The sequence below is a fragment of the Roseateles sp. GW821-FHT03B02 genome, from assembly GCF_059421025.1.
Genome location: NZ_JBWKUV010000002.1, coordinates 371,168 through 426,776, shown reverse-complemented (window position 1 = coordinate 426,776; position 55,609 = coordinate 371,168). Strand labels below are relative to the sequence as shown.

Annotated in this window: 58 protein-coding genes (1 of these 58 only partly in view); 43 read left to right on the top strand and 15 right to left on the bottom strand. The window is 64.7% G+C overall.

Annotated elements, in window-relative coordinates:
• Positions 1-151: 151 nt before the first annotated feature.
• Genes AC07VX_RS08290 through AC07VX_RS08280 form a run of 3 tightly spaced genes read right to left on the bottom strand, consistent with a single transcriptional unit; the run spans position 152 to position 1,007 of the window.
• A complete protein-coding gene (locus tag AC07VX_RS08290; protein WP_268149454.1) occupies positions 152-349 on the bottom strand; it encodes a GDCCVxC domain-containing (seleno)protein in 198 nt (65 codons plus the stop codon).
• Between the two features lie 26 nt (positions 350-375).
• Positions 376-654, bottom strand: a complete 279-nt coding sequence (merP, locus tag AC07VX_RS08285; protein ID WP_493164243.1) for a mercury resistance system periplasmic binding protein MerP — start codon at positions 652-654, stop codon at positions 376-378.
• Between the two features lie 11 nt (positions 655-665).
• Positions 666-1,007: a mercuric transporter MerT family protein gene (locus AC07VX_RS08280; protein ID WP_492688362.1), complete on the bottom strand. Its 342-nt coding sequence runs from the start codon at positions 1,005-1,007 to the stop codon at positions 666-668.
• A 77-nt stretch (positions 1,008-1,084) separates the two neighbouring features.
• Between AC07VX_RS08280 and merR the strand changes: the two genes are divergently transcribed.
• A complete protein-coding gene (gene merR / locus AC07VX_RS08275; protein WP_492688360.1) occupies positions 1,085-1,483 on the top strand; it encodes a mercury resistance transcriptional regulator MerR in 399 nt (132 codons plus the stop codon).
• Positions 1,484-1,585: 102 nt separating this feature from the next.
• Here merR and AC07VX_RS08270 read toward each other — a convergent pair whose 3' ends face one another.
• The 4 genes from AC07VX_RS08270 to AC07VX_RS08255 all read right to left on the bottom strand — a co-directional run bounded on the left by AC07VX_RS08270 (position 1,586) and on the right by AC07VX_RS08255 (position 4,576).
• Positions 1,586-1,942, bottom strand: a complete 357-nt coding sequence (locus tag AC07VX_RS08270; RefSeq protein ID WP_492688359.1) for a DUF305 domain-containing protein — start codon at positions 1,940-1,942, stop codon at positions 1,586-1,588.
• 74 nt (positions 1,943-2,016) lie between these two features.
• Entirely contained in the window at positions 2,017-2,310 is a 294-nt protein-coding gene (locus AC07VX_RS08265; protein WP_492688357.1) for a CopK family periplasmic copper-binding protein, read from the bottom strand.
• A gap of 92 nt (positions 2,311-2,402) precedes the next feature.
• On the bottom strand, positions 2,403-3,833 hold the full coding sequence (locus AC07VX_RS08260) for a heavy metal sensor histidine kinase (protein ID WP_492688356.1): 1,431 nt from the start codon (positions 3,831-3,833) through the stop codon (positions 2,403-2,405).
• 65 nt (positions 3,834-3,898) lie between these two features.
• Positions 3,899-4,576, bottom strand: a complete 678-nt coding sequence (locus AC07VX_RS08255; RefSeq protein ID WP_492688355.1) for a heavy metal response regulator transcription factor — start codon at positions 4,574-4,576, stop codon at positions 3,899-3,901.
• A gap of 151 nt (positions 4,577-4,727) precedes the next feature.
• Here AC07VX_RS08255 and AC07VX_RS08250 point away from each other — a divergent pair, with 151 nt between their 5' ends.
• The 9 genes from AC07VX_RS08250 (at position 4,728) to AC07VX_RS08210 (ending at position 12,831) form a co-directional block, all read left to right on the top strand.
• Positions 4,728-5,072, top strand: a complete 345-nt coding sequence (locus AC07VX_RS08250) for a copper-binding protein (RefSeq protein ID WP_268149155.1) — start codon at positions 4,728-4,730, stop codon at positions 5,070-5,072.
• 118 nt (positions 5,073-5,190) lie between these two features.
• Positions 5,191-5,664 carry a hypothetical protein gene (locus tag AC07VX_RS08245; protein ID WP_493183878.1) on the top strand — a complete coding sequence of 158 codons (474 nt, stop codon included), beginning with the start codon at positions 5,191-5,193 and terminating at the stop codon, positions 5,662-5,664.
• Positions 5,665-6,442: 778 nt separating this feature from the next.
• Entirely contained in the window at positions 6,443-7,918 is a 1,476-nt protein-coding gene (locus AC07VX_RS08240; protein WP_493164242.1) for a TolC family protein, read from the top strand.
• A 26-nt stretch (positions 7,919-7,944) separates the two neighbouring features.
• Positions 7,945-9,369: a multicopper oxidase family protein gene (locus AC07VX_RS08235; protein ID WP_492688351.1), complete on the top strand. Its 1,425-nt coding sequence runs from the start codon at positions 7,945-7,947 to the stop codon at positions 9,367-9,369.
• Positions 9,370-9,440: 71 nt separating this feature from the next.
• Positions 9,441-10,031, top strand: a complete 591-nt coding sequence (locus tag AC07VX_RS08230; RefSeq protein ID WP_492688350.1) for a cupredoxin domain-containing protein — start codon at positions 9,441-9,443, stop codon at positions 10,029-10,031.
• Positions 10,032-10,098: 67 nt separating this feature from the next.
• Positions 10,099-10,539 carry a DUF411 domain-containing protein gene (locus AC07VX_RS08225; RefSeq protein WP_492688348.1) on the top strand — a complete coding sequence of 147 codons (441 nt, stop codon included), beginning with the start codon at positions 10,099-10,101 and terminating at the stop codon, positions 10,537-10,539.
• Positions 10,540-10,862: 323 nt separating this feature from the next.
• Entirely contained in the window at positions 10,863-11,255 is a 393-nt protein-coding gene (locus tag AC07VX_RS08220; RefSeq protein WP_492688346.1) for a hypothetical protein, read from the top strand.
• A gap of 266 nt (positions 11,256-11,521) precedes the next feature.
• Positions 11,522-12,139 carry a hypothetical protein gene (locus AC07VX_RS08215; RefSeq protein ID WP_492688344.1) on the top strand — a complete coding sequence of 206 codons (618 nt, stop codon included), beginning with the start codon at positions 11,522-11,524 and terminating at the stop codon, positions 12,137-12,139.
• On the top strand, positions 12,136-12,831 hold the full coding sequence (locus AC07VX_RS08210) for an undecaprenyl diphosphate synthase family protein (RefSeq protein WP_268149175.1): 696 nt from the start codon (positions 12,136-12,138) through the stop codon (positions 12,829-12,831). The genes AC07VX_RS08215 and AC07VX_RS08210 overlap by 4 nt, the downstream gene beginning before the upstream one ends.
• Before the next feature lie 35 nt (positions 12,832-12,866).
• Here the strand turns inward: AC07VX_RS08210 and AC07VX_RS08205 are convergent, their stop codons facing one another.
• The 3 genes from AC07VX_RS08205 to AC07VX_RS08195 all read right to left on the bottom strand — a co-directional run bounded on the left by AC07VX_RS08205 (position 12,867) and on the right by AC07VX_RS08195 (position 16,404).
• Positions 12,867-13,295, bottom strand: a complete 429-nt coding sequence (locus tag AC07VX_RS08205) for a hypothetical protein (RefSeq protein ID WP_268149177.1) — start codon at positions 13,293-13,295, stop codon at positions 12,867-12,869.
• Positions 13,296-13,391: 96 nt separating this feature from the next.
• On the bottom strand, positions 13,392-14,378 hold the full coding sequence (locus AC07VX_RS08200) for an NAD(P)/FAD-dependent oxidoreductase (protein ID WP_493164241.1): 987 nt from the start codon (positions 14,376-14,378) through the stop codon (positions 13,392-13,394).
• The gene (locus AC07VX_RS08195) at positions 14,365-16,404 is read right to left on the bottom strand and encodes a multicopper oxidase domain-containing protein (protein ID WP_268149181.1); all 2,040 of its coding nucleotides are present in this window, start codon (positions 16,402-16,404) and stop codon (positions 14,365-14,367) included. The genes AC07VX_RS08200 and AC07VX_RS08195 overlap by 14 nt, the downstream gene beginning before the upstream one ends.
• A gap of 164 nt (positions 16,405-16,568) precedes the next feature.
• Here AC07VX_RS08195 and AC07VX_RS08190 point away from each other — a divergent pair, with 164 nt between their 5' ends.
• The 18 genes from AC07VX_RS08190 (at position 16,569) to AC07VX_RS08105 (ending at position 36,534) form a co-directional block, all read left to right on the top strand.
• Positions 16,569-17,834: a type II restriction enzyme NmeDI-related protein gene (locus tag AC07VX_RS08190; protein WP_268149183.1), complete on the top strand. Its 1,266-nt coding sequence runs from the start codon at positions 16,569-16,571 to the stop codon at positions 17,832-17,834.
• 511 nt (positions 17,835-18,345) lie between these two features.
• The gene (locus tag AC07VX_RS08185) at positions 18,346-18,720 is read left to right on the top strand and encodes a four-helix bundle copper-binding protein (protein WP_268149185.1); all 375 of its coding nucleotides are present in this window, start codon (positions 18,346-18,348) and stop codon (positions 18,718-18,720) included.
• Between the two features lie 48 nt (positions 18,721-18,768).
• Positions 18,769-19,572: a DUF305 domain-containing protein gene (locus AC07VX_RS08180; RefSeq protein WP_378990647.1), complete on the top strand. Its 804-nt coding sequence runs from the start codon at positions 18,769-18,771 to the stop codon at positions 19,570-19,572.
• Positions 19,573-19,674: 102 nt separating this feature from the next.
• Complete coding sequence (locus tag AC07VX_RS08175) at positions 19,675-19,932, top strand: heavy-metal-associated domain-containing protein (protein ID WP_268149189.1); 258 nt, start codon at positions 19,675-19,677, stop codon at positions 19,930-19,932.
• A 57-nt stretch (positions 19,933-19,989) separates the two neighbouring features.
• Positions 19,990-20,226, top strand: coding sequence for a DUF2933 domain-containing protein (locus AC07VX_RS08170; protein ID WP_268149191.1), 237 nt, complete (start codon positions 19,990-19,992; stop codon positions 20,224-20,226).
• A 50-nt stretch (positions 20,227-20,276) separates the two neighbouring features.
• Positions 20,277-22,709, top strand: coding sequence for a copper-transporting P-type ATPase (locus tag AC07VX_RS08165; RefSeq protein WP_276597079.1), 2,433 nt, complete (start codon positions 20,277-20,279; stop codon positions 22,707-22,709).
• Between the two features lie 30 nt (positions 22,710-22,739).
• Positions 22,740-23,609 carry a TIR domain-containing protein gene (locus AC07VX_RS08160; protein ID WP_268149193.1) on the top strand — a complete coding sequence of 290 codons (870 nt, stop codon included), beginning with the start codon at positions 22,740-22,742 and terminating at the stop codon, positions 23,607-23,609.
• A gap of 120 nt (positions 23,610-23,729) precedes the next feature.
• On the top strand, positions 23,730-26,180 hold the full coding sequence (locus AC07VX_RS08155; RefSeq protein WP_493164238.1) for a heavy metal translocating P-type ATPase: 2,451 nt from the start codon (positions 23,730-23,732) through the stop codon (positions 26,178-26,180).
• 5 nt (positions 26,181-26,185) lie between these two features.
• Positions 26,186-26,590: a Cu(I)-responsive transcriptional regulator gene (cueR, locus tag AC07VX_RS08150; protein ID WP_268149197.1), complete on the top strand. Its 405-nt coding sequence runs from the start codon at positions 26,186-26,188 to the stop codon at positions 26,588-26,590.
• Positions 26,591-26,696: 106 nt separating this feature from the next.
• Positions 26,697-27,590: a DUF6662 family protein gene (locus AC07VX_RS08145; RefSeq protein ID WP_268149199.1), complete on the top strand. Its 894-nt coding sequence runs from the start codon at positions 26,697-26,699 to the stop codon at positions 27,588-27,590.
• Complete coding sequence (locus AC07VX_RS08140) at positions 27,590-28,126, top strand: FMN-binding protein (RefSeq protein ID WP_088481155.1); 537 nt, start codon at positions 27,590-27,592, stop codon at positions 28,124-28,126. Before AC07VX_RS08145 ends, AC07VX_RS08140 begins: the two co-directional genes overlap by 1 nt.
• Positions 28,127-28,130: 4 nt before the next feature.
• Positions 28,131-28,961 carry an FAD:protein FMN transferase gene (locus AC07VX_RS08135; protein ID WP_088481156.1) on the top strand — a complete coding sequence of 277 codons (831 nt, stop codon included), beginning with the start codon at positions 28,131-28,133 and terminating at the stop codon, positions 28,959-28,961.
• On the top strand, positions 28,958-29,461 hold the full coding sequence (locus AC07VX_RS08130; protein WP_144397091.1) for a DUF2231 domain-containing protein: 504 nt from the start codon (positions 28,958-28,960) through the stop codon (positions 29,459-29,461). The genes AC07VX_RS08135 and AC07VX_RS08130 overlap by 4 nt, the downstream gene beginning before the upstream one ends.
• A 132-nt stretch (positions 29,462-29,593) precedes the next feature.
• On the top strand, positions 29,594-29,881 hold the full coding sequence (gene fliE, locus AC07VX_RS08125) for a flagellar hook-basal body complex protein FliE (protein ID WP_088482370.1): 288 nt from the start codon (positions 29,594-29,596) through the stop codon (positions 29,879-29,881).
• A gap of 166 nt (positions 29,882-30,047) precedes the next feature.
• The gene (locus tag AC07VX_RS08120) at positions 30,048-30,455 is read left to right on the top strand and encodes a hypothetical protein (RefSeq protein ID WP_088481158.1); all 408 of its coding nucleotides are present in this window, start codon (positions 30,048-30,050) and stop codon (positions 30,453-30,455) included.
• 91 nt (positions 30,456-30,546) lie between these two features.
• Positions 30,547-31,833: a TolC family protein gene (locus AC07VX_RS08115; protein ID WP_088481159.1), complete on the top strand. Its 1,287-nt coding sequence runs from the start codon at positions 30,547-30,549 to the stop codon at positions 31,831-31,833.
• A 4-nt stretch (positions 31,834-31,837) separates the two neighbouring features.
• A complete protein-coding gene (locus AC07VX_RS08110) occupies positions 31,838-33,373 on the top strand; it encodes an efflux RND transporter periplasmic adaptor subunit (protein WP_088481160.1) in 1,536 nt (511 codons plus the stop codon).
• On the top strand, positions 33,370-36,534 hold the full coding sequence (locus AC07VX_RS08105) for an efflux RND transporter permease subunit (protein ID WP_268149209.1): 3,165 nt from the start codon (positions 33,370-33,372) through the stop codon (positions 36,532-36,534). Before AC07VX_RS08110 ends, AC07VX_RS08105 begins: the two co-directional genes overlap by 4 nt.
• 284 nt (positions 36,535-36,818) lie before the next feature.
• Here the strand turns inward: AC07VX_RS08105 and cadR are convergent, their stop codons facing one another.
• Positions 36,819-37,271 (bottom strand): Cd(II)/Pb(II)-responsive transcriptional regulator, encoded by a 453-nt coding sequence (gene cadR / locus AC07VX_RS08100; protein ID WP_088481162.1) that lies wholly within the window; start codon positions 37,269-37,271, stop codon positions 36,819-36,821.
• A 96-nt stretch (positions 37,272-37,367) separates the two neighbouring features.
• On the opposite strand from cadR, the gene AC07VX_RS08095 reads away from it, so the two are divergent.
• The 4 genes from AC07VX_RS08095 (at position 37,368) to AC07VX_RS08080 (ending at position 42,577) form a co-directional block, all read left to right on the top strand.
• The gene (locus AC07VX_RS08095) at positions 37,368-39,671 is read left to right on the top strand and encodes a heavy metal translocating P-type ATPase (RefSeq protein ID WP_378990653.1); all 2,304 of its coding nucleotides are present in this window, start codon (positions 37,368-37,370) and stop codon (positions 39,669-39,671) included.
• A 57-nt stretch (positions 39,672-39,728) separates the two neighbouring features.
• Entirely contained in the window at positions 39,729-41,669 is a 1,941-nt protein-coding gene (locus tag AC07VX_RS08090; protein ID WP_088481164.1) for a cytochrome c/FTR1 family iron permease, read from the top strand.
• Positions 41,632-42,093: a MipA/OmpV family protein gene (locus AC07VX_RS08085; RefSeq protein WP_088481165.1), complete on the top strand. Its 462-nt coding sequence runs from the start codon at positions 41,632-41,634 to the stop codon at positions 42,091-42,093. The genes AC07VX_RS08090 and AC07VX_RS08085 overlap by 38 nt, the downstream gene beginning before the upstream one ends.
• A 79-nt stretch (positions 42,094-42,172) precedes the next feature.
• Positions 42,173-42,577, top strand: coding sequence for a YkvA family protein (locus tag AC07VX_RS08080; protein WP_088481166.1), 405 nt, complete (start codon positions 42,173-42,175; stop codon positions 42,575-42,577).
• Positions 42,578-42,757: 180 nt separating this feature from the next.
• Here AC07VX_RS08080 and AC07VX_RS08075 read toward each other — a convergent pair whose 3' ends face one another.
• On the bottom strand, positions 42,758-43,852 hold the full coding sequence (locus tag AC07VX_RS08075) for a nickel/cobalt efflux protein RcnA (protein WP_268149214.1): 1,095 nt from the start codon (positions 43,850-43,852) through the stop codon (positions 42,758-42,760).
• Positions 43,853-43,936: 84 nt separating this feature from the next.
• On the opposite strand from AC07VX_RS08075, the gene AC07VX_RS08070 reads away from it, so the two are divergent.
• The 5 genes from AC07VX_RS08070 (at position 43,937) to AC07VX_RS08050 (ending at position 46,859) form a co-directional block, all read left to right on the top strand.
• Complete coding sequence (locus AC07VX_RS08070; protein WP_493164230.1) at positions 43,937-44,218, top strand: metal/formaldehyde-sensitive transcriptional repressor; 282 nt, start codon at positions 43,937-43,939, stop codon at positions 44,216-44,218.
• Positions 44,219-44,366: 148 nt separating this feature from the next.
• Positions 44,367-44,834 carry a hypothetical protein gene (locus AC07VX_RS08065; protein ID WP_268149217.1) on the top strand — a complete coding sequence of 156 codons (468 nt, stop codon included), beginning with the start codon at positions 44,367-44,369 and terminating at the stop codon, positions 44,832-44,834.
• 72 nt (positions 44,835-44,906) lie between these two features.
• Complete coding sequence (locus AC07VX_RS08060) at positions 44,907-46,028, top strand: efflux RND transporter periplasmic adaptor subunit (RefSeq protein ID WP_268149219.1); 1,122 nt, start codon at positions 44,907-44,909, stop codon at positions 46,026-46,028.
• Complete coding sequence (locus AC07VX_RS08055; protein WP_493164227.1) at positions 46,028-46,231, top strand: hypothetical protein; 204 nt, start codon at positions 46,028-46,030, stop codon at positions 46,229-46,231. Before AC07VX_RS08060 ends, AC07VX_RS08055 begins: the two co-directional genes overlap by 1 nt.
• 7 nt (positions 46,232-46,238) lie before the next feature.
• Complete coding sequence (locus AC07VX_RS08050; protein ID WP_493164225.1) at positions 46,239-46,859, top strand: class I SAM-dependent methyltransferase; 621 nt, start codon at positions 46,239-46,241, stop codon at positions 46,857-46,859.
• Here AC07VX_RS08050 and tnpC read toward each other — a convergent pair.
• The 3 genes from tnpC to tnpA form a co-directional block, all read right to left on the bottom strand.
• Positions 46,825-48,390 (bottom strand): IS66 family transposase, encoded by a 1,566-nt coding sequence (gene tnpC, locus AC07VX_RS08045; protein ID WP_493164223.1) that lies wholly within the window; start codon positions 48,388-48,390, stop codon positions 46,825-46,827. The genes AC07VX_RS08050 and tnpC overlap by 35 nt on opposite strands.
• Before the next feature lie 64 nt (positions 48,391-48,454).
• Positions 48,455-48,784, bottom strand: coding sequence for an IS66 family insertion sequence element accessory protein TnpB (tnpB, locus tag AC07VX_RS08040; RefSeq protein WP_493164221.1), 330 nt, complete (start codon positions 48,782-48,784; stop codon positions 48,455-48,457).
• Positions 48,784-49,128, bottom strand: coding sequence for an IS66-like element accessory protein TnpA (gene tnpA / locus AC07VX_RS08035; RefSeq protein WP_493164219.1), 345 nt, complete (start codon positions 49,126-49,128; stop codon positions 48,784-48,786). Before tnpA ends, tnpB begins: the two co-directional genes overlap by 1 nt.
• A 65-nt stretch (positions 49,129-49,193) precedes the next feature.
• Here tnpA and AC07VX_RS08030 point away from each other — a divergent pair, with 65 nt between their 5' ends.
• The 6 genes from AC07VX_RS08030 to AC07VX_RS08005 form a co-directional block, all read left to right on the top strand.
• Positions 49,194-52,208, top strand: coding sequence for an efflux RND transporter permease subunit (locus tag AC07VX_RS08030; RefSeq protein WP_493164217.1), 3,015 nt, complete (start codon positions 49,194-49,196; stop codon positions 52,206-52,208).
• Positions 52,201-52,518, top strand: coding sequence for a DUF3240 family protein (locus AC07VX_RS08025; RefSeq protein WP_088481168.1), 318 nt, complete (start codon positions 52,201-52,203; stop codon positions 52,516-52,518). Before AC07VX_RS08030 ends, AC07VX_RS08025 begins: the two co-directional genes overlap by 8 nt.
• A complete protein-coding gene (locus AC07VX_RS08020) occupies positions 52,515-53,765 on the top strand; it encodes a TolC family protein (RefSeq protein ID WP_088481169.1) in 1,251 nt (416 codons plus the stop codon). The genes AC07VX_RS08025 and AC07VX_RS08020 overlap by 4 nt, the downstream gene beginning before the upstream one ends.
• 24 nt (positions 53,766-53,789) lie before the next feature.
• A complete protein-coding gene (locus AC07VX_RS08015) occupies positions 53,790-54,575 on the top strand; it encodes a HupE/UreJ family protein (protein ID WP_088481170.1) in 786 nt (261 codons plus the stop codon).
• Between the two features lie 33 nt (positions 54,576-54,608).
• The gene (locus tag AC07VX_RS08010; protein WP_268149226.1) at positions 54,609-54,959 is read left to right on the top strand and encodes a DUF6488 family protein; all 351 of its coding nucleotides are present in this window, start codon (positions 54,609-54,611) and stop codon (positions 54,957-54,959) included.
• Positions 54,960-55,020: 61 nt separating this feature from the next.
• Positions 55,021-55,609 carry the 5' portion of an MFS transporter gene (locus tag AC07VX_RS08005; protein ID WP_088481172.1) on the top strand. The gene runs 731 nt beyond the window's last position, so the window shows 589 of its 1,320 coding nt (coding positions 1-589); the start codon lies at positions 55,021-55,023; the stop codon falls past the right edge of the window.

Sequence of the window (55,609 nt, the reverse complement as noted above, 5' to 3'; positions counted from 1 at the left end):
ACAAGATGGAAGCTAAGAACGGCGTCAAAAATCAGACGCGACCGATCGCGCTGGGCCGTTGGGACTGGCTGTTCGCAGGCTCACTGCATACGGGCAAGCGCGCTGCCGCGGTGATGAGCCGCTGCAGCTGCTGCCGCACCGTTGGCGCCCATCAGGCGCCGCAACTCGAGCAGCCCCGCTGCGTTTGCACCGGCGGGCACTTGACCGAGCCGTACGAACAGAACACGCAGCAGTCACCGGCCTTTGGCCGCAACACGGTCTTGCAGTGCTCGCACTCGTAGAAGAACTGGCAGGCGTCAGTCGGCATGACCTCGCGCTTGGCGTGGCTGCACTCCGGGCATGTCAGCATCGACTCCAATTGAGGTGCGGTCGTTATCACTTGTGAACCGTCGAGGGGTAGCCCGCGTCGGTCGTGGCCTTGGTCAATGCCGTCGCATTGGTCTTGTCAGTTTCGAACGTCACGGTGGCCGTCTTTTTCGCGAAGTCGATCCGCACCTGAGTCACGCCGGCCACTTGCTCCAGCGACTTTTTCACTGTCACCGGGCACAGCCCGCAGGTCATGTTCTGGACGTCGAGAACGGCGGTCTGCGGCGTGGCGGCAAGCGCGGCCAACGGCATCACTGCGACAAGTACAGCGGCAAACAAGTTACGCATGGGTAGTCCCTTCAGAGGAAAAGCGGTGCCAACCAAGGCACAGACAACAACGAGAGGAGTGCCAGTGCAACAACCCAGAAGATCAGCCGCTGGCGCTTGAGGACGATTGGCTCAACGCACATAGCACCTGGTTCGCAGGCCTGCGGCCGCAGGTACAGGTGCCGGAACGCCAGGCCCAGGAAAAGCAACGTCGTGGCCAGGAGCCAGGGCCTCAGCGGCTCCAGCGCAGTCAGGCTGGAGACCCATGCGCCACCTATGCCCAGCGTCAGCAGTACCAGCGGCCCGACGCAACATACCGACGCGCCGACCGCCGCCAGCACGCTAGCAATCAGCGAACCCTTGATCCTCAACATTGCCATCACCGGGGTGAACTTATTCGATGGCGCACAGTCTAGAGTCCGTACCATGGTACGGAGTCAAGGGGATTCAGATGACAACCGAGCTGACGATAGGGCGACTGGCCAACGAGGCCGGCGTGAACGTCGAGACGATCCGCTTCTACCAACGCCGCGGCTTGATGGCCGAACCCGACAAGCCGACGAGCGGGCATCGCCGCTATGCCTCGGATGCAATCAAGCGTGTGCGCTTCATCAAGCGAGCACAGGTGCTGGGCTTCACCTTGGACGAAGTGGGCAGCTTGCTCGAACTCGACGAGGCCTGCGCCTGTGCCGAAACACGCGAGCTGGCCGCGCACAAGCTGCAGGTCATCGAAGAGAAGCTAGCCGACCTGAAAGCGATGCGCAAAGCGCTGACGGCGCTGCTGCATCAATGCGACACGGGGGTAACCAAGGGCGGCTGCCCAATCATCCACGCACTGGCCGCTGACTGATCCGCCACAAGACGGGATCGTCGGACGCTTGCGAAGCCCCTCCGGGCTTCTTTCTCCGAGGTAAACAAACCGGACCGGCGTGCAAGCGCTGTAGAACCGAAGTCACTTGTTGGCGGCCAGCCACTTGTCGAACTGCGCGATCTCTTTCTTCTGCGCGCTGATGATCATCTGCGCCATGTCGCGCATCTCTTGCGACTTGCCATTGCGCAGTTCGATCTCGGCCATGTCCAGCGCTTGTTGGTGGTGCATCTTCATCATCATCGCGAAGTCCTTGTCGACGTTGCCTGTGGGCTTCAACGCCTGCATGCTTTCCATGCCGCCTCTCATCTTTTGATGCAGCTGCTGTGAGCCTTGATCAGCTTGCCCCTTCATACCCATCGAGTCAGTCTGGGCGAAGCTCACTGCCGGCACAGCGATGATGAAGGAAACCACGATAGGTAGGGCGAAACGGGTGCGCATGTGTGCTCCTGAAAGTTGAGCCTAACCTCGGCAATCTGCGTGCCCGTCTCAGCTGACGCGACCTGAACTTGACGTCAGCCGCCGTGACCTTCGCGCAACAGGGAATCCAGGCGTGCAACTTCGTTGCCAACGGCCTTGATCTCTCGGCCGTCCTTGGCCTTCAGCGTCTCGCCGGCCTTGAGGAAGACGGCGCGGCCGAAGGAGTCTTCCCTGGCCATCTTGCCGTCCTTGAACACGTACAGCGTCGAGCCGTCCTGCAGCTCGATCGTCGTCTTGACGGCGTTTTCCAGCGCGTCACGCGCCTGCACCGGCGCGGCGATGCCTGCGAGTGCGGCGACCAGCGTGGTGGTGATGATGAGCGTCTTCATGTGTGTTCCTTTCGTTGGTTGAGTGCCCGAAGCACGCTTGAACTCTAGGAACCGGGCACCGACGCCAGGCCAACGCGCGGATTACGATTTCGTCATGGGTCTCCATGCGGCTCGATGGCCCCATCGCCAGGCAACGGGCTCGCCTCTGCGGTGCGGAGCGTGAAGCCAACTTTTGTGATGCAGCCTGCGCTCGCGGCAAAGGCATCCCCGCCATGCATGCGCGCGATCGCGCGGACGATGGCCAGTCCCAGCCCGTGATGCTCGGCAGATCCTTGGCGCGATGTGTCCGCACGGAAGAACCTCTCGAACAACCGCGGCAGCACCACCGGGTCGATGCCCTCACCAGGATTGACCACGGTGATGGCGACTCGTTCGTCGCTGGAGGTCGCTGCCACCGTGCTCAGCTGGATCGAGATGGTTCGGCCGGCCGGCGTGTATCGGCTCGCATTGCTCAACAGGTTGGCCAGCGCGCGTCGGACGAGAGCAGCATTCACAGGCGCTTGAGCCTCGCCGACGATATCGACCCGCTGAAGCCGCTCGTCGAGCACCGCGTCGAAGTACTCGACGACCTGCCCCGCGACCAGTCGCAGATCCGTGACTACCAAGGTCTGCGCCGTGCCACCCTGGTCGGCGCGCGCAAGGAACAGCATGTCGTTGACCATCGTCGTCAACTGGTGAAGGGACTCGAGGTTTCCAGACAGCGTGTCGCGCAGCTCTGCGACCGTGCGCTCTCGGGCGAGCTCGACCTCCGTGGCGCTGATCATGGTGGTGAGCGGCGTTCGCAGCTCATGCGCGACGTCGGCACTGAACGCTTCCAGGTGCTCGTAGGCCGATTGCACCCGGTCCAGCGCACGGTTGAAGCTGTCGACCAGGTCTTCGAGCTCGACGCTCACGCCCTGGGACGACAGTCGCAACGACAGCGCTCGTGGCGAAATCGCGGCTGCTTCCGTGGACAGTTCGCGCACAGGCCGCAGTTCGCGCCTCGCCACCCATGCGCCCAGCGCAGAGAGCGCTGCCACACCCAGCCCGCAGACAAAGACCAGAGCGCCCAGATACGCACTGAGCAAGCGCTGGTCGCTGCGAGTGTCGACACCAATCAGCGCGATGCCGTCGGGCACAGGGCCATGCGCTTTGACGCGAAATGACCGCCCCGTCAACGCCACGCCGTCCTCGCGCCAGATCGTCAGCTTTCCCACCGCGGCGTTGGGATCTGCAGGCTGAGTTGCAGGTCGGGTCTTGCCGCCATAGACCACGGCGCCTGAGTCCGCGATCAACCAGATGCGCAGTTGGCCATCGCCGATCAGCACGTCGTCCAGGTGATGCCGCAGTTCGGAAAGATCGTCCCCTGCCTCGACCTCGTCCAGAAAATGGGCAACGACGTCGGCCCGGCCATCGAGATCGCGGTCGCGCATGCGCTCCAGCTCACGCCGCAGAGCCCACTGGAGCATCGATCCCACCACCACGAAGACCGCCAACCCCACGATGGCGACCGCCAACGTCAATCGGCCCGAGATGGAACGCATGGACAGCGATATGGTCTCGCGCAAGGAGAGGGACGGCTCCGGCGAAGAATCGCAGCACCCGCCCATCAGCGCTCTTCCAGAACGTAGCCCATGCCGCGGACGGTGTGCAACAGCGGCTGGTCGAACGGGTCATCCAGCTTTGATCGCAAACGCCGCACAGCCACGTCCACGACATTCGTTTCGCTGTCGAAATTCATGTCCCAGACCTGCTCGGCGAGGACCGTCCTGGACAGCACCTCTCCCTGCCGGCGCAGCATCAGCGTGAGCAAGTTGAATTCCTTGGGCGTCAGGTCCAAGCGTTGGCCCCCACGCGTCGCCTTGCGCCGCGCCAAATCCAGCTCAAGGTCGCCCAGCCGCATCGACGTCAGCGGCTGGGACGTCACCGCACCGCCACGTCGCAGCAGCGCCTCCACGCGCGCCAGAAGCTCGCTGAACGCGAATGGCTTGACGAGATAGTCGTCCGCGCCGCCCTTGAGTCCCTGGACGCGATCCTCGACCTTGTCCCGCGCTGTCAGCATCAGCACCGGCGTGTTGCGCGTTTCACGCAACTTCCGGAGGACCCCGAAGCCGTCGATGCCGGGCAGCATCACGTCCAGCACGATGAGGTCGTAGTCGCCCTCCGTTGCCAAATGGCTGCCGTCGACGCCGTTGTTCGCCACGTCCACGACGTAGCCGGCTTCGGTCAGGCCCTTCTTGAGGTAGTCCGCGAGCCGAGGCTCGTCTTCGGTGACGAGGATGCGCATCGTCGAAGTGTCGCTGTGGCTCGCCTGGCTTTCATTACGAATTCGTAATGTTGCAGTCACCCTCAAGTGCCAGCCAAGTGCATAAAGTGGCGCCCAGAGGAACAAGCACCCGCGGGTTCCTAGCAACAGCCAAGCTTCCCAGGAGTTATCCATGTCCATCCGAATGATCTTCTCCGTCCTGACGATTGCCTCCCTCGGTGCGATCGCCCCGTGGGCGCTGGCCGCAGGCGACGCCGCATCGGCACCGATGCAGGCGACCGCGCCCGCAGCCAAGGGCGCCAGCTTCGCCGAGGGCGAGATCAAGAAAATCGATGTCGAGCAGAGCAAGGTCACCATCAAGCATGGCCCGATCGACAACCTCGGCATGCCGGGCATGACCATGGTGTTCCGCGCCGACGCTGCCACGCTTTCCGGTTTCAAGGTGGGTGACGCCGTGAAGTTCAAGGCCGACCGCGTCGACGGCGCCATCAAGGTGACGGAGCTGGTGGCACGCTGAATCAGCCTGGGCTTATGACCGTGGGCTGCCTTGTGCAAGTCAGGCAGCCCGGACAGATGCCTCTTCCGAGACGCTCTACTAGACTTTGCGAATGCGGTCCTGGCTCAGATCAGCGCTGATGTGGCTCCTTGCCCTCGCACTTCCCATGCAGGGATGGGCGTCTGCATCGATGCTGTGCTGCGGCCCAGACCATCACCACGTGTCGATCGGCGCTGCCTCAGTCGTGCAGTCGACCGCGGCACCCTCTGGCTCGCTACCCGACAGCCTGTCCCCTGCGGGCGGCGAAGGCCACGAAGCGCGTGGCCACCACCATGCCGGCCACGACCATCCCGCCGATGATCACGCCGCTAACGGCGGTTCAAGCAGCCAGCCGAACGATGAGCACGGTGGCGGGCATCATGACCTGAGCAAGCCAGGAAAGATGAAGTGCAGCGTCTGCGCAAGCTGCTGCACGATCGCCGCGCTGCCATCGCGCACCCTGATCATCGATGAGGCGGTGCCCATCCAGGGCGTTATGGCTTGGACTTCGCAGGCGCCCATTGCCTTCTTGACGAGCGGGCCCGAGCGGCCGCCACGAACGTCGCGCTCCTGAAGCGCCGGTCGGGCCGGCGCGGCGCCGCCATGCCTGCACACGCCGTGCGCGAGCTGGATGAGCCCCGACCGACCCAGTCGTTGCGCCGCCAGATCCGGCGCGCCGAAACGATCTCCCCTTCCCTGGCAAGCGTGTGTCCATCCTCGGCGCGCCTTGCTCGCACAAGCAGGAATTTCATGTCACCTCACCACACCGTGCTGATCGCTGCAGCGTTGGCCAGTTCGGCACTGGCCGGCCCTGCCAGCGCGCAGAGCACTACATCGCCGGCGGTCAAGCAGAGCGCAACCGCTGCCCAGACCAACAGCACCGCGCCTGCCAAGGCTGCGTCCGGCGCCTCGGCCACCTATCGGTCGGCCTTCGAGGGCTACCGCGCATTCACCGAGCAGCCGGTCACCAATTGGCGACAGTCCAACGACCTGGTTCGCCAGATTGGCGGCTGGCAGGCGTATGCGCAGGAAGCCCAGGGGGGTAATCCTGCGCCGGCATCAGCCAACGACGCGATGCCCGCGAGCCATGGTGGGATGAAGATGCCGGCAGAAGGTGGCCCCTCCGCTGCTGGGCAAGTCGTACCCCTTGCCCCGGCTGCGAGCACGCCGAGCAGCGCGTCGGCGCCAGGTAAGGCATCACCGCATCAAGGTCACGCGATGCCCATGCAAGGTCAACCCGTGTCGCCTACACCCAAGCCCCCGCCTGCCGGGGCTGCGAAATCCCCTGCCATGCCCGCGGCTCAGCCCGCGTCCGTCCCCGCATCGGGCTGTCACTCCGGCCACCACTGAGCATGACCACATCAACCACGTCATATTCGGGCGCTGAACAGCGCACGTCACGACTGCGTCGCAGCCCCAAGCTCGCGGTCGCAGCCCTGGCCGCCATCCTGGTCCTCAGTGGCTGCGCAAGCACCTCGATCAACCAGAATTTCGAGGCGGCCCGCGACTTGGGACGCCAGCAATCTGGTGCCGTGGCCCGCTGGCTCACGACGGACGAAGCACGTCAGCAGGCTCAGTCCGACCTCGATGCTCGCCTGGCCCGGCCGCTGGGAGCAGACGACGCCGTGCAGATCGCGCTGGCCTACAGCCCGTCACTTCAAGCGATGCTGTACGAAGCGGCTGCCGACTCCGCCGCGGCCACGCAAAGCGCCCGGCTGCCGAATCCGGTGTTCGCGTTCGAGCGGCTGGTGCGCAATGAGGGCGGCACTCGGGACCTCGAAATCAATCGCGTCCTGAGCTTCTCGGTGCTCGACCTGCTCCTGCTGCCAGCCCACCTGCGCATGGCCAGCTACCAGCAGGAGATGACTCGCCTGTCGCTGGCCGGCAGCGTCGTACAGGCCGCCAATGAGGCGCGGGGCGCCTGGGTCAACGCTGTCGCAGCCCAGCAATCCCTCCTGTATGCACAGCAGATCAAGGCGACTGCGGATGCCAGCGCCGAACTGGCCCGCCGCATGCAGGCCGTGGGCAACTACAGCAAGCTGCAGCGCGCCCGCGAGCAGGCCTTCGCGGCAGACGCCGTAGCGCAGCTGGCCCGCGCCCAGCATGCCGAGCGTAGTGCCCGCGAAACCCTCATCCGCGTGCTCGGCCTGAACGACGCGCAGGCGGCGCAGCTGAAGCTGCCTGATCGGCTGCCAGAACTGCCGAAGACGCCGCGCGACGAGGCCAGTGTGGCCCGTACCGCCCTAGACCAACGGCTGGATGTGCAGCTCGCACGTTCGCGCCTGAACTTCCTCGCTCGGGAACAAGGCCTCACCCGGGTCACCAGCGTCGTCAACGCGCTGGAGATCGGGGTGTCGAGAAACAGCGCGACCGGAGCCGCGCCGCAGAAGGGCTATGACGTCAGCCTGCCGCTGCCGATCTTCGACTTCGGTGATGTCCGCCGAGCCGGCGCGCAGGCCGCCTACATGGCTGCCGTGAACCGGACGGCCCAGATCGCCGTGCAGGCGAACTCCCGCGTGCGCGAGCAATACAGCGCCTACCGAACCGCGTACGACCTGGCGCGCCACTACCGCGACGAAATCGTGCCGCTGCGCAAGACCATCGCCGAGGAGAACGTGCTTCGCTACAACGGCATGCTCATTGGCGTGTTCGAGCTGCTGGCCGATGCGCGCGAGCAGATCACCAGCGTGTCTCAGGCCATCGATGCCCAGCGCGACTTCTGGCTGGCCGACGCAGGTCTGCAGGCCGAACTCCTCGGAACGCCCGGTGCCGACATGAGCCGCATGACCGAGGCTGCGCCCGGCCGCTCAGGCGCCGCTGCGCACTGATCAGTCACTGAACCCAACACCCCACCATGACATCCAATCGACGCAATTTCCTGATCGGTAGCGCCAGCGCCGGCGTGGCTGTGACTGCGGCCAGCGTGAGCCGCGTGGCGATGGCCGCGCTTCCTGAGCCGGTGCTGCAGGACAAACCCGACACCATGGCGCCGCTGGTGCCCAACACCGGCCGTCCCTACAACCCGGTGGTCACGCTCAACGGCTGGACCCTGCCCTGGCGCATGAACAACGGCGTCAAGGAGTTCCACCTGGTCGCTGAGCCCGTGGTGCGCGAAATGGCGCCGGGCTTCAAGGCGCACCTCTGGGGCTACAACGGCCAATCGCCCGGCCCGACGATCGAAGTCGTCGAGGGTGATCGCGTCCGCGTCTTCGTGACCAACAAGCTTCCCGAGCGCACCTCCATCCACTGGCATGGCCAGCGCCTGCCCAATGGTATGGACGGCGTTGTCGGCCTCAATCAGATGCCCATCGAGCCCGGCAAGACCTTTGTCTATGAGTTCGTAGCGAGGCGGCCGGGTACCTTCATGTACCACCCGCACGCCGACGAGATGACGCAGATGGCGATGGGAATGATGGGCTTCTGGGTGACGCACCCCAAGGCCAAGCACCCGTTGATCGAAGAAGTCGACCGCGACTTCGTCTTCCTGCTCAACGCCTACGACATCGAGCCGGGTGCCTACACGCCCAAGATCATGACGATGCTCGACTTCAACCTGTGGTCGTGGAACAGCCGCATCTTCCCGGGCATCGACTCGCTGAACGTGCGCAAGGGCGACAAGGTGCGCATCCGCATGGGCAACCTGACGATGACCAACCACCCCATCCACCTGCATGGCCACGAGTTCCTGGTCACCGGCACCGACGGCGGCCCGACTCCCAAGTCCACGCGCTGGTACGAGGTCACCACGGACGTTGCGGTGGGCCAGATGCGCCAGATCGAGTTCCTGGCCGACGAGGAAGGTGACTGGGCATTCCACTGCCACAAGAGCCACCACACGATGAACGCGATGGGCCACGACGTGCCCACCATGATCGGCGTGGAGCACCGCGGCGTGGTCAAGGAGATCAACAAGCTGATCCCCGACTACATGGTGATGGGTGAGCGCGGCATGGGAGACATGTCCGAGATGGAGATGCCCATCCCCGACAACACCGCCCGGATGATGGGCGGCGAAGGCCCCTTCGGCTCCGTCGAGATGGGCGGCATGTTCAGCGTGGTGAAGGTGCGCGCCGACCAGAAGGCGGGGGACTACAAAGATCCGGGCTGGTTCAAGCACCCCAAGGGCACCAACGCCTTCGAATGGACCGGCTCCATGCCGGAGCCCGCCCGCTTTGCGAGCGAAGGCGGCCAATCCATGCCGCCGTCCAAGCGCAACAAGCCGCGAGAGATCGAGGTCCAGATCCGCAAGCCCACAGGCGGCTCCGGTCACAACCACTGAAAACAGCCTGGGTCGTAGAGGCCCGGCCGCACCACTTCCCTTTCCGTTCATCAGTTCAGAAGAGAGTTCCCATGAAAAAGTCGTTCATCGCCATCGCAGCCGCGCTTGTCGCGCTCTCCCCCCTCGCCAGCCAGGCCCATGACGGCGTAGACCATGCCGCTTCCGCGCCGGCCGCCAAAGCTGGCGCCAAGGCTGCCGACGGCCACGCTCACAGCCACGGCGACAGCGACGCCATCGGTGAGGCCGGCAAAGCCGCCAAGGTCACGCGCACCGTCAATGTCGACATGACCGACAACATGCGCTTCACGCCGTCCAGCCTGGACGTCAAGCAGGGCGAAACGGTCCGCTTCGTGGTCAAGAACTCCGGTGGGGTCAAGCACGAGTTCGTGCTGGGCACTCAAGCCGAGCTGAAGGAGCACTACGAGCTGATGAAGAAGTTCCCGGAGATGGAGCACTCGGACCCCAACCAGGTCACCGTCGCGCCGGGAAAGACCGGTGAGGTCATCTGGCAATTCACCAAGGCCGGCAAGGTCGACTTCGCCTGCCTGCAGCCCGGCCACTACGACGCCGGCATGAAGGGTGCAGTCACCGTCGCCGCCGCAAAGGGTTCGAGCAAGCCCACCGCCGCCAAGGCCGATGGCCACGCCGACCACAAGCACTGAGGCCGGCATGTCCTCGCAGATGCATCAGGGGGCCGGGGCATCACGCCGCGAGCTCCTGCGACTGAGCATGAAGGCCGCCCTGGGCGTGGCGATCTTTGGCGGCGTGTCGTCTCGATCCTTTGCAGTCGCTCCCCAACCCAGCATCGAGGTTTGGCGCACCCGCGATTGCTCCTGCTGCGGCAAGTGGATCAAGCATCTGCAGGATCACGGCTTCGCTGTGCAGGCACGCATCGTGGCGGACGTCGCGCTCTTCCGGAAGACCTTCGGCATGCCGGAATCGCTGAGCTCCTGCCACACCGCAAGGATCGACGGCTATGTCGTCGAAGGACACGTGCCTGCCGCGGACATCCTGCGCCTCACTCGCGAGCGCCCTGCCGCGCTGGGTCTGAGCGTCCCTGAGATGCCTCTGGGTTCACCCGGCATGGAAAGCGGTGGAGTCAAGGCAGCCTACGACGTGCTGCTCGTGGCGAAGGACGGCGGCACCCGTGTCTTCAACTCCTATCGATGACCTTTTGAGCCAGAAAGGAACCTCGATGAAATCCAGCATCAACGCCCCAGGCAGCGATACCGCGATGCGCAAGGGAGATCGTGCACGGGCTCCCGCCATCGACCCTGGTCAATAGCAAACCCATCAGTCGCAGCCGTGCATCCGGTAGACGACATGACCTACGAACTGGAAGCCGTCGTGCTGCTTCTGGCTTTAGTCGGCGCGGTAGCCGTGTGCTCTTTCGCCGGCTGGCTCGAATGGCGGCACCGCCACGGCCACCACACGCATGACGAAGCGCACCCAACCACGCCGCCCTCACCTCCACCCACTCCAAGGCCACCCCCATGAACTCCAAGCGCCGTCCGTTCTACTTCCTCGCCGCTGCAGCCTTGATCGTTGCCGCACCGCGGGCGAAAGCCGAACTCATCCAGGTCACCTGGGACGCGAATGGGCGCTACGAGCACCAGTTGACCGTAGCGCCTGCCAAGTTCGCTGAGGTGTGCGACGGGCTCAAACCGGGCGCGCAGGTGCAATGGACCTTTGAGGGAAGCGCACCGACGAACTTCAACATCCATTACCACGAGGACAAGGCCGTGCGCTTTCCTGCAAAAGAGGATGGAAGCACCTCGTCCAAAGGCACCTTGAACGTGACGAGTGAGCAGGTGTACTGCTGGACGTGGAGCAACAAGGGCCAAGCAGACGTGCGGTTGAAGCTCGAGCTCGTCAAGCAGCCCTGAGACGAGCAAACAAGTCAGCGTCGTGACGATGTCCCGGCGCTGATGAACTCAGCGGAGAACTTCCAAGAGCCGGGAAAACTTGCTGCACCAGATCCCGCACGCCATACGTGTCTCGGTCCTGACCGATGACAGGAGAACACGCGCCGCTGGATCGGCGCTTTTCGGCCACAACCAGCCACGAGACGCTGGCTCGCGCTGGCGTGCGAATTGCAGATGCTGCGCATCAGGTCTGGACGCAGGCCTGAACCTCAAGCCCAGGAGCCAGCATGGATCTCACTTCGGAACAAGTTCACTGGATCGGAGGTGCTGCCTTCGTAGTGGTCTCGCTGCTGATGCTTGTCCGAGCGAGCGGCCTTTGGCGCTGGCAGTGGATCCCGTGGCTGCTACCAGCACTGTTCGTCGGCTACGGCCTGGAATCCGTGGCCGATGTTTGGATCCATGGCGATGCCGTACCCGTGAACTACGCAGCAGAGACGCGGCAACACCTTCTGCAGGGCGGCAGCCTGTTCGTCGCCGGCGTAGTGGAGGCGTTGGTGCTGAGTGGCCGGCTGTCGACCCCCATCTGGCGGCTCGCAGTTCCGATGGCCCTCGCGGTGACGGCAACTGTCTTTGCTGCCCATGCGCAACACGGTGGATCAGCTGATGCTGCCGCGATGGCGCTAATGCAAGTCCAACACCGCGGTTTTGCTATCGCCCTGTTCACGGCCGCGGCGGCACGCGGTGCGGAGGTCCTCATGACGAGATCCGCCGCGTCTCGCCAAGCCCCCGGCGCAACAGCTTCTCAGGACTCTCCGGCCAGGCTGAGGGACGCCTGGCTGCTACCGTTGTTGATCTTCGGCTTGCTGATGCTGACCTACACGGAGCCGGCAATGCGCCACTCTTGACCTGCGCCAGCGCGGACGCGATCCAGCGCCACACACGGCGCGACGACGCTCCGCATTCCTCCTTTCACCTCTCGACGCTGACCCGCATGGTTCTTCCCCGCCACATTGGCTTCATCCCCGACGGCAACCGCCGCTGGGCCGTTGGAAACGAACTGCCGAAGGAGGCTGGCTACGCGCATGGCATCGAGCCCGGTCTATCGCTTTTCGAGCAATGCCAACGCCTCGGCATCGAAGAGGTGTCGGTCTACGGATTTACCCAGGACAACACCCGCCGGCCCACCGCACAGACGGAACACTTTCGGTCGGCCTGCGTGGCCTTTGCGCAAGAGATCGTCCGCCGTGGTGCTGCCCTTCTCGTTGTCGGCGATGAGCGGTCATCCCAGTTCCCCGCCGAACTGGCCGGCTACCGGCAGCGGTGCGCAGGCGGCATCAAGGTCAATTTCCTCGTTAACTACGGCTGGGAGTGGGACCTGGATGGCCTGCGCACCGGTCAGCTGCATTCCGAGCAGGTGTCGCGCATGGAGTTGATCGTGCGTTGGGGCGGCGGTCGTCGCCTCAGCGGTTTTTTGCCCGTGCAATCGGTCTATGCCGACATCTATGTCGTGGACGAACTCTGGCCAGACTTTGACCCATCGCATCTCGACAGCGCTCTCGCCTGGTTCCAGAAGCAGGACCGCACCCTGGGCGGCTGAACGCTGTGGAGTCTTACCGCCGTGAATCGCGGTCTTCAGTCGATCAGCAGCTCCGTCCTGTCAAGCTGCAGGTGATGCATGGAAATCTTGACCTTCAGCTCGCCGCCGGATCGCGGCACCGGTGAGGTGACGGCGCATTCCAGCGTCACTTCGCCATCCTCAAAGCGCGACTCTGTCTTGCTCCCCTCCTTGCAGGTGACAGGGGCGCCACTGAGCGTGACCACACGAAGCGACACCACGCTGTCGTCGTGGCTGCCAAGGAAACGCGCCTGAAAGCGGACTGCCCTGTCGGTCTGAAACGTCGGCAGCGCGCATACCGCCTCCGCTTCCTCGTCGTTCAAAACGGTGCTCCGACACTCAGACGCGGCACGAGACTCCGCCGCGCCGGCAACCGGAGCCATCAGAGCGGTGAGCAGCACCGGTGCCGCACATGCGAAAAAGCGCGAGGCGAGGTTGTCAAGCATGGCCGGATGGTGACGCCGGACGGTGACACCGCCGTGGCACCACCCACAGAGACCTACCTGCCCATGCGCAGCCTGACGCTGCACGCGCGCCCTGCCCTACTTCCCAGATGCGTCCGCTGAGCCCAAGGCGTTGTGGATCGACGCGGCGGCGATGGCGGCATGGCCCACGGCAACGCTGATCTGGTCCAGCGCGCTCACCACGTCTCCCGCGGCATACACATTGGGCACGTTCGTTCGGCAATGGTGGTCGACGACGATGCATTGCCGATCATCGAGCTTGACGCCCAGCGACAAGGCCAGTGACGCGCGGGGATCTACTCCAAGCGCCGAGTACAGGACGTCGACGCTTTGCTGATGGCTTCGCCGCACCTGGACGATCACGCTGCCTGACGGATCCACAGACAGTTCAGTGGCAAGGCCGGCAAGACATTCCAGCCCCAACTCGGCTGCCTGGGCCCCGATGGATTCCACACAACCCTCCACTGGGATGACCTTCACCGAATCACTGAAGTTCTTCAGGAACTTGGCCTCGGCCAGGCTGTGGGCAGAGTTGGCCAGCACGCCGATGCGCTTGCCCGTGTGCTCATAGCCGTCACAAACGGGGCAGTAGCGCATCAGGTCGGCATGCTCAACCAAGTCAGCGCCCGGTATGGAAGCCGGCCGGTCGACGACGCCGGTGCAGAGAAGCACAAAGCGACATCGCAGAGTCGACTCTTCCAGCCCCACTTCGAACAAACCCTCTTCGACCCGAATCACGGATTGCACCTCGCCTCGGGTGACGACGCCGCCCATGCGTTCGAGGTGAACCGCCATCCGGAGCAGCAGTTCGTGGCCCGCGATCCCATCGGGAAACCCTGGAACGTTGTGAGACCGGGAAATCTTCCCGGCGCGCGGCTCGCCCGCATCGATCACCCGAACGTCCCGGTGAAATCGTCGGAGGTAGATGGCGGCGGTGAGTCCCGCCGGCCCAGCCCCGATGACGACGCAGTCGACGATATCGGTGACGCGAGGTCTGGCTTGAGCGTTGGGCAAAGCCTGGGTGGGGATGTCCTGCACCTGCTGTCTCCGATCAGTCTCGGACATTCAACACCATCATCAGCCCGCCGCCTCCGTGGTGCTCGACGTTGTTGTTGGTCGTGTGATGGGGGATGTGGCAATGCACCAGCCACGCCCCGGGGCGGCGCGCCGTCCAGAGCACGTCGTAGCGCTGGCCAGGGCCCACATTGACAGTGTCCGCCTCGAATCGCGCGCTTGGTTTGAGGTCGTAGCCATCGCGGGCGACGACGGTGAACGGCCCGCCGTGCACGTGCATGGGGTGAACGAAATTGTTGTTGGTGCCGATGAAGCGCAACTTGATCGTCTGCCCTACCTTCATCGTGACGGTATCCGTCGACGGGAAGGCCTTGCCGTTGATGGTGAAGTAGTTCGGCAACCCGCCCTCCATCAGCATGGCCGGGTACGTCAGGCCTTCCCGCTGCAGCCACTCCTGCAGCTGGATGACGTATTCCTTGTCGGCGCGCAGCTCGGTTGCAGCCGGTGATCCCGGCTTGGGATCGATGATCAGCGCGCCATAGAGTCCCAGCGCCTGTTGACGGTCTGCGTGATCGTGCGTGTGATAGAAAAATGTGCCCGCCTGCTCCGTCGTGAACTCGTAGGTGAAGCTGCCACCTGGGGGGATCGGTTGCTGAGTGATGTTGGCGGGTCCATCCATGCCGTTGGGCAAGATGAGCCCATGCCAGTGCACCGTTGTCGACTCGGGCAGCCGGTTGGTCACCTTGATGCGCACCCGGTCGCCCTCGGTGACGCGGATGCGTGGGCCGGGGATTTGCTGGTTGAAGGCGTAGCCCTCGACCTTGACGTCGGGCAGCACGTTCCAGCGCACGACCCCGGTCTCGAGCTCAAACACTTTGACGCCGTCTTCATTGCGTTCGAACAGGGGGCGGTCTCCACGCGCGTCGGCAGGCGGCTCGTGCTGGACCAGACGCGGATGGACTGCCGCCATGTCGCGCATGGCCTCGCCTGGCGTGTCCCAGAAGGACTTCATCCCCGGCGGCATGATCGACGCCTGGACGTCACGCGCTGAGAGTCGCATGTTCACGAAGATCGCCGGGAAGGTCATGCCGCCGGCCAGCATCAACGTAGTGAACAGACTGACCGTCACCAGTTGCGGCCGCGTCACCTGAGGCTGCATGGCATGAGCGCCATGTTGTCCGCCATGCGAGGCGCCTTGTGATGCACCGCTTTGACCGGTTTCGGAACCCTCCGACTTCGCGTGTTCTCCATGGTTAGAAGAACGACTGGCCGGGGCCATGGCCTTCTCGTGTCCAGCGCTTTCGGCCACATGCTTCCCGTGGCCCGCGTGGTCCTGGTGTGCCATCGAGGCCGGCGTGTTCTCGGCGCTTTGCTTCGTGGGCGCGTTCGGCGCCTTTTCGTCATGAGCCTTGTCGCGCTGCGTCATCAGGCCGTGCTTCATCTGCCGGGACACCATCCAGACGTTGACGGGGTAGGCGATCGCAAAGCCGGCGATGACGCCCACCGACATCACACCCCAAAAGAGCATCTCGGTCGGCTCCATGGCGCGCATGTCCCGACCCATCATCAGCAAGGTCATCACCGGCGCCATCCCAGCCATCATGGCGTTCATGCTGATGAACTCGGGCATGAACGACTTGCGCACGTTCTCCCAGTAGCTGCCGCCCATCATGTTTTTCATGAACAGCGACTGGAAGATGAACAGGCCGAAAGCGAAGCCCGCCACGTACTCCACGATCAAGTCGACCCACATCGGCAGCCCGAGCGATGCCGTCACGACCGCGGCCAGGATGATCCCGGTCGCGTCGCCTGCGACACAGTGGATCGTCGAGCCCACGCCCTGCTTCCAAAGCGGCTTGATGAAGACCTCGTGCTCGCCCGGCGCAGGCTCCTTGTCCGCCATCACGTACAGCAGCAGCCCGATCGGCCCCATGTAGAGGGTCACCAGCACGAACCCCCACTTCATCACCACGGGCTCGGGGTTGTGGCGAAACTGGTCCCATGCCACGTAGGCCGCACTCAGGCCGGCGAGCGCGAACCAGACGATCAGGAAATAGTCGATGGGCTGGACGATCATGGGTTCTCCGAGAGCTGAGACATAGGCGGTGCGGGCGCAGCGGAACACGGCGACAGGGGGCTGGCCGCCGGCACGCTGAAGGTCGCGCGGTGGCAATACGCGTTCCTCTGCATGTCCACTGGGCATGGCCACCGCCACAATCCACCTTGATCTGGGAGGATTGAATGCACGACAGCCTTGCCTTGCTGATTGACCACTGGAAGGCCGATCCGCACAGCACCTACAACAGCTGGTTCCTGTGGGAAGAGCGGCTGAAGAATTTCCGGTCGATCCGCCGAGGCATCGGCGAGGTGGTGAAGGACATCGAGGCCGGAACCTTCGGCAACGCGTACCGTGGTTCGACGTTGGAGACGGTGGTGGGCTCGGTTGCCGAGCAGCGGCAGATCTTCAAGGGTGCGGACCACGCCTTCTTGTGGAAGCCCAAGCTCCGCATCCCCGACATCTACGAAAACGCCGACAACCAACGGGCGTTTGCGCGGCTGCTGCACGCGTGTGACTGCTGCGATACCGCGGAGGCGGTCATCGACGCGATCCAGCGCATCGACGCGCAGCAGATCAAGGGGCTGGGCCCAGCGGTCGCAAACCTGCTGTACTTCATCCACCCCACGCTGGTCCTGCCGTTCAACACCGCCATCGTCAAGGGCTACAACGCGGTGACGGGCAGCAATGTGAAGCTTGGTCGCTGGGACCACTACCTGTCCATGCGCGAGGGGGCGATCCGGCTGAATACTCAACACCGCACGCGCCTGTCCAACGACCTTGGCGCGCTGGCTGGTTTGCTGTTCGAAATCGGCTCGGGTCGCTACCAGGCGCCTCCGTTGGCCACTGACAGTGCACGCCTTCAGGCCTGGGAAGCCGACCTGGCGCAGGTGCGCGCCGAGTCTGCGGCCCTGCAGAAGCAGTGGGCGGCTGAACGGGAGAGCGACACCACGCACACGCAGATTCAAGGCTGGCTGAGGGACCTCGGCAAGGCGCTGGGGTTCGAGGTGTGGATCGCCACCAATGATCGAGGCCGGGCCTATGGCGACGGCCAACTCGGAGACGGTTGCACCGCTGAGCTCACCCGCGCCAGCACGGCCGGCGCAGAGTCGGTCCGGCTCATCGACGTGGTCTGGCTCGAGGCAGGAAGCGGCAAGGTGTGCGCCGCGTTCGAGGTCGAGCACTCGACATCGATCTATTCGGGCATCGTGCGCATGCTGGACCTGGCGCTGGGGACCACAGTCGGCGCGGGCAGCACGCTGTTCCTTGTGGCGCCCGACAGCCGGCGCGACGATGTTCAACTGCAGCTGAGGCGACCGGCGTTCTCCCGCGTGTCGGAGCTCGGCATCCGCTACCTTCCGTACAGCCAGCTGCAACAGCATCGGGAGGCGGCGGCGCGCTTCGGATCTGGCCTCAAACCGATGCTCGAAATGTCCCAGCTCTTGCGGTGAGGTCATGAGGTATGTCGCTCGTCGGCGCCCTGCGCAGGACGCGAGCCGCAGATCATGAAGGTTGCCCCGATGGGAAGGTCAAGCACGAACGCTCGCTACCCCCGCGTTTGAAGTGAAGCCGGCTGCGCCGTCATCCGCTGTCACGGCGGCCTGCCGGCGGCATTAAATCCGCTCGCCCATCGAGGGCGCCGAACATTACGGAAATGTCATCTCCGTGTGCGTTTGGCGTTCGGTAGGAGCTTCTAAGGTGGCCTATGCGCGCTGCAAGAGCCACCGCCCGTCGTGGCTTTCATCGCAAGCGTGTACCCAGCCTCTTTGCCTCCGACCCCAGCCAGATGTAGTTTTGACCTGAACGACTGCAACATCTTCCTGAAGCATCGACCGACGTCTCGCGGACAGCGCAGGCAGGGGTCGGTGCGCTTGTGTTTGGGTCTTTGGCTGGGGTAGCAGTGGGCGCGCGTCTTGCCTTTTGAGGGAGCCGAATTTCCGGTTTCATCGAAGGAGCAAGAACATGGCCCACCAACAACACGCCTCGTGCATCGAGGCCTGCGATCAATGCGCCGCCGCGTGCAATCACTGCTCGACGGCATGCCTGCAAGAGCAGGACGTGAAGATGATGGCGCGCTGCATCGCGCTGGACATGGATTGCGCAGCCATCTGCCAACTTGCCTCGGCCGCCATGGCTCGGGGCAGCGAGAACGCACCGGCGATTTGCACGCTTTGCTCTGACATCTGCGAGGCATGTGCCGAGGAGTGCGCCAAGCACCAGATGGACCACTGCCAAGCGTGCGCCGAGGCGTGCCGTCGTTGCGCCGACGAGTGCCGTCGCATGGCTCAGGCATCGACTTCCACAACAGGTCAGTCCGGCACCGATCACTCGCATTGATCAGCGCCGTTCCAAGCGCTGCCGCAATCCGCCCCTGAGGCGCGAGCGATGCAGCCGACGCTCTGGCTGTGGAGCCTCTGCGAGGCCATCAAACGGCGCGGCGTCCCCCTCCCCTTGCCGAGACATGACATGACTACACGACTTCTTACCCGCTGGGCTGCCATTGCGGTGACCTGCACATCCCTCGTGGTGCCCTTCACGGCCAAGGCCGACGCCCCGGGCGTTGGACTGACTGCCGCATTCGAGATCGAGTTCCTGCAGATGAGCATCGATCACCACTACGCAGCGCTGCGGATCACCGAGCTGGCTGCCGGAACGGACGTACAGCGCAACGGTGAGATTTCACCGTCCGAGGGCACCTCACCGACGCCCGGCTTCGCCGTGACGCCAGCCAAGGCCACGCTGGACGACCTGAAGTCGATGGCACGGCGCAACAACCGCATGCAGCGCGAAGAGATTCTTACGCTCAAAGGCTTCCTGCGCGACTGGTACGGCATCGACTACCAGCCCAAGCTTCGCGACGAAAGCCGCCGCATGATCGCCGTGCTGGACCAGGCACGGCCAGGTGCCGACTTCAATCACCTGTTCTATGAAGTCTTCAGCCGCCACCACTACACCCTGATGGAACCCGTCAACGCGTGCGTCACCGGCAGCGACCTGAGCCACGAAGAATTGCGCAGGGAATGCCGGACCATGTGGATGAGCCAAACGGCTGACATCGAGATGATGCGAAACGAGCTCAAGCGGCACTTTGGCGTCGCTGACTACCAGCCCTTCAAGGGGCGTGAGCCGCTTGCGGGCAGCCGTGGAGGGCCGAAGGGCCAGCACAGCGGTGGCAATCACGGTGATTGAACGGTCCGCGGCACATAAAAACAATTTGCGCAAAACCGCTTGACCTTGCCACGGTGGGAAGCTTCAAAGTGCATGCACCGAGTAACCAACCTGGAGTTGTAGATGATCACTTTTGAAGTCAACGACATGACCTGCGGCCACTGCGTGAGCATGATCACCAAGGCGGTGAAACAAGCGGACAAGGACGCCGACGTCTCCGTCGACCTTGCCACCAAGCGCGTCCAGATCGAATCCAAATCAGGCGATGAGGCCGACTTCAAGGAAGCGATCCAAGAAGCCGGCTACACACCGATCCCGGCCTCGGCAGCAGCAACGCCGTCCTCCCAGGCCGGTGCAAGCTGTTGCGGTGGGTGCCACTGAGGCGGGCGCTTGATCGAGGTCAAGGGGTGGGGCCGCCAGTTCACCGAGCATGGGCTCATGAACACGCCCACCTCCTCCTCGAATCGCCCGGCTCGCCGCTTCGTTGCCGTCGTCGCCTGGGTGCTTGGTGCCATTGGCGCCTACTTCCTGTTGACACGCCATTTCGACCACGTCCTGCAGGCGGTGCCCTTCCTGCTTCTGCTGGCATGCCCACTGATGCATCTCTTCGGACACCGCCACGGTCACGGCGCACATCAGAAAGAGCACATTGAGCGTCCAAAAGACGACGATTGAGTTCTGGCGGCCGGCCCGGCGACCGCTGCAGGTTCAATGTGGAGAACAAGTTGGATCACCATTCCCATGACGACCACGGCCAGCACCCGTCCGCGCCAGACGTGACGCCACAGTACAGCTGCCCGATGCACCCTGAGGTCCAGCAGCCGGCACCCGGGCGTTGTCCGAAATGCGGCATGAACCTCGTCCTGCAAGGCGCCTCGGCCAAAGCCAAGGGCAGCGACCACCATGGACATCATGCCGTCCACGGCATGTCGGCCGCACACAAACACCATGACCACGGGGCGGTGCCCGACGAGCCGCCGGCGTCGGCGGGCCCCGCCGCCGCGTTGCGGCCTGCCGCGGCCGCGATCTCCAACGTGGGAGAAGCGGCTGCGGCGAGCGCGACGATCTACACCTGTCCCATGCACCCGGAGATTCGACAGGATCGGCCGGGCAACTGCCCCAAGTGCGGGATGACGCTGGAGCCGCTGATCCCGGAGGCGACGGCAGACGACGACAACCCGGAGCTGCGCGACTTCTCCCGCCGCTTCTGGTGGACGTTGCCGCTGACGGTCGTGGTCACGGTCCTGGCAATGGGCGGACACCGCCTGGGCCTGATGGCGCCCGCTGCGCAAAGCTGGCTCGAACTGGTGCTTTCGCTGCCCATCGTTTTCTGGGCGGGCTGGCCCTTCTTCGAGCGCTGCTGGCAGTCTCTGCTGCACCGCAGTCCCAACATGTGGACGTTGATTGGCATCGGCACCGGCGCCGCGTTCCTCTACAGCGTCGTGGCGACCGCGGCGCCGCAACTCTTCCCGCAGAGCTTCGCGGCTCATGGCCGCATCGGTGTCTACTTTGAAGCTGCGGCCGTCATCATCTCGCTCACACTGTTGGGTCAGATGCTGGAACTGCGGGCTCGTTCGCAGACCTCTGCGGCCATCAAGTCGTTGCTCGGGCTGGCGCCCAAGACCGCCCGCCGCATCGAGCCGGACGGCTCCGAGGCCGACGTGCCGCTCACCCATGTGCACGTCGGCGATCGGCTGCGCGTGCGGCCTGGTGAAAAAGTCCCAGTCGACGGCGTGGTCCTCGAAGGTTCCAGCGCGATCGACGAGGCCATGCTGACGGGCGAGCCGGTTCCCGTGATGAAACGTCCCGGCGACAAGGTCATCGGCGCGACGATCAACACCACCGGGTCGCTGGTGATGCAGTCCGAGCGGGTGGGCTCCCAGACCATGCTGTCCCAGATCGTGCAGATGGTCGCGCAGGCTCAGCGTTCGAAGGCGCCGATGCAACGCATGGCCGACCAGGTCGCCGGCTGGTTCGTGCTCGTCGTGATCGGCATCGCGCTGACCGCCTTCTTCGCGTGGGGTCTGCTCGGTGGTCCCCAGGGCTGGCAATACGGGCTTATCAACGCCGTCTCGGTGCTGATCATCGCCTGCCCTTGCGCTCTTGGCTTGGCGACCCCGATGTCCATCATGGTTGCGACGGGCAAGGCGGCAACGCAGGGCATCTTGTTCCGTGACGCCTCGGCGATCGAGAACTTCCGCCGCGTCGACACCATGATCGTGGACAAGACCGGCACGCTGACGGAGGGCAAACCGACGTTCGAGCGAGCCATCGCCGTCCCAGGACGGTCTGACGACGAAATCCTCCTTCTGGCGGCCAGCCTGGACCAAGGCAGTGAGCATCCGCTGGCCCATGCCATCGTGGACGCCGGCCGCGCCCGTAAGCTGCCGCTGGAACAGGCCGTTGATTTCGAGTCGTCCACCGGTATCGGCGTCCGCGGCCAGGTTTCCGGTCGCCGGTTGGCGCTGGGCAACACCGCGTTGATGGGACAGGACGGGGTCGATGTGTCACCGCTTCGCGCCCCGGCAGAGGAACTGCGGCAAAAGGGCAGCAGCGTCATGTTCCTCGCGGAGGACGGCTGGCTGCTCGGGATCCTGGCCGTATCGGACCCGATCAAGCAGAGCACACCAGAGGCGGTGCAGAGTCTTCGGAGCGCTGGGATGCGGGTGGTCATGGCCACCGGCGACGGCTTGACCACCGCCGAATCCGTCGCCCGCCAACTGGGCATCGACGAGTTCCACGGCGAAGTGAAGCCAGCCGACAAGCTGGCCCTCGTCGACCGCCTGCAAAAGGAGGGTCGCGTGGTCGGCATGGCCGGAGACGGCATCAACGACGCCCCTGCACTGGCCAAGGCCGATGTGGGCGTCGCCATGGGCACCGGCACCGACGTGGCGATGAACAGCGCCCAGGTCACCTTGGTCAAGGGTGACTTGCGCGGCATCGCCCGGGCCCGGGCCATCTCCGAGGCGACGGTCGCCAACATGCGGCAGAACCTGATGTTCGCCTTTATCTACAACTCGCTGGGTGTGCCGCTGGCCGCCGGCGTGCTCTACCCGTTCACGGGCTGGGTCTTGTCGCCCATGATCGCCGCCCTGGCCATGAGCCTGTCGTCGGTCAGCGTCGTCTTCAACTCGCTTCGCCTTCGCGCGGGAAAATAGCCGCCATCAAGTCAACGACATGGGAAGCGCATGTACAACCTGCTGGTATCTGGCAGAGACGGGACCTGGGACGGCAGCCCCTGGACCATCGAGGCGTCGCGCTGCGTGTGCGAGTACACCGACAAGGAAATCAGCCGCAAGTTCGAAGCGTTGGACGCTGGGGCGATCAACGAGCTGAAGAAGCTCCCCTGCATCTTCGCGTATGAGACCCCGAGCAGCACGCCGCCCCAGTTTGGCGTGCTGACCGACATCACCAAGCGCCAGGGCCAGGTGCGCCTGGAATACGAGCTGCAGGCTGTGCAGCCCTTCCTGTCGGCCAAGGACCTCGTCACGTACTCCTTCGAGCTGGACATCGGCAAGTGGGAATTGAACCGCACCCATTGGGCGGTCAAGGAGGTCAACCTGGCCAAGGAGCTGCGGGCCACCGGCATCGCGCTGCCGCCCTGGGTCCGCGACATCTCGCGAGCAGTCGACATCACCACCCATGTGTTCGACGTCGGCCTGTCTTTCCCCGGGGAAGCCCGAGCGACGGTGGAAGCGGTGGCCGCCGAGCTGGAACGGCGCCTCGGGCCCAACTCCTACTTCTACGACAACAACTACGTGTCGCAGCTGGCCCGTCCTTCGCTGGACAACCTGCTGCAGGACCTCTACCGCAATCGCTCCAAGCTGATCGTCGTCTTCATCGGCGGCGACTACCAGCGCAAGGAATGGTGCGGCATCGAGTTCCGGGCGATCAAGGAGATCCTCATGGAGCGCGATCACGGCCGGATCATGTTCGTCCGCACCGACGACGGGCCCGTGGAAGGGGTCTTCAAGACCGACGGCTACGTCGACGCCCGGCGCTTCACGCCGGCCCAGATTGCCGGCTTCATCGAGGAGCGGGTCCGGCTGCTGGGCTGAGACACGCCGGTCGCGGCGGGTCGCCGAAAGTTCTACGCAAAAACCGCTTGACCTTCCCATCATGGCAAGCTTGAGACTTCCGTTCATGGCCGACACACGACGCGCCGGAAAAGGAAAACCATGAACACGACGGCCTCCATCACACCCAGCGCCGCCACCCGGCAGTGGCAGCTTCCCGTGGCGGGCATGACCTGCGCATCTTGCGTGAGCCGTGTCGAGAAGGCGCTGTCCAAGCTGCCTGGCGTGCGTGAGGCCACCGTCAACCTCGCCACCGAGGCCGCCACGGTCGACGCCGGGCCCGAGGTCAGCCTCGACAGCCTGCGCGCCGCGGTCCAGAAAGCCGGCTACGACGTTCCCGAGCAGGCCGTGACGCTCCAGGTCGAGGGCATGACCTGCGCATCCTGCGTCGCGCGCGTCGAGAAGGCCTTGAAAAAGGTGCCCGGGGTGACCGCGGCAGAGGTCAACCTCGCCACCGAGCAAGCCCACGTCAAGGTCACAACACGGGAAGCCGACCTCGCCGCGTTACTGTCGGCCGTCGACAAGGCCGGCTACGCCTCGCGCGTCGTACCCGCCCCTGGTTCAGCTGCAGCCAGTGCCAATGATTTAAGCGGCCGGGATGCTCCGTCGGCAAAACCGGCTTTGCCCGAATGGTGGCCCATCGCGGTGGCCATGGCGCTCTCCGCCCCGCTCGTGCTTCCGATGTTCGCCACGCTGTTCGGTGCCCACTGGATGCTCCCGGGCTGGCTGCAACTCGCGTTGGCCACGCCGGTCCAGTTCTGGCTTGGCGCGCGCTTCTACCGGGCTGGATGGAAAGCGTTGCGCGCCGGCGCCGGGAATATGGACTTGCTCGTCGCCCTGGGCACAAGTGCGGGCTACGGCTTGAGCGCCTATCAGCTGTGGGTCCATGGCGACCGGGGCATGAACCACTTGTACTTCGAAGCCTCGGCGGTCGTTATCACGCTGGTCCTGCTCGGCAAGTGGCTGGAGACGCGTGCCAAGCGGCAGACCACGGAGGCGATTCGCGCGCTCAACGCCCTCCGCCCCGAACGAGCCCGGGTTCGCCGCATCGGTGCCGATCTGGATGTGGCGATCGCCGAGGTTCGTGTTGACGACCAGGTTGTCGTGCGCCCGGGCGAGCGGATTCCTGTCGACGGCGAGGTGGTTGAGGGTGCCAGCGAGATCGACGAATCGCTGATCACCGGTGAAAGCCTGCCCGTGGCCAAGCATGTCGGTGACCGCGTGACCGGCGGCTCCGTCAACGCTGAGGGTCTGCTGCTCATCCGGACCACGGCGGTCGGTGCCGAATCCACCCTCGCACGCATCGTTCGGCTTGTCGAGTCGGCGCAGGCGAAAAAGGCGCCTATCCAGCGACTTGTCGACCAGGTGAGCGCCGTGTTCGTCCCGGTGGTCATCGGCATCGCTGCCCTGACACTGCTGGGCTGGGGGCTGGGCACGGGCAACTGGGAGGCTGCGATCCTCAATGCCGTTGCAGTGCTGGTCATTGCCTGCCCGTGCGCCCTTGGCCTGGCCACGCCCACCGCCATCATGGCCGGCACCGGCGTTGCCGCACGTCACGGGATTCTGATCAAGGACGCCGAAGCACTCGAGGTCGCGCACAGCGTCAAGGTCGTCGCCTTCGACAAGACCGGGACGCTGACCGAGGGCAAGCCGGAACTCGTGGCGTTTGAGGCGGTCGATGGCAACACCAGCAGCATGCTCGGAGCGGCTGCAGCCATCCAGAACAACAGCGAGCATCCGCTGGCGCGTGCTGTCATCGAGGCTGCCAAGCGGGAGCGGGTCGGTGTGCCGCCGGCCAGCGAGGTCCGAGCAATTGCCGGACGTGGGATGGCGGCCGTCGTGCGCGGCCGAAACCTCAGGCTGGGCAGCACGCGGTTCATGCAGGAACTCAACGTCGACCTGTCGGCGATGGCCAAGATCGCCGCCGCGCTGGAAGCTCAGGGACGCACGGTGTCCTGGCTCGCCGAAGCTGGTGAGCGCCCTCACCTGCTTGGACTGCTGGCGTTCGGTGACGCGGCCAAGGCGTCTGCGGTGGACGCCATTCGGCGCCTGCATGAGATGGACGTCAGCACGGTGATGCTCACCGGCGACAACCGCGGCAGCGCCACCGCCATCAGCCGCCAGCTCGGGATCGACGAATTCCGGGCCGAGCTCCTCCCCCAGGACAAGGCCGATATCGTTGCCGAGCTCAAGAGCGGAAACAGGCGCGTGGCGATGGTCGGCGACGGCATCAACGACGCCCCTGCCCTGGCGGCTGCCGACGTGGGCATCGCGATGTCGACAGGTACTGACGTGGCCATGCACGCCGCTGGGATCACTCTGATGCGGGGCAACCCGGCGCTGGTCGCTGACGCCATCGACATCTCGCGGCGCACCTACGCCAAGATCCGCCAGAACTTGTTCTGGGCTTTTGCCTACAACGTCGTCGGCATACCGCTGGCCACCTTCGGGCTGCTCAGCCCGGTGGTCGCAGGAGCGGCCATGGCCTTCAGCAGCGTGAGCGTCGTCACCAACGCGCTGATGCTGCGCCGCTGGAAAGGAAGTATTCAATGAGCAGCATGAGCATGACCGGCCCCTTCAACATCGGTGAGGCGGCCAGCCAGTCGGGGGTGTCCGCCAAGATGGTCCGGCACTACGAATCGCTGGGGCTGCTGCCCAAGATCGGGCGGACCGACTCCGGCTATCGCCAGTACACCGACAAGGAAGTGCACACCCTGCGTTTCATCCGGCGAGCTCGGGACCTGGGCTTCAGCATGGCGGAGATCGCCGAACTCCTGAAGCTTTGGCAGGACCGGCGCCGGGCCAGCGCCAACGTCAAGCGCATCGCGCTGGCGCACGTCGCCGACCTGGAAGTCCGGATGAAGGAGATGGACGCCATGAAGCGAACCCTGGAGCGCCTGGCCGAGTGCTGCCACGGGGACCATCGGCCGGACTGCCCGATCCTGGACGAGCTGGCCGACTGACGCTCCGCGCTCTCGCTCCTTCTGCAGAAAGCTGGCTGACAGCTGCACGTTGACACCATGCGCACACAATGAGAATAATAACGATTCTCATTTGCATTGGATAAGCATGCTCCTGTCTTCTCAGCGCGTGGCGACCGCCACGGTCATTGGCCTGGCCCTTCTTTCTCGCTCCGCCGTCGCTGGCGAATCCCCTATGGGCTGGATCTACACCGCTGAAGTCGCGCCTCCAGGGACTAGGGAATTCGAGCAATGGGTCGACGTTCAGACCAAGCAGACACGGGGCGACTACACCAACGTCCGCTTGCGCTCCGAGCTGGAGTTCGGCATCACGTCTAAATATCAAACGGCCATCTACCTGAACTCCCGCTTCATCCGCGCCTATCGCAACCAGATGGACGGCACGACCGCTGGCCCCAACACCGACATCCCCGACACCTTCGATCCCACATCCCGCTACAAGATGAGTCGCGTGGAGTCGGTGTCATGGGAAAACATCTATCAGCTATCCAACCCATTGGTGGACCCTGTCGGGCTGGCCGTCTATGTCGAGCCCTCCTGGGGGCGTCGCAACAAGGAGCTGGAATTCAAGCTCATCCTGCAGAAGAACTTCTTGGACGACCGCGTCATCTGGGCCACCAATCTGAGCACCGCCCTGGAGAACAACAAGCGGGGCAGCGACGTCGAAAAGGCGACGGAGCTCGATCTGCTGACAGGGGTCTCCTACCGCTTCATGAACAACTGGTCTGCAGGTATCGAAGTCCGCAACCATCGCGAGTTCACGGGCTACGGGTACGGGGTGGCCAACCACTCGGCGTGGTTCCTTGGGCCGAACGTCCACTACGCCACCAAGGGCTGGTGGCTGACGGCGGCCTGGCGCAGCCAGATGCCCTGGGCGAGTGGCTTCCAGGATGATCAGAAGGAGGTGATCAGCGGCGGCCGTATCTACGGCGACGAGCACACACGCAACCAGTTCGTGCTGAAGCTGGGAGTGCCGTTCTGATGCGCTGGGAACCCTTCTTCGCCGTTCCCCTGGCTGTCGCCTCGACCGCCGCTTCGGCCAGCGTCTTCTTCTCGACCGAACAGGCTCAGCAGGTCATGTTCCCCGCGGGGAAGTTCACCAAGGTCGCGCTGGCCATGACGCCAGAGCAGCGTGATGGACTGTTCGCCCGATCGGGCGTCCACGAGCCGTTTCGGGAAGACGGCGTCTGGTCGGTGGAAGGCCAAGGGTTCTTCATCGTCGATCAAGTCGTCGGCAAGCACGAGCTGATCACCTATGCCGTGGGGCTCAACCTCGATGGCAGCGTGAAGCAGATTGAGATCCTCGAATACCGCGAGACCTACGGCTCAGAGGTGCGAGGGGCCGCGTGGCGGCAGCAGTTTGTCGGCAAGACTGCCGCGTCGCCAGTCAGGCTCAACAAGGACATCGCCAACATCACGGGCGCCACGCTGTCCTCCAAGCACATCACAGACGGGGTGCGGCGGGTTCTGGCTGTCTATGACTTGGCGTTGAAGGGGCTTCACAGTGGCAAGCGTTGAACGCATGCAGCCATTGCTGGGCACGTTTGTCACCATACGGGCACAAGGCCAGGAAGGCGTGCCTGAATCCGAGGTGACGGGCGCGGTCAGCGCTGCGTTCTCGGCCATAGCCCGGGTGCAGCGGCTGATGAGCTTTCATCGCCATGACAGCGACGTGGGCCGGCTCAACCGGGCTCGCCCTGGCTGTCACCTGCGCGTGCATCGCTGGACGAGCGCTGTGCTCAGCGAGGCGTTGCAGCTGCACATGGCGAGCGCCGGTGCTTTCGATTGCAACGTCGGTCGGGTTCTCGTGCGAGGCGGCTTGCTACCTCGCTCACGCCCCGCCGTTGTCGGCCGATCCAAAACGTCCATGTCCCGTGCCATCAGGTTGGCAGAGGGTGGCCGCGTCAACGTCGCCCAACGGGTTTCGCTTGATCTCGGAGGCATCGCAAAAGGATTTGCTGTCGACCAGGCGGTGCGTGTCCTGCGCAGTCGGGGCATGCAAAGTGGGCTTGTCAACGCCGGGGGCGACCTCTACGCCTTCGGCTCGGCGCCACAAGAAATCTGGGTTCGATGCCCGAAGTCGCCGACTGACATGAAGTTGATCGGACGGCTGCAAAACGGTGCCGTCGCGACGTCCGCCAGCTATTTCGCCTCCAACCTGGGCAACGACGGCAAGGCGGCAAGTGCCATCGTGAATCCGAGGCACCAGAGGCGTGTTGGCCTGCCAGGGAGCGTTTCTGTGGTCGCGAAAAGCTGCCTGCAGGCCGATGCGCTCACGAAAATAGTTGCGTTGCGAGGCTCCCTTCCCGCCAGCATCCAGAGGCGAGCGCGAGCAACGGTCATCCGACTATGACGACGACAAGACCTCAACCGTTCAGCATTCGCCTGCCAGCTTTTCAGCGGTGGGCGACCTATGGCACGTTGGCAGTGGTCGCAGCAAGCGGAACTGCCTGGCTCGTCGTTCATGACTGGCTGCGGTTGAACTGGTTTGCCGCTGAGCACAGGCTGCTCGTGACACACGGCGTTGCCGCCGCCCTTGCACTTACCGTTGTCGGAGGTTTGCTGCCGCTGCATATCCGGCTGGCCTGGCGCATCCGCCGCAACCTTTGGTCCGGTGCGTTCACCCTCATCATCATGGGACTGCTCGGCTTGAGCGGTTGGTTCCTCTACTACGGTGACGAGGAGTGGCGGGAAATTACCCGTTGGCTGCATATTGCAGTTGGCCTGCTCAGTTGCGCCGTGGTCCCGTTCCATGTCTGGATGGGCAGGCGTCGCTCGGCAAAGCAGCAAGCCCCTCAAGCGCTGCCTACGCAGGTAGGCAAGGAATCGTTGGCCACGAACTGTGCCCCTTAGCGGACCCAGTTCCGGCGTTTTCCCATCTATGACGAGCGCATCCTGTTGCAGCCGCGAGGCTGGCGGTATCACAGCTGTCGATTCCGATCACCGAACCGTGGGAGGTGCATTGTGCAAATGAGATTGACGCCGATGGACTCGATCCAGTCGATCGCTCGCTCGGCCGAGGCACTGACCAAGCCGGCTTCGGTACAAGGGCGAGGGTTTCAGGATGCCTTGGCAAGTGCGCTTCAAACCACCAGCGACCTGCAAAAGGAGTCGGGCAGGTTGAGCAAGGAGTTCTCGCTGGACAACCCCACGGTCAGTCTCGAGGAAACGATGATCGCCGGACAAAAGTCGAACATCGCTTTTCAGGCGACTTTGCAGGTGCGCAACCGGCTGGTTCAGGCCTACAGCGAAGTCATGAACATGCAGATCTGAGGCGATAACCAGGTCGATCAAGGGCCCCTCCGTGTCAAACCTGCCGTGGTGTAAGGCGACGGAACCCGTCGCCGACGCATACCGCTTACGCGTTGGCTCTGGACGGAAACGCGCAGACTTTGATCTGGATCTAACGCCCCCGGCCACACGCGGATAGACTTTGCCCATGATGTTGAACAAGACCTACCGGCGCTGGATCGCGAGCTTGCTCGCGGCGGTGCTGGTGTGTCTGCAGCTCTCTACGGCAGCCTACGCCTGCCCCGTCCCGACCGGCTCGGAGTCGATGCCGATGGTCAGCATGGCCGGCATGGCCGACTGCGACCAGATGTCCGGGATGGACACCGAACAGCCGCAGCTGTGCAAGGCGCATTGCGACCGCGACAAGCAGACGGTCAACAACGCGCCGGCGCCTGACCTTGCGCCCGCGGTTCTCCTCGATCAGCTCTTCACCCGCCTGGCCCTCTGGCTCCCGCCCGAGACCGCAGAGGCACTCCCTGCGGTCATTACCGCCCACACCGGCCCGCCAGACGGCACGCTGCCGGTGTATCTCACCCTCCAGGTCCTCCGCAATTAAGCCCTGACGTCCGCGCTGCCGCACGCGCGGCGGCGTGCCCACGTCTCGCGTCGCTTGCCGACTGCTTCCAGGCTTTTTGTGGAGCGCCATCATGGCCATCTTCTTTTGGGCGGGATCTTGGTCCCGCTCCGGCGGCACAGGAGCTACCTGCCGCCGCATCCGCAAGGCTGTCATCGCGGCAGGCTTACTTGCAGGCGCCGCCGTGCATGCGGCCCCCGTCACCTTCGAACAGGCCTTGTTGCTCGCTGAACAGCGCTCCGCCGCACTGACGGCGCGCCAGGCCGCGGCAGAAGGCGCGCAACAGGCGCGCACGGCCGCAGGGCGCCTGCCCGACCCCAAGCTGGCTGTCGGCATCGAGAACTTCCCGATCTCAGGTCGCGAGCGTTTCAGCTGGAACCGCGAGTCCATGACCATGCGACGTGTCGGCGTCATGCAGGACGTGCCCAACGCTGCCAAGCGGGCCGCCCAGCGCGACGCTGCCGACGCCAAGGCCGAGCGCGAGCACGCGATGCTGGAAGCCGAACGCCTGGCGGTACGCCGCGAGGCGGCGCTGGCCTGGCTCGCCCTGCACTTCGCCGAGCAAAAGCTGAACGTCTTCGCAACGCTCGAGCAAGAGAACCGCCTCTTGCAGGACACGTTGTCTGCCCGCGTCGCATCCGGAGCCGCCACGCCCGGCGATGCGCTGATGGTGCGCCAGGAGGCCTTGGAGCTGGCCGACCGAAGGGACGAACTGCAGGCCGGCGTCGAGCAGGCACGGGTCCAACTGCGGCGCTGGACCGGCGACCAGCCGGAACTGTCCGCTGAGGCTGAACCGCCCCCGCTGCGGCCGGACCTGGCGCGATTGCTGGGCGGGCTTGATCGGCATGCCGAACTGCTGGCCTTCAACCCGATGCTCGCAATGGCTCGCGCCGACCTCAGCGAGGCAGAAGCGATGCGCCAGGGTGATTGGGGCTGGGAGGTCGCCTACGGCAACCGCGCACGGTCCTTCGGTGACATGGTCTCGTTCCAGCTCACCTTCGAGCTGCCCGTCTCACGGGCCACGCGCCAGGAACCCGTTGTCGCTTCCCGCCGTAAGGACGTCGAGCGGCTTGAGGCCGAGCGGGAGGATGCGCTGCGCCGCATCCGCGCCGAGGTGGATACCCAGGTTGCGGAGTTGCAGCGACTGGAGCGTGTGCTGCAGCGCCAGCTAACCGCCACGCAACCGCTTGCCCGGGAGCGCGCCCAGGTGACCCTGGCCAGCTACCAGTCCGGCCGCGCCGACCTCGGTGCCGTGCTCACCGCCCGCAAGAGCGCTGCCGAAGCGCAGTTGCGCGGTCTCGATCTTCAAGCCCAGGTGCTGGCCCAGCAGGCCCGCCTGGCCTATCTCATTGCGGAGTGACCCCATGACCTCCAACAAGAAACTGTCCGCCGTCGCCATGCTGCTCGTCGCTGCGGGCGCAGGCCTGGGCTACGGCGTCGCCCATTGGCGTACGGCCTCGATGTCGGACCCATCCGCCACGGTGTCCGGAACCAAAGAGACGACCAAGAGTCCGGCCGGTGAGCGCAAGGCCCTGTATTGGTACGACCCCATGGTGCCGCAGCAGAAGTTCGACAAGCCAGGTAAGTCGCCGTTCATGGACATGCAGCTGGTGCCCAAGTACGCCGATGAGGCGCCCTCAGGTGGCGTTGCCGTCGACCCGCGCGTCGCCCAGACCCTGGGGGTACGCACCGCAACCGTGGAGAAGCAGCGGCTCGGCGCCTCGTTCCAGGTGCCGGCCGTCGTGCAGCTCAACGAACGCGACGTGGCCATCCTGCAGGCGCGCACCGCTGGCTTCGTCCAACGGGTGGCCCGCCTGGCACCGGGCGATGTCGTCGCTAACGGTGCCTTCATCGCCGAACTGCTGGTTCCCGAGTGGGCAGGCGCCCAGCAGGAATTCCTGGCGGTGCGCCAAACGGGCGATGCGGCCCTGACCGCCGCGGCCCGCCAGCGCTTGGTGCTGCTCGGCATGCCGACGTCCCTGATCCAGCAGGTGGAACACAGCGGACAGGTACAGGCGCTCTCCAACGTGCACGCCCCCACCGGCGGGCTGGTACAGGAGTTGATGGTGCGACCCGGCATGACAGTGTCCCAAGGCATGAGCCTCGCCCGCATCACCGGTTTGTCGACCGTCTGGCTAGAAGCCGCCCTCCCCGAAACCCAGGCCAGCGTCGCCCGCGTCGGACAGCCCGTCGAGGTGTTGTTGGCGGCGTTTCCCGGCGAGACACTGCGCGGCAAGATCACAGCGATCCTGCCTGAGGCGAATGCTGAGACACGCACCCTGCGCGTCCGGGCCGAGCTCCCAAATCCGCAAGGCCGGCTGCGGGCGGGGATGTTTGCTCAGATGCGCCTGGGCGGGACGGCCGAAGAGGTGCTCGTCGTGCCTGCCGAGGCCGTGATCCGCACAGGCCAGCGTGCTGTCGTCTATGTGGCTGAGCAGCTTGGGCGCTTTACGCCGGTCCAGGTGCGTCTGGGTCGCGAGCTGGGTGACAAGCTGGAGGTGCTGGAGGGATTGCAGCCCGGCCAACAGGTTGTGGCGTCCGGCCAATTCCTGATCGACTCGGAAGCGAGCATGCAGGGTGTGCTGCAGCGCCAGGCCACTCCGGCAGCGCCTGCTGCCAGCGCGGCTGCCGTGCCGGCGGCCTCATCGACAGCTTCTGCCGTTTCGGCACTTCAGGCGGTCGGCAGGATCGTGGAGCTTTCGGGGCAGAGCGTCACGCTGGATCACAGCGCCGTGCCGGCCCTCAAATGGCCAGCCATGCAGATGGGCTTCCGGCTCGCGCGGCCGGAGCTGGCCAAGGGCGTGAAGGTGGGCGACACCGTCCGCTTCACCTTCCGGGAAAGCCAGGACGGCTATGAAGTCGTCGCCATGCAGCGCGAGACACCGGGAGGCGCACGATGATCGGCGCGCTGATCCGCTGGTCGGTCGGCAATCGCTTCCTGGTGCTGCTGTCCACGCTCTTCCTCGCCGTCGCCGGCGTGCTGTCGCTGCGCTCGACACCGATCGACGCCCTGCCCGACCTGTCCGACGTACAGGTCATCATCCGCACCAGCTACCCCGGCCAGGCGCCACAGATCGTCGAGAACCAGGTCACCTATCCACTGGCGACCACCATGCTGTCGGTGCCCGGCGCCAAGGCCGTGCGGGCGTTCTCCTTCTTCGGCGACTCCTTCGTCTATGTGCTGTTCGATGACGGCACGGACCTGTACTGGGCTCGTTCCCGCGTGCTGGAGTACCTCAGCCAGGTGCAGGGCCGGCTGCCAGCGACGGCCAAGCCCTCGCTCGGCCCCGACGCGACCGGCGTGGGCTGGGTCTTCCAGTACGCCCTCGTGGACCGCACAGGTCGCCATGACCTGTCACAGCTGCGGGCGCTGCAGGATTGGTTCCTCAAGTTCGAGCTGAAGGCCGTCGCCAACGTGGCCGAGGTGGCCACGGTGGGCGGCATGGTCAAGCAGTACCAGGTGGTGGTCGACCCGGCCAAGCTCATCGCCTACGGGATCACGCATAACCAGGTACGCGAGGCGCTGATGAACGGCAACCAGGAGGCTGGCGGCGCCGTGCTGGAGCTGGCCGAGGCCGAGTACATGGTGCGCGCCAGCGGCTTCCTGAAGTCGCTGGATGAATTCCGCAGCATCGTGCTGGCCAGCCGCAACGGCGTGCCGGTGTTGCTGAGCCAGGTCGCGACCGTGCAGGTCGGACCGGAGATGCGCCGTGGCATCACCGAACTGGACGGCGAAGGCGAGGCGGTCGGCGGCGTGGTGATCCTGCGCAACGGCAAGAACGCCCAGGCGACGATTGCCGCGATCAAGGACAAGCTCAAGCAGCTGCAGTCCAGCCTGCCTCAGGGTGTCGAGATCGTCACGACCTATGACCGCAGCTCCTTGATCCAGCGCGCCATCGACAACCTGTCGATGAAGCTGCTCGAAGAGTTTGCGGTGGTCGCCCTGGTCTGCGTGGTTTTCCTGTGGCACCTGCGCTCGGCGTTGGTGGCAATCATCTCGCTGCCGCTGGGCGTGATGGCGGCCTTCCTGGTGATGCAGCAGCAGGGGTTGAACGCCAACATCATGTCGCTCGGGGGTATCGCCATCGCCATCGGCGCCATGGTCGATGCCGCAGTCGTCATGATCGAGAACGCGCATAAGAAGCTGGAGGCTTGGCAGCACGCCCACCCCGGCGAGGAACTGAAGGGCGAAGCGCGCTGGGCAGTCATCACCGACGCCGCAGTCGAGGTCGGCCCGGCGCTGTTCTTCTCGCTGCTGATCATCACGCTGTCCTTCGTGCCGGTCTTTACGTTGCAGGCGCAGGAAGGACGGCTGTTCGGGCCACTGGCCTATACCAAAACCTATGCCATGGCAGCGGCCGCCGGCCTGTCCATCACCCTCATTCCCGTGCTGATGGGTTACTGGATCCGCGGGCGCATTCCCGACGAACAGCGCAACCCCATCACGCGCGCACTGATCGCGCTATACCGCCCCGCGCTGGACGCGGTCCTGCGCTGGCCCAAGGCCACGCTCGTCGTGGCCGTCGCGGTCTTCGCCACCACCGCCTGGCCCGTGATGCGCCTGGGTGGCGAGTTCCTGCCGCCGCTGGATGAGGGTGACCTGCTGTACATGCCTTCCGCACTGCCAGGTTTGTCCGCCCAGAAGGCCGCCGAGCTGCTGCAGATCACCGATCGCATGATCAAGACGGTGCCAGAGGTGCAACGGGTGTTTGGCAAGGCCGGCCGGGCGGAGACCGCTACCGACCCCGCGCCGCTGGAGATGTTCGAAACCACCGTGCAGCTCAAGCCACGCGATCAGTGGCGCCCTGGCATGACCCCGGAAAAACTCGTCGAGGAGCTTGATCGCACGGTGAAAGTGCCGGGCCTGACCAACATCTGGATCCCGCCGATCCGCAATCGCATCGACATGCTGGCCACCGGCATCAAGAGCCCCATCGGCGTGAAGGTGTCCGGCACCGATCTCTCCGCGATTGACCGGATCGCCGCCCAGGTCGAGGCGGCCGCCAAGAACGTGCCGGGCGTCAGCTCGGCGCTGGCCGAGCGGCTGACCGGCGGACGCTATGTCGACGTGCAGATCGACCGCGTGGCCGCCGCGCGCTACGGCATGAACGTGAGCGACATTCAGTCCGTGATCTCAGGGGCGATAGGCGGCGAGAACGTCGGCGAGACGGTAGAAGGCCTGGCGCGCTTCCCCATCAACCTGCGCTATCCGCGCGAGCTGCGCGATACGCCGGAGAAGCTGCGCAATCTGCCGGTGCTCACGCCCGCTGGCCAGCAGGTGACGCTCGGCACTCTGGCAGCCGTGACCCTCGTTGACGGACCACCCATGCTCAAGAGCGAGAACGCCCGCCCATCGGGCTGGGTCTACATCGACGTGCGAGGACGGGACATCGCCTCGGTGGTTGGCGATTTGCGGCGGGAGGTCGCCCAACAGGTGCGGCTCGAGCCAGGCATGAGCCTGGCCTACTCTGGCCAGTTCGAATACATGGAGCGGGCCAACGAACGGCTCAAGGTGGTGGTGCCTGCCACGCTCTTGATCATCTTCGTGCTGCTGTACCTGACGTTCCGGCGCGCCGAGGAGGCTGCCCTCATCATGGCCACGTTGCCGCTGGCGCTGACCGGAGGAATCTGGTTCCTCTACCTGTTGGGCTACAACCTGTCCGTGGCCACCGGCGTTGGCTTCATCGCGCTGGCGGGCGTATCGGCCGAGTTCGGCGTCGTCATGCTGCTGTATCTCAAGCACGCCCTGGAAGACCGGATGCGCGCCGGTATGCCCATCACACGCGAGGTCGTGCTCGACGCCATCCGTGAGGGTGCAGTGCTGCGCGTGCGTCCGAAGGCGATGACGGTGGCCGTGATCCTCGCCGGCCTGCTGCCCATCGTCTGGGGATCTGGCACGGGCTCCGAGGTCATGAGCCGCATTGCTGCGCCGATGCTGGGCGGGATGGTGACGGCACCGCTGCTGTCGCTTTTCGTGGTCCCAGCCGCGTTTGCCTTGATGCGCGTGCGACGCGTCAATAACTATCCCCATCATCACGAGCCGACAGGCCAAGTCACTTGAGCTGCGCTTATCGGTATGACTTGGCCGCAGCAGGCTTGACGATGAAACTTTCGCTGCCATGGCATCCGTCAAGTTTCCATTTGCGGTTGGAATCCCGGCGGCGGGCGTCCAGGCGAGGCAGAAAAAACGCGGCCCCGGCAAGAGCCGGGGCCATAAAGCTTCGACGCTGTCATCACGCCGACGCTCCTGCTCAGGGAGGTAAAGCAGGGAGACCAGCACCGCCAGTCTCGAGAGCAACTTTAGCAGCCAACGCCCCTTTGTTTGCGCGGCGGGTATACCGACTCTCAGTGCTTGTGCACCGAGCGCAGATGGCTTGCACTCTGATCCGCCGGCGTTTTCTCTTGCGAAGCTTCGGCGAGACCGGAAAGGATGCCGCACTGGTCCGTGCGCCTGGCGTCCCCACAACGCTGGCGAAGTTCCTTGAGCTGCTGTTCCAGCGCTCGCAGCTCCTTGATGCGCTTGGACACGTGTCCGATGTGCTCGTCGAGCAGCGAGTTGACGTCCCCGCAGTCCTCACCAGGTGCGTCCCTGAAGCGCAGCAGAACACGAACCTCGTCCAGCGACATGTCGAGGCCTCGGCAGTAGCGAATGAACTGAAGCCGCTCCAGGTGCGGCGCCTCGTACACACGAAAGTTGCCCTGCGTACGGCCAGGCGCAGGCAGCAACCCCTCCCGCTCGTAGAAGCGGATGGTCTCGATGGGCGTTGTTGACGCAGCGGACAAGTCACCAATCTTCATGGGTCCCCCGGGGCTTACAGGACAGAAGTGTAGGGACTTGACTCTGTAGCAGCTACAGGTTGTCAAATACCCTCAATAGCTGAAGAACGATCAAGCATGAGCACCCACAAGCACGACCACAGTGACCACGCGGAGCACCATCATGAGGACGGCCATGCTCATGGGTCCGGGCACGGGCACGGGCATGGCGATGCACATGAGCACGGGCATGGCGATGCACATGAGCACGGGCGTGAGCCGTCGTGCTGTGGCACTGCATCCGTCGCAGCGGCGAAGGCCCAGACATCCACTGCGTCTGGCGGCCTGCTGCTGCGCATTCCCTCCATGGACTGCCCGACCGAGGAAGGACAGATACGCCGCGCGTTGGAGGGTTTCCCCGAAGTACGAGGATTGCGGTTCGATCTGCCGGCACGCGCGCTGGACATCGACGCCCCGCCGGCAGCCTGGGAGCCCGTCATTGCCGCCATCAATGGCATCGGCTTCAAGACGGAGACGCTGTCGGCGCCGCCTCCTGCGGAGGACACTGCAAAGGCTCAGCGCACCGAGTTGACGCGCCTGGTTGCGGCGCTGCTGGTTGCCATTGCTGCGGAGCTGGTTGACTTCTTCGCGCCGGACATGCTGGCCTGGAAGGTCGTCGGTATGGCTGTTGCAGCCGGGGCAATTTGGCTTTCTGGTCTTGCCGTGTTCCGCAAAGGCCTTTCTGCCATCGTGCGGCGTGACCTCAACATCAACGCCCTGATGTCGGTGGCGGTCGCAGGCGCGTTCGTCATTGGGCAATGGCCTGAAGCGGCGATGGTGATGGCGCTGTATTCCCTGGCGGAGCTCATCGAGGCACGCTCGGTTGAGCGTGCGCGCAACGCCATCACTGGCCTTCTCGCGCTGTCACCGCCACAGGTGGAGGTGCGCCAAGCCGACGGCACATGGACCAGCGCGGACGCCAAGACGGTGGCAGTTGGGGCGACGGCGCGCGTGAAGCCTGGCGAACGCTTCGCCCTTGATGGTCGCGTGACCGCGGGCCAGGGCGCTGTGGATCAGTCCCCCGTTACCGGCGAGAGCATTCCCATCGACAAGGCACCGGGCGATGACGTCTTCGCAGGGACCATCAACCAGAGCGGTGCCCTCGAGTTCGAAGTGACCAAGCCCGCCAGCGACACAGTGCTGGCCCGCATCATCCATGCCGTCGAAGCTGCCCAGGGGCAGCGGGCGCCTACCCAGCGCTTCGTCGACAAGTTCGCTGCCATCTACACCCCGGCCGTCTTCGTGCTGGCGCTGGCGGTCGCCGTCGGAACGCCCTTCATCATGGGCTGGCCGTGGCTGACGGCGGTCTACAAGGCGCTGGTGCTGCTCGTCATCGCCTGCCCTTGCGCACTCGTCATCTCGACGCCGGTTACCGTCGTCAGCGGCTTGGCTGCCGCGGCGCGACGCGGCATCCTCATCAAGGGTGGCGTTTACCTCGAAGAGGCTCGCAAGCTCAAGGTAGTCGCGCTCGACAAGACCGGTACGCTGACCGAGGGAAAGCCGCGCCTCGTCGCACAGGCGGCGCTGTCGCAGAGCCTTCCTGAAGCCGAGGTGTTGCGCATTGCCAAGAGCCTGGCCTCGCGCTCTGACCACCCGGTGTCCAAGGCTGTGTCCAACGGCTTGGACGGGGAAGAGCTGGCCGTCGAAGACTTCGGCGCCGACATGGGCCGAGGCGTTCACGGCACCATCCACGGACGTAAGTACATCCTCGGCAATCACCGCTGGGTGCACGAGCGAGGCCTGTGCTCCGCAGAGCTGGAGGCGCGGCTGGAAGAGCACGAGGCGCAAGGGCACACGCTGTCATTGCTGGCAGACAGCGAGCGAGTCCTGGGACTGTTCGCGGTCGCCGACACCGTCAAGGAGACCAGCAGGCAAGCCGTCGCCGATCTGAAGACTCTGGGCATCCGGTCAATCATGCTGACCGGCGACAACCCGTCGACCGCCAAGGCAATCGCCGGCCAGGTCGGCATCGACGACGTTCAGGCCAACCTGCTCCCCGAGGACAAGCTCAAGGTGATTTCCGAGCTGGGTCAAACCCAGCAGACGGGCATGGTCGGCGATGGCGTCAACGATTCGCCGAGCCTGGCTGCGGCGTCGGTGGGCTTCTCCATGGGCGGTGCTGGCACCGATACCGCGAAGGAAGCGGCCGACGTGCTCATCATGAACGACGACCTGCGCAAAGTGCCCGAGACCATCCGGCTTTCGAAACGGACGCACGCCATCCTCTGGCAAAACATCGTCCTCGCGCTTGGCATCAAGGCCGTGTTCTTCGTCCTCGCAGTCTTCGGCAGCGCCACCATGTGGATGGCCGTCTTCGCCGACATGGGCGCGAGCCTGCTGGTTGTCTTCAACGGTCTGCGCCTGTTGAAAAGCACTCGCTAAATCCATCGGCCACATCGGCTCGCATCGTGCGGGCCATCTTTTTGCTCGAGAACCGAAATGAGTCTCACTAAGACAGTCCATCGCAGCGCCAGGGGGCTGGCCATCCTGGTCACGTTCCTCTTCTCAAGCGTGTCGCAGGCGTCGGAAGCCGACGTGAAGCGCGTTTGGCAAATCCTCGACTACTTGGCTGTCGACTACGCCGGCGCCGTCAAGGATGGCAAGGTCGTCTCTCAGTCCGAGTACGACGAGATGAAGGAGTTCGCACTGACGGCGCGAACCAAAATCGCGACGCTCGAAACCAAGAGCGAGCAGCCCGCGTTGATTGCACAGGCTACGGAGCTTGAAGCAGCCATCGGCGCTCGAGCTGACGCAAGCAAGGTTGGCGCGCTGTCCAAGGCGTTGGCCAAGTACCTTGTCGCCGTCTATCCCGTCCCGCTGGCGCCCTCGAGAATTCCGGACGTTGGGCTCGGGGCGAAGATCTACGCCCAGAACTGCGCCAGCTGCCACGGCGCGACTGGCAACGGCGACGGCCCCGTGGGGAAGTCACTGAACCCTAAGCCCATCGCGTTCACTGACAAAGAGCGTGCAAGTCAACGCAGCCTCTTTGCGCTCTACCAAGCTGTGTCGCAAGGTCTCGCCGGCACGGCGATGCCCGCGTTCGGTCAGCTGTCTGAAGAAGACCGATGGGCTGTGGCGACTTACCTGGGCACCTTTGCGCACGACAGCAGCGAAATCGAGCAAGGCAAGAAGGTGTGGAGCGAAGGAGAAAGGGCGAAGGCCGCTGTCCCCAATGTCGACCGCTTCGTCGGCCTCACGCAGAACGACTTGGCTGAGACGCTGAGCGGAAAGGAAGCGAGCGTGGTCATGGCGTACCTGCATGCAAATCCGGATGCGCTCAACCAGGCTCCTGCTGGTGACCTGACGCTCGCGCGAAAGCAGCTGCAGCTCAGCTTGGCGGCCTACAAGGCCGGTGACATCAAGAAGGCTCAAGACCTTGCTCTATCTTCCTACTTGGACGGTGTTGAGCCCTATGAGCATGCATTGGCTGCAAAGGATGGCTCGCTGAAAAGCCAGATTGAAGTGGCGATGAGCCGCTACCGGTCACAGCTTTCAGACAAGGCTCCGATTGACCGAGTAGCCGCATCTGCTTCTGATGTGGAGCGTCTCTTCACCCAGGGGGACCAGGTGCTCTCTGACTCGAAGGCAGACTCGACGGCTGCCTTCTTGGGGAGCCTCACCATCCTGCTACGAGAAGGTCTTGAAGCTCTGCTGGTCGTGGTGGGCATGATTGCGTTCCTGCGAAAGGCGGAACGCCCGGACGTGCTCGGCTACGTTCACGCCGGCTGGCTGACGGCCCTCGCCGCAGGTGCGGCAACGTGGGGGGCCGCGACGTACCTCGTCACCATCAGCGGCGCCAACCGTGAGGTGACAGAAGGGCTGTCGAGTCTGTTCGCCGCCGCGGTGTTGGTCAGTGTGGGCATCTGGATGCACCAGAAGAGCGTTGCTGGTCAGTGGCAGGTCTATCTGCGCGAACGCATGTCTGCAGCCTTGAACCGGAAGTCAGCGTTTTTCATGTTCGGTCTGGCCTTCGTTGCGGTGTATCGCGAGGTCTTCGAGACCATCCTGTTCTACGCGGCGCTCTGGGGCCAGGGCAATGACCGCGCGATCTTGGTTGGCCTGGCGGCCGGCGTCCTGTGCCTGGCAGCAATCACCGTCTTGCTGCTGCGCTTCAGCGCAAAGCTACCCATCGGCAAGTTCTTCTCCGCCAGCTCCTGGCTCGTCGCCGTGCTCGCCGTTGTCCTGACCGGCAAGGGTGTAGCCGCACTGCAGGAAGCCGGTTGGATTGCCCCTAGCGCCCTGCCATCGCCGCGCGTTGAGCTGCTAGGCGTATACCCTTCCACCATCGGGCTCGCCGCCCAAGCGGTCGTTCTGGCGTTCGTGTCGGGGTTCTTCCTGTGGAATGGACGTGCGCAATCCAAGCCGGAGCAGCACGCATGACGCCTGGAGGACCGCCTCGCCTTGGCGCAGTCCGGATCGCAGTCTGCCTAGCGACGGCACGGCCGGAGCGCTAAAGGCTCGCGGTAGCATCACCAGTTATCCGGCGGTCGGATTGGGGGGCAATGGCATCGAGAAGCAGCATCCCGCCAGCAACGCGACGTTGCGCCTGAGACCGTATTTTGACGCCGGCATCACTCCGGAGCAGGCGGCTTCCACCACGCTCCCGGCACACACGCCCAGTGCCGGGCTGCGCAACGCATACGCTGGGGTGGGATTCATCACCGCTCTCACGCCGCGTTGGATCCTCTTCGGCAACGCGGGGACATCGAGATTGATCGGTGATGCGGCCGCCAGTCCGCTGACCCTGAACCGCAGTTCCTACTCGGCTGGCCTGGGCCTGGCGTATCGCTGCTGCCGTTGGTAGGCGCCGCAAATCCTGATGGAGGGTGTGACTGGTCGGCGGTCCGCGCGCGGGGCACGTCGTAGCACGCCACACTGACGCCATGCATCTGATCCACAAAGTACGCGCATGGGCACGAAGCATCAAGCGCGACGCGTTGACTCTCTGGTTCGCACGTCGCCATCCCGATGCGCCATTGATCTCAAAACTGCTCGCCGCGTTCGTCGTGGCCTACGCGCTGAGTCCGATCGACCTCATCCCGGACTTCATCCCGGTGCTCGGCTACGTCGACGATGTGCTGCTGCTGCCTGGCTTGATATGGCTGGCTATCCGTCTGCTGCCCGCGTCTGTGTTGGACGCGGCACGCCTTGAAGCCGAGACCTGGATCACCGGCCGGCGCGACAAGCCGCGCAGCGTGGTCGGAGCGGCCGTGATCATCTCGATATGGTTGATCGTTGCTGTTGCGATTTCACTGTGGGCAGCTCGACATTTCCAGTTCGGCGTTTGAGTCGAGTGGTAGATTCGAGATCGAAGCTTGGCTGCGGCCAGTTTCCCTGCTTTTCCTCCCTGAGCAGGCGCGTTAACGTTATGACAGCGAAGATGCGTTGAGCCCCGGCCAGCCCGGGGCTTTTGTTTTTCTGCTGCAGCCGCAACGCTTTTCTCGAGCTTGGCGCTGTTGACCCTGGATTCACGCCCCCAACAACTTGAGCGCGTGCAAGCCTTCATAGCCGACATAGAGCCCGACGAGCAATATCAAGGCGCTTGAGAAGTACGGCGCCTTGCGTGCGAACGCTCCGAAGCCGCTCCAGCGCTTGGATACGTGCTTGACGCTCAACGCGGCGAGCGCGCCCGACGTCACCATCGTCAACGCCAGGCCGATGCTGAAGCACAAGACCAACGCTGCGCCCAGCGTGAACTTCTTCAGCTGCAGGCACAGCAGCAACACGGTGATGGATGCGGGACAAGGGATCAGCCCACCGGTCAGGCCGAAGATGATGATCTGGCCTGTGGTGACATTGCGGTTGGCAAAGCGGCGCTTGATATCGTTCGCATGAGCGCGCTCGTGTGCGTCTTGAAACTCCAAGTCGCCTGCTTCAAGCTCGTCATGGGTGTGCTGGTGTTCTTCAAACGTCAGTGAATAGTCGTGGTGCTCTCCACCGAGGCCCAGACTGACTTGGGCTTTGAACGCGTGCGGCTCGGGAATCTCGTCAAGGGACTCTAGGAATCCGTCCTTGCGAACGAACTTGAAGAGCTGCCGGCCGCCATCCTCACGAATCGTCGTGACCTCCGCTTCCGCAGCGTCCCAGCCCTGTCCGCTCTCCGCGATCAGGCGAAAGCGCGGCGGCGCGTTGGTCTCGAAGATCTCGACACGCAGCACGCCGTGACCGGTGACGATGCGTTGCGGCTCGTCGTGCCCGTGGTCATGGTGATGATCGTGCTCGTGCTGGTCGCGCCAGGTACGCCACAGCATCCAGACCGCGACAGCGATGATGAGGACCGCAGAAGCGACCTGGAAGTAGGGCTCGGTCGCTTCCGCCTGCCAGTTCCGCCCAAAGTACAGGCCAGCCAAAGCTACGAGCCAGACGACCGCCGTATGTGACAGCGTGGCAGACAGCCCAAGCAGGATGGCCTGCGTCATCGTGCCGCGGATCGCGACGATGAAGGCGGCCATCATGGTCTTGGAATGCCCGGGCTCCAGCCCGTGAAGCGCGCCCAACAGGATGGCGCTGGGAACGAACAGCCAAGCGTTGCCTTGCTGCAGCAGGGTTGCAAAGTCGGTCATGATGCGGGCGCACCGGATGCCATTTGGCGCGCACGGAATTTGAATGAAGGTACTCTACCCCAGTACCCTACCTAGGCGAACAGAATGACGCACACCGTCAAAGGACAAAAGAGCTTGCTGGCGCGGGTGCGCCGCATCAAGGGCCAAGCCGATGGGCTCGAGCGCCTCATCGAGACTGGTGAGGACATGGACTGCGGCAAGGTCCTTCAGCAGATTGCAGCTATCCGCGGTGCCGTCGCAGGCCTGATGGCCGAAGTTCTGGAAGGACATCTTCGCGATCACGTCGCGGCAGTCGACATCACGCCGGCCCAGCGTCAGGTCGAGGTCGATGAAGTCGTTGCGATCTTGCGAACCTACTTGAAGTAGCTGCGTCTCCAGCGGTCATCCTTCACAATCTTAAAGGTACCCCCACCCAGTACCTTGCCAGCGGACGGTCGATGCCGCATACTGCCGTTCGCATGAAATCGTCGGTGGAGCCCCACCGCTTCACTGAACTCGCCAAATCAAACCTCCCATGAGTCAGACCCCTACCATCGCTCGGCAGCCCGTCGTCAAGACGGCTTTGCTCATGCGCTGGTTTGTCGTTCTGCTCGTGGCGTTCGATCTCCTGAGCGCCCCGTTGCATGCCCACGCCCATGACATGGGCCCCGACATGCTGCTGCCTCACACGCACCAGGAGGCACACCGTGAAGTTCATGCCGATCATGTAGATCCGGATGTGAACAGCGAGTGGTCTCACGCCGAAGAAGCTGTCCACGACACGCTAGGGCACTCGAACGCCGCGCTGCGCGCCTCGGACGGTAGGGTTGACGTAAGTCCCTCCCTGGACCTCATCGTCTCCCGCGTGTGGGAAATCGTGGTTCGCCCCTGCGACGATCCCTTGGCGGTGCTGCCGGGAACGCCGGCGGCCGACCACATCCCGATACCCAGTCGTTGTACGTTGCGCCCCGAGGGGCGCGCACCTCCCCTGCTCCACAGCTGATCGCACGTCGCGCCGCACTGCGGCGCCGGATCTCGGCCGCCCCTGTCATGGCGGTCACTGTGGAGTTCTCCCATGTTTCAAATGCCCCGGGCGCGCGCTCTCGCGTCCGCAATTCCTGGCGCGCTCCTCTGCGCCGGCCTGCCTCTGTCCGCCATTGCAGCTGAGCCCGCCGCCGAGTTCGCCGTTTCGCCAGCCCAGATGCAGTCTCTGGGCGTCACGGTGCGCAAGTTGGACCAGCCCGCGGCGATCGCCGGCCTGGCCTCGCCAGCGCGGGTCGTTCTGCCGCCGAACCAAGACATCATGGTCAGCGCGCCGGTCGATGGCGTCATCGACCGGCTGCTCATCAATCCTCAGGATGTAGTCAAGACAGGCCAGCCGCTACTGCGGATCGCCAGCCCGGCCTACGGTGATCTTCAGCTCAAGCTCATGGAAGCCGACAGCCGCGCGAAGCTGGCAAGGCAGACCATGGAGCGCGAAAAGCAACTCCTCGCTGAGGGCATCATCCCCGGGCGGCGAGTGCAGGAAGCGCAGGCCGCGCAAGCCGGCGCGGATGCCGCGGTGAGGCAGGCCGAAGCCGCCCTGCGCCTTGCCGGCGCTGACGCTGCATCGGCGCGCAAGGCAGCGGCAAACGGCAGCCTGGATGACGCAATCACCGTCCGTGCACGCAGTGATGGCCTGGTGGCGTCGCTGGACGCCAAGCTTGGCCAGCGTGTGAAAGAAGCAGATCCCCTGCTGCGAATCGCCAACCTCCGCGAGTTGTGGCTGGAGGTGCAGGTGGCCGCCGGTACGGCGGTCCCACGAAATGCCGAGATCACAGTTCCTGGTCGCGACGTCAGCGCCTCTGCCATGTCAGTCGGCTCGCTGGTGGGAGAAGGCCAAACCCAGACCCTCAGGGCCCGGGTCACGAAAGGCGTAGACAAGCTGCGCCCGGGAGAGGTCGTGCAGGCACGCGTGCCGTTTGCTGCTGCCGGCGGCGGCTGGGGCCTTCCGCTGGCATCAGTCACGTACCAAGACGACAAGGCCTATGTCTTCGTGCGCAGCACAAAGGGCTTTGTCGCCGTGCCGGTGACCGTCGTCAGCAGCGCCGGCCAAGCCCTGCAAGTGCATGGCAACCTGAAAAGCGGCCAGGAAGTGGCAGTGACCTCTGTCATCGCGCTCAAGTCAGCTTGGTTGGGCATGGGCGGAGGCGAGTGATGCTGACCCGCCTCGTTCAATTTGCGCTCTCACAGCGCATCTTCATCCTGCTGGGGGCTGCCTTGCTGGCGGGCTTCGGCTGGTACGCCTTCCGCAACCTCCCCATCGACGTAAGCGTCCGGCCATCCCCTCTTGACTGCGCCGAATCGAGCTCACCGCTACATTGGGTGGATTCGCCGACTCACGGCATATCCGGTTCATGAGGCTCAGATGCAATCCAAGGAACATTGGGAGCAGGTCTATACGACGAAGTCCGAGAACGGCGTCAGCTGGTTCCAGGAGCACGCGCGTCAATCGGTCGAGCTCATCGCGCGCACGCGGGTGTCCAAGGAGGCGAGCATCATCGACGTCGGCGGGGGCGCTTCAACTTTGGTCGACGATCTGCTGGCCAATGGCTACCAGCATGTCACGGTCCTGGACCTGTCGGAGGCCGCGCTGGCTGCATCGCGTGCACGGCTTTGCGAGCGAGCATCCGGTGTGAGTTGGCTCACTGGCGACATCACGAAGGTCGAGCTTCCGCGCCATGCCTACGATGTCTGGCACGATCGCGCCGTCTTCCACTTCCTCACGACTCGCGAAGAGCGCGAGGCCTACGTCAACGCGGTCATGCGCGCAGTCAAGCCCGGCGGCCACGTCATCGTGGCGACGTTCGCCGAGGACGGCCCGGAGAAGTGCAGCGGGTTGCCCGTGATGCGCTACAGCGCCGATGGCCTGCATGCGGAGTTCGGCGCTCCGTTCACGCTGCTGCAGCAGGAGCGCGAAGAGCATCACACGCCCTTCGGCACCGTGCAGAAGTTCATCTACTGCCTGTGCCGCAAGGAGCCGAGCTGATCGTCGGTGCTTTCCAGCGATGAGGCAGCAGCTCGTCGATCCGGCTGGCGGGCTGCGTCGGCAGTCGCTCCAGCACATCACACAAGTACGCATAGGGGTCAAGCGCATTGAGCTTTGCCGAGTGGATCAGGCTCATCACGGCCGCTGCCCGCTTGCCCGCGCGCGAACTGCCGGCGAACAGCCAGTTCTGCCGCCCCAGCGCGATGGGCCGGATGCGGTTTTCCACCCAGTTGTTGTCGATGGGCAGATCGCCGTCGTCGAGGTAGCGTGTCAGCGCCGCCCAGCGCTTGAGGCTGTAGTCGATGGCCCTGACCGTGGCTGAGCCATCCGGCACACGCTGGCGCTGTTGCCGCAGCCACTGGTTCAGGGCATCGGCCAGCGGCCGGGCGGCTCGGCGGGCTTCAAGCCGAGTCGTGCTGTCGGCGTTGGCGGTGGTTCGCTCGACCTCGTAGAGCTGGCCGAAGAACTTCAGCGCCAGCTCGCCGACCTGGCTGCCGTGGTTGGCCCAGAGTTCATGGAACTTACGCCGGGCGTGCGCCATGCAGCCGACCTCGGTCACCCCCAGCTCGAAGCAAGCCTTGTAGCCGGCGAAGTCGTCACAGACGAGCTTGCCTTGCCAAGCTGGCTTGCCCGGCGTTCCCGGCAAGCCGAGGAAGTCACGGGCGTGCTGGCCACCACGGCTGTCGGCGAAGTCGAAGACGACGGCCTGCAACGTGCTGAACTGCGTGCTGCAGTAGCTCCAGAGGTAGGCCCGATGGGTCTTGCCATCGCGCTGCCCGGCGGGCTTGAGCATGGCCACCGGCGTCTCGTCAGCGTGCAACACCGGCTGGCGCAGCAGCTCGGCGGTCAGCGCGTCAACGAGGGGCTGCAGTTGCACGCCGCACTCGCCGACCCACTGCGCCAGCGTGGAGCGCGAGATGGCGTGGCCGGCACGCTCGAAGATGGCCTCCTGCCGGTACAGCGGCAGGTGGTCCAGGTACTTGGCCACGAGCACCTGGGCCAGCAGGCCTGTCGTCGGCAGGCCCTTGTCGATGATGTGTGGCGCGACCGGCGCCTGCACGATGCGCTCGCAGCACTTGCACACCCACTTGCCGCGGATGTGGCGCTCCACCGTGAAGACGCCCGGCTGGTAGTCCAGCTTCTCGGCCACGTCCTCGCCGATGCGCTGCATGGCCTGGCCGCAACCGCAGGTGGTGTTCTCGGGCTCGTGGCACACGTCGCGACGCGGCAGATGCGCCGGCAGCTTCTCACGCCGAGGCTGCTGCCGCTCGCCCGCGGCGCGTCCTGGTTGCAGCGCCTCAATCTCGGCGGCCACCGCCGCCAGGTCGCTGTCCAACGTCTCGTCCAGCAAGCTCTTCTGCTCGGCGCTGAAGCGCTCGCTCTGCGCGGCGAACTTCAGCCGCTTGAGGATGGCGTTCTCGTGGGTGAGCTTGTCGATGACGGCCTGTTTGAACGCCGCTTCGGCGCGTGCAGACCGCAGGGCGTCGCGCAGTTGCTGGGCATCGAGCGTGTCGAGGTCGTCGGCAATCACGAGACGTGATGCTGCTAGCCCCAGGGCATGCTGCCCATCGGCAGATGCCGCAATGGACGCGGTGCTACAGCAGCGTGATGACGCCGGCCTCGCCGACGTGCTGCCAAGGCAGGCCCAGCACCAGGGCGTCGAACTGAGTGCGGCTCAGGCTCAACGTGCCAGACACGTCACGGGGCCAGACGAAGCGGCCGGCGTTTAGGCGGCGGGCCGCCAGCCACACGCCGATGCCGTCATGCACGAGCACCTTCATGCGGTTGGCCCGGCGGTTGGCGAACAAGTAGGCGTGGTGAGGGCGCGCTGCGCCGAACACAGCCACGACGCGCCGAAGGGCAGCCTCGGTGCCGGCCCGCATGTCCAGCGGCTCGACCGCCAGCCACACCGCATCGACCCGCATCAACGCAGCAGCTCGCGCATCCAGGCGGCGCAGGCAGTCGCGCCTGTCATCGGCCAACGCACGCGCACATGGACCGGGCCGCGCTGCAGCTCCAGTTCGATGGACTGCGCCGGCTCGCACGGCGGCGCCTCGGTGACGACCGACACCGGGACGAAAGCAGGGGAGCCAGCAGGCTCGCCATCTTGCACAGCCAAGCGCCGCCACTTGTGCACCAGGTTGGCGTTGAGGCCGTAGCTCATCGCCACCTGGGCCACGGACGCGCCAGGCGCCGCGCATGCGGCGATGACTTGACGTTTCAGTTCTGCATGGTGACGCCGGCGACTGGCCGGCTTGGCGTCTGACATGGTGTCCACCTATTTGCGTTGGTGGACACCATCCTGGCTGCCTCAGCCCGACGGTTCAAGGCGAGTTGGCCGGACGCATACCCATCGACGCCTTCCCCGACGTCTCCAGCACCCAAGTCAAGGTGATCCTGAAGGCGCCCGGCATGACGCCTGAAGAGGTTGAGAGCCGCATCGTCGCGCCCATCGAAGTGGAGATGCTTGGCATCCCGCGCCAGAAGATGCTGCGCTCGGTGTCGAAGTACGGCATCTTCGACGTCACCATCGATTTCGAAGACGGAACCGATCTTTACTGGGCGCGCCAGCAAGTGGCTGAGCGCCTGGCGAACATCCAGGGCGACCTGCCCCAGGGCCTCTCCGGTGGCATGGCGCCAATCACGACGCCGTTGGGCGAGATGTACCAGTTCACCGTCGAGGCGCCCGAGATGACGCTCGAACAGCGTCGCGAGGTGTTGGACTGGGTCATACGCCCTGCCCTGCGCACGGTCCCAGGCGTGGCGGACGTGAACTCGCTGGGTGGCAAGGTTCGCAGCTTTGAGGTGGTCCCCGACATGGCCCGCCTGGGCATGATGGGCCTCTCCACCGAGGCGCTCAAGACTGCGATTGAGAAGAACAACCGGAACGATGGCGCTGGCCGACTGGGCCAGGGGGACGAAGTCCTGCTGGTTCGCGCCGAAGGCAGCCTGAAGAACGCAGACGACATCAAGGCGATCGTTGTCACCGTCAAAGGCAATGTACCCGTCCGGCTCGGCGACGTGGCTGATGTTCGCCTTGGCAGCGTGACACGCTATGGCGTTGTCACCAAGGACGGCCAGGCCGAAGCCGTCGAAGGGCTTGTGCTGGGGCTTGCAGGCGCCAACGCTCAAAAGGTAGTCGAAGGCGTCAAGCGCAAGCTCGCCGAGCTTGAGCCAACCCTGCCCAAGGGTGTCCACGTCAAGGCGTTCTACGACCGGGCCCAGCTCGTGGAGAAGGCCGTCGGCACGGTGTCGAAGGCCTTGTTGGAAGCCACCGTGCTGGTGCTGATCCTTCTCGGGGCGTTTCTGGGCAACCTGCGCGCGGCAGTCACCGTCGCCCTGGTGCTGCCACTCGCGGCACTGGCCACCTTCATCGCCATGCGCCTGAGCGGCATGTCCGCCAACCTCATGAGCCTCGGCGGCCTGGCGATCGCGTTGGGCATGCTCGTGGACGCAGCCGTCGTGGTCGTCGAGAACGTTGTGCAGCACCTCGGACACGACAAGACCGCGGGCAAGTTGCCACGGTTGCACGTGGTCCTGCGCGCCGTCAGGGAAGTCGCGACACCCGTGGTGGCCGGCGTCCTCATCATCGTGGTCGTGTTCTTGCCGCTGCTGACCTTGCAGGATCTGGAAGGCAAGTTCTTTGTGCCTGTCGCGATGACCATCGTCTTCGCGCTCTTCGGCTCGCTGGTGCTGTCGCTCACGGTCATTCCAGTGGTCGCGTCATTTCTGATCAAGCAGGTTTCGCATGAGGACCCCTGGGTGGTGCGAAAGCTGCTCAAGGGCTATGTACCGCTGCTCAACGGCGCTCTGCGGCGCGAGAAGGTCGTGTACGTCGTGGCCGTTGCAATGTTGGTCGTGGCGGGCCTCGTCTATACACAGGTCGGCAAGACCTTTTTGCCGACGATGGACGAGGGAGATCTCATCGTTGGCATCGAGAAGCTGCCCTCGGTCAGCCTGGAGGAGACCGCAGCGCTGGATCTGAAGATCCAACAGGCGCTGATGAAAAACATCCCTGAAATCACCGGGGTGGTGGCACGGGCCGGTTCAGACGAGATCGGACTGGACCCCATGGGTCTGAACCAGACGGACACCTTCCTCGTACTCAAGCCGCGCGAGGAATGGCAACTGGCGAACAAGGACGCGCTGATTGCGAAGGTGCGAACGGTGCTCGACCAGATGCCTGGCATCAAGTACAGCTTTACCCAGCCCATCGACATGCGCGTGTCCGAAATGATCATCGGCGTGCGCGGAGATCTGGCGATCAAGGTATTCGGACCCGACCTGCCGACGCTGAACCAGATCGCCGCCAAGATCGAAGGCGTCATGAAGACGGTGCCTGGCAACCAGGACGTCTACACGGTGCAAAACGACGGCGTGCAGTACCTGCGCGTGGTGATTGACCGCCTGGCCGCCGGCAACTACGGCTTGTCTGTCGAGGATGTTCAAGACGCGCTGCGGGCGCAGATCGAAGGACAGCGAGCTGGAACCGTCATCGAAGGCGCGCGACGCGTTCCCATCGTGTTGCGCGGCCCAGAACGCATGCGGATGTCACCAGCGGAGTTCGCTGCGCTGCGCATCTCGACATCAGACGGCCGCTCCGTCCCTCTGGAAACCATCGCCACCCTGCAGCGTGACACCGGGCCCGTGCAGATCAATCGTGAGCTGGGCAGCCGCTACAGCGTGGTCATCGCCAAGGTGTCCGGTCGCGACCTGGTCGGATTCGTGGAGGAGGCCAAGCAGAAGGTCGGCTCCGCGGTCCAGCTCCCCACGGGCTACCGCATCAGCTGGGGCGGCCAATTCGAGAACCAGCAGCGAGCCGCGGCGCGTCTTGGACTCGTCGTGCCGCTGGCGCTCGGCATCATCTTCATGATCCTGTTCTCCACCTTTGGCTCCGTGCGCCAGGCGCTGCTGGTCCTCAGCAACGTGCCATTCGCGCTGGTCGGCGGCATCGTCGGGTTGTGGGTGACCGGCGAATACCTGTCCGTGCCGGCGTCGGTCGGCTTCATCGCACTGCTGGGCATCGCAGTGCTCAACGGCGTCGTGCTGGTCAGCTACTTCAACCAGCTGCACGCCGAAGGCATGACGCTGCTCGACAGCGTGACGCTGGGGGCCAGACGGCGATTGCGACCGGTGCTCATGACCGCGTCCATCACGGCCTTCGGCCTGATCCCCCTGCTGTTCGCGACCGGGCCAGGCTCGGAGATCCAGCGTCCTCTGGCCATCGTCGTCATCGGCGGGCTCATCACCGCCACGGCGCTGACCTTGGTGCTGCTGCCGCTGCTTTACCTGCGCTTCGGCCAGCCGCGGGCGGCTGCACTTGCAACGCCGGAGGTGGCCCATGGCTGATTTCCCATCAAACCTGGTCTGTCTGCACCTGCTGTGCCCGGCGCTGACCGAAGAGCGGGTGCTCGACGCTCTGCTGGCCGTCGGCGAGGCAGGCGTTTTCACCAGCTCGCCAGCCTCGGGCCACGGCTACGGGCATGGCGCTCTGAGCACCCAGGATCAGGTCAGTGGCCGCAGCGATGCAGCCGTGGTTCAGGTGCTGGTCGCGCACGACCAACTGGACGCCCTGTTGACCCGGTTGCAACCCGAGCTGGTCCGTACCGGCGCGCGCTATTGGGCCACGCCCGTCGTTCGACAAGGAGAATTCAAATGAAGCGGCTGGCAGCGAGATTCATCGCATGCGCCTGGCTCTGCGTGACGCTGTCCGCGCGTGCTGAAGACGTGCCGACCCCCGGCTTCCTGCCCTCCACCGCACAGGCGAGTGCCTGGATCGAGGCCGATCCGGCCGTAGCGCGCGCCCGTCTCGCCGCGGAGGCCGCCAACCACGGTGGTGCGGCCATTGCGGCTGGCCCGCATGAGTGGACTGCCCGCGTTCAGGGCCAGCGGCGCAGCTACCAGGACAGCGGCGCACGCTCCAACGAATGGACGGCGGCGCTCGAGCGCGCCATCCGCGTCAACGGCAAAGCCGGATTGGACCGCCAGCTAAGGGACCTGGAGGTGGAGTTGGGCCGAGCCCGCCTCGGCGAGGCGCGCCACGAGGCGGCCCGGACGCTGGCCGATGCCTGGACGGGCGTCATCGTTGCCAAACGCCAGCACGCACTGCTGCGCGACCAGCTTGCCATCGCCATGAGCAATCTCGACGTGGTGACCAAGCGCCAGCGGGCCGGTGATGCGTCGGCGCTGGACTCCAATGTCGCGCAGGGCGACATCGGCAGCATTGCGCGTGATGTCAGCCAGGCCGCCACCGAAGTCGTCAAGGCTGAAGCCACGCTGCGCGTGCGCTTTGCGGCCGTGGTGCCGGACGGCATCGTGCTGCCACCTCCCCAGACGCCGGTCTGGCCCGAGGCCCAGTGGCGCGAGCGCGTGCTGGAGGAAGCCGACCCCATCAAGACTGCGGAGACGGAGTGGCGGCGCGCCGGCGTGACGGCCGCGCGGGCGCGGGCCGACCGCATCGCTGACCCCACGGTGGGCGTCTTCGCGGCCAACGAGGCGATGCGCAACGAACGGGTCGTGGGCCTGTCGATCAGCATCCCTTTCGGTGGCAGCTACCGCAGCGCGCGGGCGTTGCAGGCCGGCAAAGAGACCGACGCACTGCAGGCGGCGCTGGACCAAACGCGCCGCGAGATCGAGCTCGAAGCGGCACAGACCTACGCCGAGGCCACCGGCAGCCTGGAGCGCTGGCGCATCGCAAGCGAGACAGCCCGTCTCAGCGCTGAGAGCGCACGCTTGATGCAGCGCGCCTACGGCCTGGGCGCGGCGGACCTGCAGGCCTTGCTGCTGGCACGCCGCCAAGCTACCGATGCGGCACGCGCTGCCGTGCAGGCCCAGGGCGAGGCGGTGCGCTGGGAGATGCGTCTGCTGATTGACGCCCACCTGATCTGGGACCTGGCCCAAGACTGATCCACGTAATCAAGAAGGTCACTCATGCTCCGACTCTTTGCCCGGCCGCTGCTTGCGGTGGGCTTGTTCCTCACCTCGCTGGCCGCCTGGGCCCATGGCATCTCGGAAGCCGACAAGCAGCGCATGCTGGATGGCGGATACCTGCAGTACGTCAGCCTGGGAGCCAGCCACATGCTGACCGGCTATGACCACCTGCTCTTCCTGTTCGGCGTGGTGTTCTTCCTCACGCGGTTTGTGGATGTCGCCAAGTTCGTCACCGCCTTCACGCTCGGCCACTGCATCACGCTGATCTTGGCGACCTTCCTGAAGATCACGTGGAACTTTTGGCTGGTCGATGCGCTGATCGCCATCAGCGTGATCTACAAGGGTTTCGACAACAACGGCGGTTTCCAGAAGCACTTCGGCCGCGCCTCGCCCAACCTGCTGGCCGTCGTCTTCGGCTTCGGCCTGCTGCACGGCTTCGGCTTGTCGACGCGGCTGCAGCAACTGCCGCTGGGAGACGACCAGGTAGGCATGCTGATGCGCATCCTCAGCTTCAACGTCGGCGTAGAGCTGGGCCAGATCGCGGCCCTCGTCGTCATGGTCGGCCTGCTGTCGGTCTGGCGTCGGCGCGAGTCGTTTGCACGCTTCAGCGTGCTGGCTAACAACGCGCTGATGGCGGTGGGTAGCCTGCTGCTGCTGATGCAGCTGCACGGCTACCACCACGACATTGATGCAGAGAACCTGCGTTTCCCCGTCAAGGCGCATCGGCACGCCCACGAGGACCTGGAAGTCGAGAACAGCACCAAGACCGGGCGCGACAGCCTCTAAACAATATTCCCCTCCCCCCACCAAGGACTCACCATGAAGCAATTCGTCAGCACCTTTGCGGCCCTGGCCGCCCTGTCCCTCTCGGCGCCAGCCTTTGCCGGCGGCGAGGGCGACTGCCATTTCCACGGTTCCACCCCGGCCAAGGCCGAGACCGTGTCTGGCTGCGCCGTCAAACGCCAGCAGCAGCTCATCGCCAGCGGCAAGCTCGACAAGTCTTGGCAGGCCGTGAAACCCGCCGCACCCGAGCAAGTCGACGGCCAGAAGGGCAAGGAATGGAAGGTCACTTTCAAGGACGCTGCTGCGACGGACAAATCCAAGGAGACCCTCTACATGTTCTTCACCCCGCAGGGCAATTTCATCGCTGCCAACTTCACCGGTAACTGATGCGCCCACCTCGGTGGGCACATCGCCTGCCGAGGTCATTCAATATCAGCGGAGAAGCACCATGCTCGACGTCCTCGCCAACCGCACCTATCGGCATCTCTTCTTCGCTCAGGTCATCGCTCTGGTCGGCACAGGCCTGGCCACGGTCGCCCTGGGCCTGCTGGCCTACGACCTGGCAGGGGCAGACGCCGGGGCGGTCCTTGGCACGGCGCTGGCCATCAAGATGCTGGCCTACATCGGCGTTGCGCCGGTGGCCTCCGCCTTCGCCGAACAACTGCCCCGCCGCACTCTGCTCGTCACTCTGGACTTGGTGCGCGCAGCGGTCGCCCTGCTGCTGCCTTTCGTCACTGAGATCTGGCAGGTCTATGTGCTGATCTTCGTGCTGCAGTCCGCCTCGGCCGCATTCACGCCCACCTTCCAGGCCACCATCCCCGACGTGCTTCCCAAGGAGGCGGACTACACCAAAGCATTGTCGCTGTCCCGCTTGGCCTACGACCTGGAGAGCCTGGGCAGTCCGGCGCTTGCCGCAGTGCTGCTGACGGTCGTCAGCTTCCACAGCCTCTTCCTCGGCACCGTCGTGGGTTTCATCGCGTCGGCGTTGTTCGTCGTGTCGGCCGTGCTGCCCAAGGCCAAAAAGCCGTCGCGCCGCA

Coding starts and splice junctions, on each gene's coding strand:
- AC07VX_RS08190 (WP_268149183.1), top strand. CDS start 16,569: ATGCACGACAGCCTTGCCTTGCTGATTGACCACTGGAAGGCCGATCCG.
- AC07VX_RS08160 (WP_268149193.1), top strand. CDS start 22,740: ATGTACAACCTGCTGGTATCTGGCAGAGACGGGACCTGGGACGGCAGC.
- AC07VX_RS08270 (WP_492688359.1), bottom strand. CDS start 1,942: ATGCGCACCCGTTTCGCCCTACCTATCGTGGTTTCCTTCATCATCGCT.
- AC07VX_RS08130 (WP_144397091.1), top strand. CDS start 28,958: ATGACGACGACAAGACCTCAACCGTTCAGCATTCGCCTGCCAGCTTTT.
- AC07VX_RS08010 (WP_268149226.1), top strand. CDS start 54,609: ATGAAGCAATTCGTCAGCACCTTTGCGGCCCTGGCCGCCCTGTCCCTC.
- AC07VX_RS08050 (WP_493164225.1), top strand. CDS start 46,239: ATGCAATCCAAGGAACATTGGGAGCAGGTCTATACGACGAAGTCCGAG.
- AC07VX_RS08075 (WP_268149214.1), bottom strand. CDS start 43,852: ATGACCGACTTTGCAACCCTGCTGCAGCAAGGCAACGCTTGGCTGTTC.
- AC07VX_RS08170 (WP_268149191.1), top strand. CDS start 19,990: ATGAACACGCCCACCTCCTCCTCGAATCGCCCGGCTCGCCGCTTCGTT.
- AC07VX_RS08180 (WP_378990647.1), top strand. CDS start 18,769: ATGCAGCCGACGCTCTGGCTGTGGAGCCTCTGCGAGGCCATCAAACGG.
- AC07VX_RS08020 (WP_088481169.1), top strand. CDS start 52,515: ATGAAGCGGCTGGCAGCGAGATTCATCGCATGCGCCTGGCTCTGCGTG.
- AC07VX_RS08175 (WP_268149189.1), top strand. CDS start 19,675: ATGATCACTTTTGAAGTCAACGACATGACCTGCGGCCACTGCGTGAGC.
- AC07VX_RS08090 (WP_088481164.1), top strand. CDS start 39,729: ATGAGTCTCACTAAGACAGTCCATCGCAGCGCCAGGGGGCTGGCCATC.
- AC07VX_RS08195 (WP_268149181.1), bottom strand. CDS start 16,404: ATGATCGTCCAGCCCATCGACTATTTCCTGATCGTCTGGTTCGCGCTC.
- AC07VX_RS08135 (WP_088481156.1), top strand. CDS start 28,131: ATGCAGCCATTGCTGGGCACGTTTGTCACCATACGGGCACAAGGCCAG.
- AC07VX_RS08215 (WP_492688344.1), top strand. CDS start 11,522: ATGGATCTCACTTCGGAACAAGTTCACTGGATCGGAGGTGCTGCCTTC.
- AC07VX_RS08060 (WP_268149219.1), top strand. CDS start 44,907: ATGTTTCAAATGCCCCGGGCGCGCGCTCTCGCGTCCGCAATTCCTGGC.
- AC07VX_RS08105 (WP_268149209.1), top strand. CDS start 33,370: ATGATCGGCGCGCTGATCCGCTGGTCGGTCGGCAATCGCTTCCTGGTG.
- AC07VX_RS08110 (WP_088481160.1), top strand. CDS start 31,838: ATGACCTCCAACAAGAAACTGTCCGCCGTCGCCATGCTGCTCGTCGCT.
- merR (WP_492688360.1), top strand. CDS start 1,085: ATGACAACCGAGCTGACGATAGGGCGACTGGCCAACGAGGCCGGCGTG.
- AC07VX_RS08015 (WP_088481170.1), top strand. CDS start 53,790: ATGCTCCGACTCTTTGCCCGGCCGCTGCTTGCGGTGGGCTTGTTCCTC.
- AC07VX_RS08185 (WP_268149185.1), top strand. CDS start 18,346: ATGGCCCACCAACAACACGCCTCGTGCATCGAGGCCTGCGATCAATGC.
- AC07VX_RS08115 (WP_088481159.1), top strand. CDS start 30,547: ATGGCCATCTTCTTTTGGGCGGGATCTTGGTCCCGCTCCGGCGGCACA.
- AC07VX_RS08250 (WP_268149155.1), top strand. CDS start 4,728: ATGTCCATCCGAATGATCTTCTCCGTCCTGACGATTGCCTCCCTCGGT.
- cueR (WP_268149197.1), top strand. CDS start 26,186: ATGAGCATGACCGGCCCCTTCAACATCGGTGAGGCGGCCAGCCAGTCG.
- AC07VX_RS08230 (WP_492688350.1), top strand. CDS start 9,441: ATGAAAAAGTCGTTCATCGCCATCGCAGCCGCGCTTGTCGCGCTCTCC.
- AC07VX_RS08070 (WP_493164230.1), top strand. CDS start 43,937: ATGACGCACACCGTCAAAGGACAAAAGAGCTTGCTGGCGCGGGTGCGC.
- tnpA (WP_493164219.1), bottom strand. CDS start 49,128: ATGTCAGACGCCAAGCCGGCCAGTCGCCGGCGTCACCATGCAGAACTG.
- AC07VX_RS08200 (WP_493164241.1), bottom strand. CDS start 14,378: ATGTCCGAGACTGATCGGAGACAGCAGGTGCAGGACATCCCCACCCAG.
- AC07VX_RS08095 (WP_378990653.1), top strand. CDS start 37,368: ATGAGCACCCACAAGCACGACCACAGTGACCACGCGGAGCACCATCAT.
- merP (WP_493164243.1), bottom strand. CDS start 654: ATGCGTAACTTGTTTGCCGCTGTACTTGTCGCAGTGATGCCGTTGGCC.
- AC07VX_RS08120 (WP_088481158.1), top strand. CDS start 30,048: ATGATGTTGAACAAGACCTACCGGCGCTGGATCGCGAGCTTGCTCGCG.
- cadR (WP_088481162.1), bottom strand. CDS start 37,271: ATGAAGATTGGTGACTTGTCCGCTGCGTCAACAACGCCCATCGAGACC.
- AC07VX_RS08145 (WP_268149199.1), top strand. CDS start 26,697: ATGCTCCTGTCTTCTCAGCGCGTGGCGACCGCCACGGTCATTGGCCTG.
- AC07VX_RS08055 (WP_493164227.1), top strand. CDS start 46,028: ATGCTGACCCGCCTCGTTCAATTTGCGCTCTCACAGCGCATCTTCATC.
- AC07VX_RS08290 (WP_268149454.1), bottom strand. CDS start 349: ATGCTGACATGCCCGGAGTGCAGCCACGCCAAGCGCGAGGTCATGCCG.
- AC07VX_RS08280 (WP_492688362.1), bottom strand. CDS start 1,007: ATGTTGAGGATCAAGGGTTCGCTGATTGCTAGCGTGCTGGCGGCGGTC.
- AC07VX_RS08240 (WP_493164242.1), top strand. CDS start 6,443: ATGACCACATCAACCACGTCATATTCGGGCGCTGAACAGCGCACGTCA.
- AC07VX_RS08085 (WP_088481165.1), top strand. CDS start 41,632: ATGGACGTGCGCAATCCAAGCCGGAGCAGCACGCATGACGCCTGGAGG.
- AC07VX_RS08225 (WP_492688348.1), top strand. CDS start 10,099: ATGAAGGCCGCCCTGGGCGTGGCGATCTTTGGCGGCGTGTCGTCTCGA.
- tnpB (WP_493164221.1), bottom strand. CDS start 48,784: ATGCGGGTCGATGCGGTGTGGCTGGCGGTCGAGCCGCTGGACATGCGG.
- AC07VX_RS08140 (WP_088481155.1), top strand. CDS start 27,590: ATGCGCTGGGAACCCTTCTTCGCCGTTCCCCTGGCTGTCGCCTCGACC.
- AC07VX_RS08065 (WP_268149217.1), top strand. CDS start 44,367: ATGAGTCAGACCCCTACCATCGCTCGGCAGCCCGTCGTCAAGACGGCT.
- AC07VX_RS08220 (WP_492688346.1), top strand. CDS start 10,863: ATGAACTCCAAGCGCCGTCCGTTCTACTTCCTCGCCGCTGCAGCCTTG.
- AC07VX_RS08080 (WP_088481166.1), top strand. CDS start 42,173: ATGCATCTGATCCACAAAGTACGCGCATGGGCACGAAGCATCAAGCGC.
- AC07VX_RS08255 (WP_492688355.1), bottom strand. CDS start 4,576: ATGCGCATCCTCGTCACCGAAGACGAGCCTCGGCTCGCGGACTACCTC.
- AC07VX_RS08205 (WP_268149177.1), bottom strand. CDS start 13,295: ATGCTTGACAACCTCGCCTCGCGCTTTTTCGCATGTGCGGCACCGGTG.
- AC07VX_RS08025 (WP_088481168.1), top strand. CDS start 52,201: ATGGCTGATTTCCCATCAAACCTGGTCTGTCTGCACCTGCTGTGCCCG.
- AC07VX_RS08260 (WP_492688356.1), bottom strand. CDS start 3,833: ATGCGTTCCATCTCGGGCCGATTGACGTTGGCGGTCGCCATCGTGGGG.
- AC07VX_RS08235 (WP_492688351.1), top strand. CDS start 7,945: ATGACATCCAATCGACGCAATTTCCTGATCGGTAGCGCCAGCGCCGGC.
- AC07VX_RS08265 (WP_492688357.1), bottom strand. CDS start 2,310: ATGAAGACGCTCATCATCACCACCACGCTGGTCGCCGCACTCGCAGGC.
- fliE (WP_088482370.1), top strand. CDS start 29,594: ATGGACTCGATCCAGTCGATCGCTCGCTCGGCCGAGGCACTGACCAAG.
- AC07VX_RS08245 (WP_493183878.1), top strand. CDS start 5,191: ATGTGGCTCCTTGCCCTCGCACTTCCCATGCAGGGATGGGCGTCTGCA.
- AC07VX_RS08155 (WP_493164238.1), top strand. CDS start 23,730: ATGAACACGACGGCCTCCATCACACCCAGCGCCGCCACCCGGCAGTGG.